General features: G+C 68.5%; 51 protein-coding genes, 1 tRNA gene, 2 pseudogenes and 1 riboswitch (2 of these 55 cut by a window edge). Of the genes and pseudogenes, 26 read left to right on the top strand and 28 right to left on the bottom strand.

Annotated elements, in window-relative coordinates; all coding sequences use genetic code 11:
• The 3 genes from HNR11_RS06840 to glpK all read left to right on the top strand — a co-directional run.
• A protein-coding gene (locus tag HNR11_RS06840; protein ID WP_179441675.1) for a glycerol-3-phosphate dehydrogenase/oxidase crosses the window boundary here: on the top strand, positions 1-773 show its end. It extends 976 nt beyond the left edge of the window; the window shows 773 of its 1749 coding nt (coding positions 977-1749); its start codon lies beyond the left edge, outside the window; its stop codon occupies positions 771-773.
• Between the two features lie 125 nt (positions 774-898).
• Positions 899-1642, top strand: a complete 744-nt coding sequence (locus HNR11_RS06845; RefSeq protein WP_058888301.1) for an MIP/aquaporin family protein — start codon at positions 899-901, stop codon at positions 1640-1642.
• An 81-nt stretch (positions 1643-1723) separates the two neighbouring features.
• Positions 1724-3238 (top strand): glycerol kinase GlpK, encoded by a 1515-nt coding sequence (gene glpK / locus HNR11_RS06850; protein ID WP_179441676.1) that lies wholly within the window; start codon positions 1724-1726, stop codon positions 3236-3238.
• Between the two features lie 128 nt (positions 3239-3366).
• Here the strand turns inward: glpK and HNR11_RS06855 are convergent, their stop codons facing one another.
• From HNR11_RS06855 to pdhA, 4 genes are all read right to left on the bottom strand, one after another.
• Positions 3367-4377 (bottom strand): urea carboxylase-associated family protein, encoded by a 1011-nt coding sequence (locus HNR11_RS06855; RefSeq protein ID WP_246310344.1) that lies wholly within the window; start codon positions 4375-4377, stop codon positions 3367-3369.
• 128 nt (positions 4378-4505) lie between these two features.
• Positions 4506-6146: a dihydrolipoamide acetyltransferase family protein gene (locus tag HNR11_RS06860; protein ID WP_179441677.1), complete on the bottom strand. Its 1641-nt coding sequence runs from the start codon at positions 6144-6146 to the stop codon at positions 4506-4508.
• A 1-nt stretch (position 6147) separates the two neighbouring features.
• On the bottom strand, positions 6148-7239 hold the full coding sequence (locus HNR11_RS06865; protein ID WP_179441678.1) for an alpha-ketoacid dehydrogenase subunit beta: 1092 nt from the start codon (positions 7237-7239) through the stop codon (positions 6148-6150).
• Positions 7240-7242: 3 nt separating this feature from the next.
• Entirely contained in the window at positions 7243-8427 is a 1185-nt protein-coding gene (gene pdhA, locus HNR11_RS06870; RefSeq protein WP_179441679.1) for a pyruvate dehydrogenase (acetyl-transferring) E1 component subunit alpha, read from the bottom strand.
• Positions 8428-8611: 184 nt separating this feature from the next.
• Here pdhA and HNR11_RS06875 point away from each other — a divergent pair, with 184 nt between their 5' ends.
• From HNR11_RS06875 to HNR11_RS06895, 5 genes are all read left to right on the top strand, one after another.
• Positions 8612-9109: an Lrp/AsnC family transcriptional regulator gene (locus HNR11_RS06875; RefSeq protein ID WP_179441680.1), complete on the top strand. Its 498-nt coding sequence runs from the start codon at positions 8612-8614 to the stop codon at positions 9107-9109.
• Positions 9106-10122 carry an MDR family oxidoreductase gene (locus HNR11_RS06880; protein WP_179441681.1) on the top strand — a complete coding sequence of 339 codons (1017 nt, stop codon included), beginning with the start codon at positions 9106-9108 and terminating at the stop codon, positions 10120-10122. Before HNR11_RS06875 ends, HNR11_RS06880 begins: the two co-directional genes overlap by 4 nt.
• Before the next feature lie 128 nt (positions 10123-10250).
• Positions 10251-12359, top strand: coding sequence for a phenylacetic acid degradation bifunctional protein PaaZ (gene paaZ, locus HNR11_RS06885; RefSeq protein ID WP_179441682.1), 2109 nt, complete (start codon positions 10251-10253; stop codon positions 12357-12359).
• A 251-nt stretch (positions 12360-12610) separates the two neighbouring features.
• Positions 12611-14179, top strand: coding sequence for an LTA synthase family protein (locus HNR11_RS06890; protein WP_343050606.1), 1569 nt, complete (start codon positions 12611-12613; stop codon positions 14177-14179).
• Positions 14180-14279: 100 nt separating this feature from the next.
• Positions 14280-15596 carry a carboxylesterase family protein gene (locus HNR11_RS06895; protein WP_343050607.1) on the top strand — a complete coding sequence of 439 codons (1317 nt, stop codon included), beginning with the start codon at positions 14280-14282 and terminating at the stop codon, positions 15594-15596.
• Positions 15597-15629: 33 nt separating this feature from the next.
• On the opposite strand, the gene HNR11_RS06900 is transcribed toward HNR11_RS06895, so the two are convergent.
• Positions 15630-17030 (bottom strand): aldehyde dehydrogenase family protein, encoded by a 1401-nt coding sequence (locus HNR11_RS06900; protein ID WP_179441683.1) that lies wholly within the window; start codon positions 17028-17030, stop codon positions 15630-15632.
• A gap of 62 nt (positions 17031-17092) precedes the next feature.
• The gene (locus tag HNR11_RS06905) at positions 17093-18613 is read right to left on the bottom strand and encodes a GMC family oxidoreductase (protein WP_343050608.1); all 1521 of its coding nucleotides are present in this window, start codon (positions 18611-18613) and stop codon (positions 17093-17095) included.
• Between the two features lie 185 nt (positions 18614-18798).
• Here HNR11_RS06905 and HNR11_RS06910 point away from each other — a divergent pair, with 185 nt between their 5' ends.
• Positions 18799-19764, top strand: coding sequence for an AraC-like ligand-binding domain-containing protein (locus HNR11_RS06910; RefSeq protein WP_179441684.1), 966 nt, complete (start codon positions 18799-18801; stop codon positions 19762-19764).
• A gap of 2 nt (positions 19765-19766) precedes the next feature.
• Here HNR11_RS06910 and HNR11_RS06915 read toward each other — a convergent pair whose 3' ends face one another.
• The 14 genes from HNR11_RS06915 to HNR11_RS06980 form a co-directional block, all read right to left on the bottom strand.
• Positions 19767-20537, bottom strand: coding sequence for an enoyl-CoA hydratase/isomerase family protein (locus HNR11_RS06915; RefSeq protein WP_058888311.1), 771 nt, complete (start codon positions 20535-20537; stop codon positions 19767-19769).
• An 81-nt stretch (positions 20538-20618) separates the two neighbouring features.
• Positions 20619-21770, bottom strand: a complete 1152-nt coding sequence (gene paaE / locus HNR11_RS06920; protein ID WP_179441685.1) for a 1,2-phenylacetyl-CoA epoxidase subunit PaaE — start codon at positions 21768-21770, stop codon at positions 20619-20621.
• Positions 21770-22282 carry a 1,2-phenylacetyl-CoA epoxidase subunit PaaD gene (gene paaD, locus HNR11_RS06925; RefSeq protein ID WP_179441686.1) on the bottom strand — a complete coding sequence of 171 codons (513 nt, stop codon included), beginning with the start codon at positions 22280-22282 and terminating at the stop codon, positions 21770-21772. Before paaD ends, paaE begins: the two co-directional genes overlap by 1 nt.
• An 11-nt stretch (positions 22283-22293) precedes the next feature.
• On the bottom strand, positions 22294-23121 hold the full coding sequence (paaC, locus tag HNR11_RS06930) for a 1,2-phenylacetyl-CoA epoxidase subunit PaaC (protein WP_179441687.1): 828 nt from the start codon (positions 23119-23121) through the stop codon (positions 22294-22296).
• The gene (paaB, locus tag HNR11_RS06935) at positions 23118-23417 is read right to left on the bottom strand and encodes a 1,2-phenylacetyl-CoA epoxidase subunit PaaB (RefSeq protein ID WP_058888315.1); all 300 of its coding nucleotides are present in this window, start codon (positions 23415-23417) and stop codon (positions 23118-23120) included. The genes paaC and paaB overlap by 4 nt, the downstream gene beginning before the upstream one ends.
• Before the next feature lie 50 nt (positions 23418-23467).
• On the bottom strand, positions 23468-24493 hold the full coding sequence (gene paaA / locus HNR11_RS06940) for a 1,2-phenylacetyl-CoA epoxidase subunit PaaA (RefSeq protein WP_083504741.1): 1026 nt from the start codon (positions 24491-24493) through the stop codon (positions 23468-23470).
• Between the two features lie 87 nt (positions 24494-24580).
• Positions 24581-25807 carry an MFS transporter gene (locus HNR11_RS06945; protein ID WP_179441688.1) on the bottom strand — a complete coding sequence of 409 codons (1227 nt, stop codon included), beginning with the start codon at positions 25805-25807 and terminating at the stop codon, positions 24581-24583.
• Positions 25808-25855: 48 nt separating this feature from the next.
• Complete coding sequence (locus HNR11_RS06950) at positions 25856-26590, bottom strand: MerR family transcriptional regulator (RefSeq protein ID WP_179441689.1); 735 nt, start codon at positions 26588-26590, stop codon at positions 25856-25858.
• Positions 26591-26607: 17 nt separating this feature from the next.
• Positions 26608-26901 carry a DUF3253 domain-containing protein gene (locus tag HNR11_RS06955; RefSeq protein WP_179441690.1) on the bottom strand — a complete coding sequence of 98 codons (294 nt, stop codon included), beginning with the start codon at positions 26899-26901 and terminating at the stop codon, positions 26608-26610.
• A 133-nt stretch (positions 26902-27034) separates the two neighbouring features.
• Positions 27035-28432 carry an SPFH domain-containing protein gene (locus HNR11_RS06960; protein ID WP_179441691.1) on the bottom strand — a complete coding sequence of 466 codons (1398 nt, stop codon included), beginning with the start codon at positions 28430-28432 and terminating at the stop codon, positions 27035-27037.
• Between the two features lie 360 nt (positions 28433-28792).
• A complete protein-coding gene (locus HNR11_RS06965) occupies positions 28793-29413 on the bottom strand; it encodes a TetR/AcrR family transcriptional regulator (protein WP_058888329.1) in 621 nt (206 codons plus the stop codon).
• A 21-nt stretch (positions 29414-29434) separates the two neighbouring features.
• Entirely contained in the window at positions 29435-30766 is a 1332-nt protein-coding gene (locus tag HNR11_RS06970) for an AMP-binding protein (RefSeq protein ID WP_179441692.1), read from the bottom strand.
• A gap of 2 nt (positions 30767-30768) precedes the next feature.
• Entirely contained in the window at positions 30769-31245 is a 477-nt protein-coding gene (gene paaI / locus HNR11_RS06975) for a hydroxyphenylacetyl-CoA thioesterase PaaI (RefSeq protein ID WP_179441693.1), read from the bottom strand.
• A gap of 141 nt (positions 31246-31386) precedes the next feature.
• On the bottom strand, positions 31387-32427 hold the full coding sequence (locus HNR11_RS06980) for an NAD-dependent epimerase/dehydratase family protein (protein ID WP_179441694.1): 1041 nt from the start codon (positions 32425-32427) through the stop codon (positions 31387-31389).
• A 101-nt stretch (positions 32428-32528) separates the two neighbouring features.
• On the opposite strand from HNR11_RS06980, the gene HNR11_RS06985 reads away from it, so the two are divergent.
• Entirely contained in the window at positions 32529-33320 is a 792-nt protein-coding gene (locus tag HNR11_RS06985) for an AMIN-like domain-containing (lipo)protein (protein ID WP_179441695.1), read from the top strand.
• A 116-nt stretch (positions 33321-33436) separates the two neighbouring features.
• On the opposite strand, the gene HNR11_RS06990 is transcribed toward HNR11_RS06985, so the two are convergent.
• Positions 33437-33525: transfer RNA gene (locus HNR11_RS06990), tRNA-Ser, on the bottom strand.
• A 139-nt stretch (positions 33526-33664) separates the two neighbouring features.
• On the opposite strand from HNR11_RS06990, the gene HNR11_RS06995 reads away from it, so the two are divergent.
• Complete coding sequence (locus HNR11_RS06995) at positions 33665-35779, top strand: FAD/NAD(P)-binding protein (RefSeq protein ID WP_179441696.1); 2115 nt, start codon at positions 33665-33667, stop codon at positions 35777-35779.
• Here the strand turns inward: HNR11_RS06995 and HNR11_RS07000 are convergent.
• Together HNR11_RS07000 and HNR11_RS07005 are read right to left on the bottom strand one after the other, a co-directional pair.
• Positions 35754-37241 (bottom strand): FAD-binding oxidoreductase, encoded by a 1488-nt coding sequence (locus HNR11_RS07000; protein WP_179441697.1) that lies wholly within the window; start codon positions 37239-37241, stop codon positions 35754-35756. The two genes, HNR11_RS06995 and HNR11_RS07000, sit on opposite strands and share 26 nt — an antisense overlap.
• 160 nt (positions 37242-37401) lie before the next feature.
• On the bottom strand, positions 37402-38358 hold the full coding sequence (locus tag HNR11_RS07005) for a hypothetical protein (RefSeq protein ID WP_179441698.1): 957 nt from the start codon (positions 38356-38358) through the stop codon (positions 37402-37404).
• A gap of 403 nt (positions 38359-38761) precedes the next feature.
• Here HNR11_RS07005 and HNR11_RS07010 point away from each other — a divergent pair, with 403 nt between their 5' ends.
• Positions 38762-39181, top strand: a complete 420-nt coding sequence (locus tag HNR11_RS07010) for a hypothetical protein (protein ID WP_179441699.1) — start codon at positions 38762-38764, stop codon at positions 39179-39181.
• A gap of 80 nt (positions 39182-39261) precedes the next feature.
• On the opposite strand, the gene HNR11_RS07015 is transcribed toward HNR11_RS07010, so the two are convergent.
• The 5 genes and pseudogenes from HNR11_RS07015 to HNR11_RS07030 form a co-directional block, all read right to left on the bottom strand.
• Positions 39262-39705: a CBS domain-containing protein gene (locus HNR11_RS07015; protein ID WP_179441700.1), complete on the bottom strand. Its 444-nt coding sequence runs from the start codon at positions 39703-39705 to the stop codon at positions 39262-39264.
• Between the two features lie 230 nt (positions 39706-39935).
• Positions 39936-40154 carry a hypothetical protein gene (locus HNR11_RS14020; RefSeq protein WP_246310345.1) on the bottom strand — a complete coding sequence of 73 codons (219 nt, stop codon included), beginning with the start codon at positions 40152-40154 and terminating at the stop codon, positions 39936-39938.
• Between the two features lie 60 nt (positions 40155-40214).
• Positions 40215-40367, bottom strand: a pseudogene (locus HNR11_RS14355) (CBS domain-containing protein); the annotation flags it as partial.
• A gap of 292 nt (positions 40368-40659) precedes the next feature.
• The gene (locus HNR11_RS07025) at positions 40660-40926 is read right to left on the bottom strand and encodes a hypothetical protein (RefSeq protein ID WP_179441702.1); all 267 of its coding nucleotides are present in this window, start codon (positions 40924-40926) and stop codon (positions 40660-40662) included.
• A 61-nt stretch (positions 40927-40987) separates the two neighbouring features.
• Entirely contained in the window at positions 40988-41419 is a 432-nt protein-coding gene (locus HNR11_RS07030) for a hypothetical protein (protein WP_179441703.1), read from the bottom strand.
• 172 nt (positions 41420-41591) lie between these two features.
• Positions 41592-41725, top strand: a riboswitch (SAM riboswitch).
• Positions 41726-41856: 131 nt separating this feature from the next.
• Here HNR11_RS07030 and HNR11_RS07035 point away from each other — a divergent pair.
• The 14 genes and pseudogenes from HNR11_RS07035 to HNR11_RS07100 all read left to right on the top strand — a co-directional run.
• Positions 41857-43293 (top strand): O-acetylhomoserine aminocarboxypropyltransferase/cysteine synthase family protein, encoded by a 1437-nt coding sequence (locus HNR11_RS07035; protein ID WP_179441704.1) that lies wholly within the window; start codon positions 41857-41859, stop codon positions 43291-43293.
• Between the two features lie 15 nt (positions 43294-43308).
• A complete protein-coding gene (metX, locus tag HNR11_RS07040) occupies positions 43309-44439 on the top strand; it encodes a homoserine O-acetyltransferase MetX (protein ID WP_179441705.1) in 1131 nt (376 codons plus the stop codon).
• A 175-nt stretch (positions 44440-44614) separates the two neighbouring features.
• Positions 44615-45754: an acetamidase/formamidase family protein gene (locus HNR11_RS07045; protein WP_179441706.1), complete on the top strand. Its 1140-nt coding sequence runs from the start codon at positions 44615-44617 to the stop codon at positions 45752-45754.
• 89 nt (positions 45755-45843) lie between these two features.
• Positions 45844-47157, top strand: a complete 1314-nt coding sequence (locus tag HNR11_RS07050) for an amidase family protein (RefSeq protein WP_343050609.1) — start codon at positions 45844-45846, stop codon at positions 47155-47157.
• 11 nt (positions 47158-47168) lie between these two features.
• Positions 47169-47660 carry a 2-oxo-4-hydroxy-4-carboxy-5-ureidoimidazoline decarboxylase gene (uraD, locus tag HNR11_RS07055; protein ID WP_179441707.1) on the top strand — a complete coding sequence of 164 codons (492 nt, stop codon included), beginning with the start codon at positions 47169-47171 and terminating at the stop codon, positions 47658-47660.
• A 52-nt stretch (positions 47661-47712) separates the two neighbouring features.
• Positions 47713-48951, top strand: a complete 1239-nt coding sequence (locus HNR11_RS07060) for a pyridoxal-phosphate-dependent aminotransferase family protein (RefSeq protein WP_179441708.1) — start codon at positions 47713-47715, stop codon at positions 48949-48951.
• Positions 48948-50183: an allantoate amidohydrolase gene (locus HNR11_RS07065; protein WP_179441709.1), complete on the top strand. Its 1236-nt coding sequence runs from the start codon at positions 48948-48950 to the stop codon at positions 50181-50183. Before HNR11_RS07060 ends, HNR11_RS07065 begins: the two co-directional genes overlap by 4 nt.
• 13 nt (positions 50184-50196) lie before the next feature.
• A complete protein-coding gene (locus tag HNR11_RS07070) occupies positions 50197-51138 on the top strand; it encodes a MurR/RpiR family transcriptional regulator (RefSeq protein ID WP_246310346.1) in 942 nt (313 codons plus the stop codon).
• A 109-nt stretch (positions 51139-51247) separates the two neighbouring features.
• Complete coding sequence (gene uraH / locus HNR11_RS07075) at positions 51248-51574, top strand: hydroxyisourate hydrolase (protein ID WP_179441710.1); 327 nt, start codon at positions 51248-51250, stop codon at positions 51572-51574.
• A 98-nt stretch (positions 51575-51672) separates the two neighbouring features.
• The gene (gene pucL / locus HNR11_RS07080; RefSeq protein WP_179441711.1) at positions 51673-52659 is read left to right on the top strand and encodes a factor-independent urate hydroxylase; all 987 of its coding nucleotides are present in this window, start codon (positions 51673-51675) and stop codon (positions 52657-52659) included.
• Positions 52660-52923: 264 nt separating this feature from the next.
• On the top strand, positions 52924-54324 hold the full coding sequence (locus HNR11_RS07085) for a uracil-xanthine permease family protein (RefSeq protein ID WP_179441712.1): 1401 nt from the start codon (positions 52924-52926) through the stop codon (positions 54322-54324).
• The gene (gene allB / locus HNR11_RS07090; RefSeq protein WP_179442906.1) at positions 54324-55754 is read left to right on the top strand and encodes an allantoinase AllB; all 1431 of its coding nucleotides are present in this window, start codon (positions 54324-54326) and stop codon (positions 55752-55754) included. The genes HNR11_RS07085 and allB overlap by 1 nt, the downstream gene beginning before the upstream one ends.
• A gap of 159 nt (positions 55755-55913) precedes the next feature.
• A pseudogene (locus HNR11_RS14360) lies at positions 55914-56126 on the top strand (helix-turn-helix domain-containing protein); the annotation flags it as partial.
• 32 nt (positions 56127-56158) lie between these two features.
• Positions 56159-56648: the 5' portion of a nucleotidyltransferase family protein gene (locus HNR11_RS07100; RefSeq protein WP_179441713.1), read on the top strand. Its footprint extends 119 nt past the window's final position; 490 of the gene's 609 nt are visible here — the first part of the coding sequence; it begins with the start codon at positions 56159-56161; the stop codon falls past the right edge of the window.

Consider the following 56648-nt stretch of genomic DNA (forward strand, 5'->3'; position numbering starts at 1 on the left):
TCGATGTCAACGAACCGGCAGTCTGCACCCCCGAGGAGGTCGACTACTTCATCGACCTGATCGGCCAGGTGTTCCCCAAGATCGAGGTGGAGCCGGGACATGTGGTCTACAGCTTCTCCGGGGTGCGCCCGCTGCCCCGACACGACGCCACCCAGCCCGGATTCGTCTCCCGGGACTACCGGATCGAACACCGCGCTGTGCACACCGCAGACCAGCCGGTGACCATGCTCAGCCTGGTCGGCGGAAAGTGGACCACCTTCCGGGCGCTCTCCGAGCACATGACCAACGATGTGCTCGAGATCCTGGGCAAGCGCCGCACGGTGAGCACCGCAGGACTTGCCATCGGCGGCGGCGCGGACTTCCCGAAGACGGTCTCCGGCCAGAAGGCCTGGGTCATGGCGCACACCGGCGATGGCCTCTCCGCGGAGCGGGTGGAAGGTCTGCTGACCCGCTACGGGACCCGCGCAGAGGAGGTCATCGCTCACCTGCGCGCAGGCTCGGACCAGGACCTCGACTCCACCTCGGAGCTGAGCCACCGCGAGCTTGCCTACATGGTCGAGCACGAGCAGATCGGTCACCTGATCGACGTCCTGATCCGACGCACCTCCCTGGCCTTCCGCGGCCTGGTCACTGCGGAGCTGCTGCGCGAACTCGGTGAGATCCTGGCCCCGCTGCTGGACTGGGACGGTGCGCAGACGCAGAACGAGATCGAGCATGCCGAGCGGGTGCTGCGCGACTGGCACAACGTCGAGCTCAAGGCCCGGGTGGCCTAGGCTCTCGCGCCGCATGGGGCTCCTGCCCCTGCGGCCCAGAACTCCCCACCGTCACCGCTGGGGTCGGAGGAGTCACAGCATCCGGCTGGGGCCCCCACAGAAATGAATACAGAAAGGAGCCAAAGATGTCTCTAGAAGCATTCGTCGCCGAGACCTTCGGCACCATGTTGCTCTTGCTGCTCGGCGGTGGCGTTGTCGCCAACGTCGCGCTGCGAGGCACGAAGGGCAACAATGGCGGATTCCTCATGGTCAACTTCGGCTGGGGGCTCGGCGTCTTCGCCGGCGTCTATGTCGCTGCCCTCTCCGGGGCGCACCTTAACCCCGCGGTCACCATCGGCCTGCTGGTCAATTCCGAGACCGCGACGCTGGGCCCGGACATCGAGAAGTCGCTGCTCAACGTGCTGCTCTACTTCGCGGCGCAGATGCTCGGCGCGATGATCGGTGCCGTGCTGTGCTACCTGGCCTATAAGCAGCACTTCGACGCCGAACCCGACGCCGCCACCAAGCTCGGGGTCTTCTCCACCGGACCTTCCATCCGCTCCAACGGATGGAACCTGGTGACCGAGATCGTGGGCACCTTCGTCCTGGTGTTCGTGATCATCGCGCAGGGCAGCACACCATCGGGCCTCGGTCCGCTGGCCGTGGCGCTGCTGGTCGTCGGCATCGGCGCCTCCCTGGGTGGACCCACCGGCTACGCCATCAACCCGGCACGTGACCTGGGCCCCCGACTGGTGCATGCACTGCTGCCGATCAAGGGCAAGGGCAGCAGCGACTGGTCCTACGCATGGGTGCCGGTGGTCGGTCCCCTGATCGGTGGCGCTCTGGGAGGTCTGCTGGCCATGGTGGTCAGCTTCCCCGCCGTCGCCTGATCACCGCAGCACGTCCCGGCGGCTTCGCAGCCGCCCACGGCAGCAGCATCAAGGCAGAGAACACTCAACGAGGAGAAGAACATGTCGAAATACGTCATTGCGATCGACCAGGGCACCACGTCAAGTCGCGCGATCATCTTTGACCACAGCGGGAACCTCGTGTCCTCGGGTCAGAAGGAGCACGAGCAGATCTTCCCGAAGGCGGGATGGGTCGAGCACGACCCGATGGAGATCTGGAACAACACCCGTGAGGTCATCGGCAACGCGCTCTCCAAGGTGAACCTCACCCGGCACGACATCGCCGCAGTGGGCATCACCAACCAGCGCGAGACCACTGTGGTCTGGGACAAGAACACCGGAGAGCCCGTCTACAACGCGATCGTCTGGCAGGACACTCGCACCCAGCCGATCGTCGACGAGCTCGCCGCCGACGGCGGGGTGGAACGCTTCAAGTCCAAGGTCGGGCTGCCGCTGGCCACCTATTTCTCCGGCACCAAGGTGAAATGGATCCTGGACAACGTCGAGGGCGCCCGCGCCAAGGCGGAGGCCGGTGATCTGCTCTTCGGCAACACCGATTCCTGGATCACCTGGCACCTCACCGGAGGCACCGAGGGCGGCGTGCACATCACCGATGTCACCAACGCCTCTCGGACCATGTTCATGGACCTCGAGACTCTCAGCTGGGACGACGAGATCCTGAAGGCCTTCGGGGTGCCCCGCTCGATGCTTCCCGAGATCAAGTCCTCCTCCGAGGTCTACGGCAAGGTCCACGGAGCACAGCTGCTGCGTGAGACGCCGGTGGCCGGAATCCTGGGCGACCAGCAGGCCGCGACCTTCGGCCAGGCCGCGTTCGAGAAGGGCGGGGCCAAGAACACCTACGGCACCGGCAACTTCCTGATCGTGAACACCGGTGAGGAGATCGTGCGCTCCGAGAACGGGCTGCTCACCACGGTCTGCTACAAGCTCGGAGACGCCAAGCCGGTCTACGCCCTGGAAGGCTCCATCGCTGTGACCGGATCGCTGATCCAGTGGCTGCGCGACAACCTGGGCTTCATCAAGACCGCTCCCGAGGTGGAGCAGCTGGCCAAGTCCGTGGAGGACAACGGCGGGGTCTACGTGGTGCCGGCGTTCTCCGGGCTCTTCGCCCCCTACTGGCGGGGCGAGGCGCGTGGAGCCATCGTCGGTCTGACCCGCTTCGTGAACAAGGGTCACATCGCTCGCGCCGCCCTGGAGGCCACGGCCTTCCAGACCCGCGAGGTGCTCGACGCGGCCAACGCAGACGCGGGAGTCGACATGGAGGACCTGCGGGTCGACGGCGGCATGGTCGCCAACGACGCCTTGATGCAGTTCCAGGCCGACATCCTCGGGATTCCCGTGGTGCGTCCCAAGGTCACCGAGACCACGGCGCTCGGCGCGGCCTACGCGGCCGGGCTCGCCGTCGGCTTCTGGAGCGACACCGATGAGCTGGCGGCGAACTGGTCCGAGGACAAGCGCTGGCTGCCGTCGATGGATGCGGCGGAGCGTGATCGTCAGATGCGCCTCTGGAAGAAGGCCGTGACTCGGACCTTCGACTGGGTGGACGAGGACGTCAAGTAGAGCACTCCTGAGCGGGAATGTCGCGCAGCGGCAGCCCTTCCTCAGACAAGCGGGCCCGCATCGGTGAACGATCACCGGTGCGGGCCCGCTGTGTGTCTAGGTTGCGGTGCGGCTCGGGGCTGCGTGTCTCAGGGGCGACGGGGCCCGCGGCTGGGGTGCGGAGCCGCCATCAGGCCATGACGGCCACGCCTGCCGCGATACTTCGCGATCTGCGGCGGCTGCCAGTCCTGCAGCGTCTGCTCCGGCAGGGAGAACACCTCGACGCCGAGTGGGTGGCAGTGTTCGAGCTGTTCCTCGGTGCTCGCCGCATGGGGTCCCCACATGTGCACCGAGAGGTCCCCGCCGGGGCAGGTGGAGAGTGCGCAGAGCAGATCGGTCTCCGCGAAGAACTCGAAATAGTCCCCGGGCTGGGTGGGGCAGGCGTCCATGAAGTACTCCCGGTTCTCATTCAGCCCGGCGAACTGGAACACGTTGAGCACATCGTGGATGTCGGACTCGGTGAGCCCGTGCTCCTGGACCGCTCGGGTGAGGTTGGAATGGCAGTGGTAGTCGAAGTCTTCTTCGCTGAGCATCCGATTCACGTACGGGTCGCAGCGTGTGCCCAGCAGGTCGTGGATGACGTCGGCATCGGGGTGGTCTGCGAGGGAGTCCCCGATCACGGTGGCCATGGGTCGCAGGTAGGGGAGCGCGGACCAGAACCTGTCGTAGGTGGTCATCGAGGCCCGCTGCAGCTGCCGGGTGCGCGCGGCCCAGAACCGTTCCCGCGGGTTGTGCAGGTTCCACAGGTTCAGGTCACCGACCTGGGGTCCCTCCACGGCATTGATCCGCACGATCGACCCGGCCCGGACCTCCCAGGCGTGGCCTGAGCGGACCGGGATCTCGAACTCCCGGATCAGGGTCCGCTCTGCCGCCGCCACAGCGTCGTAGAAGCTGCGATCCACCTCCAGCGGACCCCCGGGCATCGACTGATAGGCCGCGGGCTGATCGTAGCTGCGTCGGACCGCGGGCGGGGTGCGCTCGGCTCTCGGAGCGGCCGGGCCTGTGCCAAGGGGGTCTGCGCCCGCCGGGTCTGTGTCGGCCCGGTCTGTGTCGGCCGGGTCTGTGTCGGTGGGATCTCCACCGGTGTGATCTGAGGTCATGGAAGTCTCCTTCGCACGGGAAAGTGCCCAGTCTAGGCAAGTGGCCGGGGCCGACAGATCACTGTCGGCCCCGGCCGGTTCTGCTCATCCCTCAATGGTGCAGCCTGTTGATGCTCTGAGCCCCGCCCTCAGAGGTCCGCCAGCGCAGAGGACGGATCCTCCAAGCAGGTGGCCACGAAGTTCAGGAACCCGCCGGCGGTCCCGCCGTCGCATACCCGGTGATCGAAGGCGATGGTGAGCGTGGCGACCTTGCGCACCGCCAGCTCCCCGTTCACCGCCCACGCCCGGTCCAGGATCCGTCCGATGCCCAGGATGCCGACCTCCGGGTGGTTGATGATCGGGGTGGCGCCGTCGGAGCCGAAGACCCCGTAGTTGTTCACCGTGAAGGTGCCCCCGGTGAGCTCCTTGCCGGAGATCTTCCCCTCGCGGGCCTCACCGACCAGCCGGGAGATCTCCCCGTGCAGTCCTCGGGCGGAGAGCCGCTCAGCGTGCCGGATCACCGGGACCACCAGGCCCGCCGGGGTCTGGGCGGCGAAGCCGAGGTTCACGCCGTCATAGTGCACGATCTCCTGAGTCCCGGCTGCGGTGTCCTCGAGCCTGGTGGCCAGGTCCGGATAGTGGTAGAGCCCGGCCAGCACGAACCGGCTGAGCAGCGCCAGCAGCGACGGAGCGGTGATCCCGTCCTTCTGGGCCTGTTCCTTGAGTCGGGAGCGCAGCGCCAGGACCTCGGTCATGTCCACGTCCTGCCAGACGGTGGCCTCCGGGATCTCCCGGCGCGAGCGGGTCAGCGTGGTGGCCACCGCCTTGCGCATCCCGGACATGGGGACGCGCTCGCGGACCTCGAGACCACCCGGCGCGGGGGCGCCTGCCATGGACGCGGAGGAGGAGGTCGGCGCGGCGGCCGACCCGGTCGCGGGTGCCGGCGCAGGGCCAGACGCTGAACCAGACGCAGGGCCAGACGCAGGGCCAGACGCTGAGTCAGACGCAGCACCAGCTCGCGGAGCTGGGGATGAAGCCGTCTGCGCAGCGGAGTCGATTGCGGCGAGCACATCGGCGCGCAGGATCATCCCATCCGGACCGGTGCCGGTGAGCTCGGCCAGGGGAAGACCATGCTCCCGGGCGAGTCGGCGCACCAGCGGTGAGGACACCCGAGGGGCCTTCTGCACCGAGCTGATCGCCGAGGCGGCTGCGTCGCTGGTGGAGAACGCTGCCCCGCGGCGCGAGGACTCCGCGGACTGCGTCGAGGGGGCCGCAGCCGGGGCCGCTGCACCGCCGGTGGTGCCCGGGCGGGAGGTGCCGTTGCGGCGTCGGCGTCGTCGGCCGTTCTTCGAGGCCGAGGTGCCGTAGCCGATCAGGACGTTGCCGGAGCCTCCCTCCTGCCCATCCTCGGCACCGGCGGCCTCGGGATCGGTGACCGCACCGGTGGCGGGCACCGTGCCGGCGCGCTCCTCCTCGCGGTAGCTCAGCGCCCCGGGTTCGGAGCCGGAGGAGCTGGAGCCGGCCGAGCGGGAGCCGGGGGAGCTGCCGGCCTCGTCCTCGGCGCCCACGGTGATCAGCGGCTCGTCCACGATCATGGTCTCGCCCACGGCGCCGTGCAACGTGGTGACCACACCGGCGTAGGGGCTGGGCACCTCGATGGCGGACTTGGCGGTCTCGACCTCGGCGATGGGCTGATCCACCACGATGGTCTCGCCCTCGGCCACCAGCCAGCTCAGCAGTGTGGCCTCGGTCAGTCCCTCGCCCAGGTCGGGCAGGTTGAAGGTGGTCATCTCAGTCCTCCCACTGCAGCTCGTCGAGCGCGTCCAGGATCCGGTCCACGCTGGGCAGGTGGTGCTCCTCGAGCTTCGGCGATGGATACGGAATGTCGAACCCGGTGACCCGCTTGACCGGAGAGGACAGCGAATGGAAGCTGCGCTCCTGGATCCGCGCCACGATCTCCGCGGCCACCGAGACGAAGCCCTGCGCCTCGGCGATCACCACGGCGCGCCCGGTCTTGGTCACCGTGGCCTGAAGAGCGGCGTCGTCGAAGGGCACGATGCTGCGCAGGTCCAGGACCTCCGCAGAGATCCCATCCTCGGCGGCGGCCTCAGCGGCTTTCAGCGCGGTGGACACGCTGGGCCCGTAGCTGATCAGCGAGACGTCGGTGCCCTCCCGGACGACGACGGCGCGGCCTTCGGCCCCGACCCCGGCCGCCGGCGCGGATTCATCACTCGCGGCGGTCTCATACCGGGTGCGCAGCGCGCTGAGGTCCACGGCCTCCTTGGTCCAGTAGAGCTTCTTGGGCTCGAAGAAGATCACCGGGTCCGGGGAGTCGATGGCCTCGCGCAGCATCAGGTAGGCGTCGCTGACCGTGGCCGGGGTGTAGATCTTCAGGCCCGGGGTGTGCGCGTAGTAGGCCTCGGAGGAGTCACAGTGATGCTCGACGCCGCCGACTCCGCCGCCGTAGGGGATCCGGATGACCATGGGCAGCCGGACCCGTCCGCGGGAGCGGTTGGCGGTCTTGGCGATGTGACTGAAGATCTGCTCCAGCGCCGGGTAGGCGAAGGCGTCGAACTGCATCTCGATCACCGGGCGCATCCCGTTGATCGCCATGCCCATCGCCATGCCGGCGATGCCGGACTCGGCCAGAGGGGTGTCGAAGCAGCGGTTGGCGCCGAAGCGCTGGGTCAGCCCGTCGGTGATCCGGAAGACCCCGCCGAGCGTGCCGACGTCCTCGCCGAAGACACAGACCGAGCGGTCGTTCTCCATGGCGTCCGACATGGCGGTGTTCAGCGCCGCGGCGAAGGTGGTCGGCTTGGCAGCGGCAGTGGGCGTGCCAGTGCCAGCGGCAGCGGCGGGTGCGGGTGTGGTGGCAGTGGCCATGGGTCAGCCCTCCTGGCTTCGCTCGAGCTCATCGGCCAGCGTGGCGCGCTGTTCGCGCAGCTGGGCGGTCGGGGCGGCATAGACGTGGTCGAAGATCTCCAGCGGGTCCATCTCCGGTTCGGTGGTCATCGCCAGGCGCAGCGCGGCCGCGACCTCCTCGGCCTTGCCGCTGATCCGGGTCTCAGCATCGGAGTCCAGGACCCCGCGCTCGGTGAGGAAGGTGCGCATGCGCAGCAGCGGATCGCGCTGCTTCCACTGCTCGACCTCCTCGGACTCGCGGTAGCGGGAGTCGTCGTCGGCGTTGGTGTGTGCCTGCATCCGGTAGGTGATCGCCTCCAGCAGCAGCGGCATGGAGTTCTTCCGGGCCAGGTCCACCGCGCGGCGCAGGGTGGCAAGCACGGCCACCATGTCATTGCCGTCCACCTGTTCCCCGGCCATGCCGTAGCCGATGGCCTTATGCGCCAAGGAGGGCGCGGCGGTCTGCGCCGAGAGCGGCACCGAGATGGCGTAGCCGTTGTTCTGCACGAAGAAGACCACCGGGACCTCGAAGACCGCGGCGAAGTTCAGCGCCTCGTGGAAGTCCCCCTCACTGGTCGCCCCATCACCGCACATCGCCAGCACCACGGTGTCCTCCCCGCGCAGCTTCGCGGCATGGGCCACGCCCACGGCGTGCAGCAGCTGGGTGGTCAGCGGAGTCGACATCGCCGAGATCTTGTAATGCAGCGGGTCATAGCCGCAGTGCCAGTCCCCGCGGAAGGAGACCATCACCTCCAGGGGATCCACCCCGCGGGTGATCGTGGCGACGGTGTCGCGGTAGGTCGGGAACATCCAGTCTCCGGTGCCCAGTGCAAGGGCGGCACCGACCTGGCAGGCCTCCTGGCCGTGCGAGGAGGGGTACACCGCGAGCCGGCCCTGGCGGACCAGTGCGTAGTTCTGATCATTGACCCGGCGCCCGACCACCAGTGCCTCGTAGGCGGCCAGCAGCGCGTCATCCTCAGGGATCGGGTACTCATGGCCGGGGCTGGTGCCCTGAGCCTCCTCGGGGATCAGCTGGCCGTCGGGCCCGAGCATCCGAATCTGCTGGGCGGCCGGGAGCATGTACTGCTCCGGGGTGATCCCGAAGCTGCTGCTGGTCTCCCTGATGTGGGAGCCCTGCATCGGGGTCCCGTCCCGTGTCTCGCTGGTCATCGCCCAGGCCTCCTTGAAAGTCTCTCTGCAGGTGGTGTGCATCACACCGCTGCTATGAGTGTGACCCAGCTCATCCGCCCCGGACCAGCGGGCCGGAAGATCCAAGACGGCGTCCACCCGGCGTCGCCCGGTGCTGGACGAACTGCTCGTGTGAGGCGCGCCACGGCTGGTATCGTCCAGAGCTATGGGTGATGCGCGAGACGAGGCGGTGCGAGGGGAGATCTCCCTGGACTCTGTGGACCATCGGATCCTGCATGCGCTGAGCCAGGACGCCCGCCAGTCGGTGAGCGCCCTGGCCGCAGCCCTGCACCTCTCCCGGGCGAACGCCTATGACCGGATCTCGCGGCTGCGCGCGGCCGGTGTGCTCCAGGGCTACACGGCGGTGGTGGACCCGCGCGCCGCTGGGATGTCCACTGCGGCCTATGTCTTCCTGACCCTGAAGCAGGACGACTGGGAGGTGCTGCGCGGGGCGCTCGCCGATGAGCCCGCGGTGCGCCACCTGGCGCTGGTGGGCGGGCAGTATGACGCCGTGCTGTTGGTGCGCACCCGCACCGTGGAGGAGCTGCGCCGCGTGGTCTTCGAGCGGATCCAGTCGCTGGCCTGCGTGCAGTCCTCCCAGACCGCCCTGATCTTCGATGACCACACCCAATACGAACACCCGATGCCGAGGAGGCTTCCATGACGTTTCGAGCAGCCCTGATCGAACAGAGACTCGACGGTGGACGTATTCAGGACCACCAGGCCGATCTGCAGGACCTTCCCGAGGAGTTCCTCGACGGCGCCGGGGGAGATGCCCCGGTGGACATCGACGTCCACTATTCCGGGATCAACTACAAGGACGGCCTGGCGCTCGCCGGCAAGCCTGGGGTGGCGCGCACCTCACCGCTGATCCCCGGCATCGACCTGGTCGGGGAGGTCACCGCCTCCGCCGATCCGCAGTTCCGGCCCGGCGACGCGGTGGTGCTCACCGGTGGAGGCATCGGGGAGGCCGCCCACGGCGGGCTCGCTCAGCGTGCCCGAGTCTCCGCGAAGTACCTGGTCAAGCTGCCCGACGGGCTGAGTGAGCGCCGGGCGGCGGCAATCGGCACGGCGGGGTTCACCGCGATGCTCGCCGTGCTCGCCCTGGAGCATGGCGGCGTCCGGCCCGAAGCGGGCGAGGTCGTCGTCAGCGGGGCGGCCGGCGGGGTCGGTTCGGTGGCCATCGCCGTGCTGAACACGCTCGGCTACTCGGTCACCGCGGTGACCGGTCGGGCCCAGGAGCAGGGGGAGTACCTGCGCAGCCTTGGTGCCGCGAATCTGCTGGAGCGCAGCGAGCTGGCCGAGACGGGCCCCGCGCTGCAGAAGCGGCGCTGGGCCGGAGGGATCGACTCCGCGGGGTCGGCCACCTTGGCGAACATCCTCTCCCAGACCGACGACGGCGGCACCGTGGCCAGCTGCGGGCTCGCGCAGGGCCATGACCTGCCCACCACCGTGATGCCCTTCATCCTGCGCGGGGTCACCCTGGCCGGGATCAATTCGGTGACCGCCTCGCCCGAGCTGCGGGCCTGGGCCTGGTCCCGGCTGGCCCGAGATCTGCCGATGGAGCTGCTCGATGAGATGACTCAGGAGATCACCTTGGACCAGGTCTTCGACCAGGCCGAGCAGATCCTCGCAGGTCAGGTCCGTGGACGCACCGTGGTGAATCTGGCGGGCTGAGCTCCCTGGTCCAGCGTGGGGCGACGGCGCGGCGCCCTTGTGTGGGGTGTCACATTGCCGTCTCTCGGCTTAGGATGGGTTTAATTACCGACCGTTCGGTCAGTTCTACCTGTCGTCGAGAGGACCCCATGGCTGCCACTGAGACATCTGCGGCTGCGCGTCTGCTGCCCAGCTACATCCAGGACACCTGGTGGACTCCGGAGGATCCGGAGAAGGTCAGCGAGATCCTCGACGCCTCCACCTCCGAGCCGGTCTGCCTGGTCTCCACCGAGGGGTTGGACACCTCAGCGGCCGTGGCACACGCCCGCTCGGTCGGCCAGCAGAGCCTGGGGCAGCTGACCATCCACCAGCGGGCGCTGCGCCTGAAGCAGCTGGCGGCCTACCTGCATGAGCACCGCGAGGAGCTCTATGAGCTCTCCGACCGCACCGGCTCCACGCGCCGGGACCACCTGATCGACGTCGACGGCGGCATCGGCACCATCCGCACCTTCTCCTCCAAGGGTCGCAAGGAGCTTCCCAACGCGAATGTCATTCTCGACGGCGCGGTGGAGCAGCTCTCGCGCGACGGCTCCTTCATCGGTGAGCACATCTATACCCGGCTCACCGGGGTGGCCGTGCAGATCAACGCGTTCAACTTCCCGGTCTGGGGGATGCTGGAGAAGTTCGCACCCAGCTTCATCGCCGGGGTGCCCACCATCGTGAAGCCGGCCTCACAGACCGCCTATGTCGCGCAGGCCTGCGTGCGGCTGATGATCGACTCCGGGCTGATCCCCGCCGGCGCGCTGCAGCTGATCTCCGGATCCGCCCGGGACCTGCTGGACCATCTGGACCACCGCGACCACGTGGCGTTCACCGGTTCTGCGAACACTGCACAGCTGCTGCGCTCCCACGACAATGTCGCGAACCACGGCGTGCGCTTCACCGCGGAGACCGATTCGCTCAACGCCGCCATCCTGGGTCCCGACGCCGGCCCGGACACCGTGGAGTTCGACGCCTTCATCAAGTCGGTCACCCTGGAGATGACCGCGAAGACCGGACAGAAATGCACCGCGATCCGCCGGGTCATCGTGCCCTCGGCCCAGGTGGATCCGGTGGTGGAGGCGCTGCGCTCCCGGCTGGACTCCCGGGTGGTCCTCGGTGATCCGCGCGACGCCGAGACCACCATGGGCCCGCTGGCCTCGCAGGATCAGCGCGACGAGGTCGCTCGCGCCGTGGACACGCTGATCAGCGCCGGCGGCAGCGTCCGCGTGGGCGGACCGGAGTCGGGCACCGGGGCGGCCGACGCTGACCGCGGCGCGTACTACCCGGCCACCGTGCTCTCCTTCGCCGAGGCCCGCACCCCTGAGGTGCACGCGGTGGAGGCCTTCGGACCGGTCACCTCGGTGCTGGGCTACACCGACGTCGACGACGCCGTGGACCTCGCCGCGCTCGGCGGGGGATCCCTGGTCGCCACGGTCTGCACCCATGACCCGGAGATCGCCGCCGAGTTCGCCCGCGGGATCGCCTCGCACCATGGGCGTGTGCTCTTCCTGGACCGCGACGACGCCAAGACCTCCACCGGTCACGGCTCACCGCTGCCTCACCTCGTCCACGGCGGCCCCGGCCGAGCCGGCGGCGGTGAGGAGCTCGGCGGGATCCGCGCCGTGAAGCACTACATGCAGCGCACCGCCGTCCAGGGCTCACCTGACCTGCTCACCGGGGTGACCGGTGTCTGGCACCGCGGCGCCAAGGCCGTGACCGCCACCCCGGAGACCGTGGCCGATGGCACCGCCGTGCACCCCTTCCGGAAGTCCCTGGCGGAGCTGCGGATCGGGGACCAGTTCGCCTCCGGGCTGCGCACCGTGGCGCTGGAGGACATCACCTCCTTCGCCGAGTCCACCGGTGACACCTTCTACGCCCACACCAATGAGGAGGCGGCGACGGCGAACCCGTTCTTCCCGCGCCGGGTGGCCCACGGCTACCTGTTGGTGGCCTGGGCGGCCGGGCTCTTCGTGGAGCCGGCCCCGGGACCGGTGCTGGCGAACACCGGTCTGGAGAACCTCTCCTTCCAGACCCCGGTCACCTACGACGACTCGATCCGGGTCACGCTGACCGCCAAGCAGATCATCCCGCGTGAGACCGACGACTATGGCGAGGTCCGCTGGGACACCGTGCTGCACAACCAGCACGATGAGATCGTCGCGACCTATGACGTGCTGACCCGGGTGGCGAAGCAGAACAAGCCCGAGTGGACGTGAGCGCCGTCGTCGTCGAGAGGGGCTGCCCGGGGGTCGATCCAGATCTGACCCCGGGCTGAAGCCAGCCTCACCGCAGGCTGGTGCTCGGGCGGACTGTGCCGCCGGATGACGCACCGAAAGGCGCGAGGGCGGGGCTGGGGGATGATCCCCGGCCCCGCCCTGCTTCATGCCCGTGAGAGCACCAGGTACTGTGAGGTGCCATATCGCAACGGCCCGCAGACGGGCCCCGGCTGAGGGAGGGGGTGTACCCGGTGTCCTCTGGAACCCAAGAACGCGCTGCCTCCGGGCGGGGCATGCGCCTCGCCAAACGCTCTGGCCACCTGCTGAGCCGGGTCGCGGTCTTCCTGCTGATCTGGTTCGGGACCGCCCTGTTGATCGCGGCGACCCTGATCCGCGTCTTCTGGGGTGAGATCACCGTGGCGCAGATGATGCTGAACCTGGTCTCTGTGGAGACCGACGGCGGCGGCGGCGCCCTGGTCTGGATCTGCATCCTGGGCATCGGCGTGCTCCCGCTGCTGATCACCATCGCGGTCACATCAGCGCTGCAGGTGCGTCGCCGACGGCGTCTGAGGCGCGACCCCCGCCAGCGGTTCCGCGAGCACTGGCTGATGCGCACCGTCCGGGTGACAGCCGGAGCCAGCGTGGTCGTCCTGGGTGCCGCGTCCTTCACATCCTCGGTGAGCCTCGCCGACTACCTCCAGGCGGCGAACTCTCAGTACAGCCTGGACCAGTTCCACGTAGAGCCGAGCGTGACCGGCGGGTCGGATAAGCGCAACCTGGTCCTGATCTACCTGGAGAACGGCGAGGCGACCCTGGAAGACACCGAGCTCTTCGAGAAGGACGCCTTCGACCCGCTGCAGGAGGTCACCGACCCCGCTGACGGCTGGCAGAGCGTGGAGTCCCTGCGGGAGTACGCCGGCGGAGGGTGGACCATGTCGGGCCTCGTCGCCACCCAGTGCGGGATCCCGCTGGGCGGTATCATCTCTGCCGCCAGCAGTGGCGCCCTGGACGGGCGGACTGAGGAGTCCAAGACCTACCTCACCGGCACCACCTGCCTAGGTGACGTGCTCGAGCAGCACGGCTACACCAGCGTCTTCCTCGGCGGGGCCAACTCATCCTTCGCCGAGAAGGACACCTTCCTGAAGACGCACGGCTACTCCGAGGTGAAGGGCCTGGCGGACTGGCGCGCCGCCGGAGAGCCGGAGAGCAGCTTCCGCAGCGACTGGGGCCTCAGTGACCGGAGGCTGATGGCCCACGCGACCGAGCAGCTCGACGAGCTGCACGCCGAGTCCGAGGCGAGCGGGCAGCCGTTCAACCTCTCGGTGCTCACCCTGGACACCCACGGGCCCACGCATGTCTTCGACTACTGCGATGTTGACACCCGCGACCCGACCACATCGGTGTTCGCCTGCTCCATGGCCGAGGTGGCGGGCTTCGTGGAACACATGGAGGACCAGGGCTACCTCGAGGACACCGCCGTGGTGATCATGGGCGACCACCTGAAGCAGATCAACGCCGGCGACGCCTTCCAGGACCAGCTGCAGGACCACCCGGATCGCACCATCTTCAACCGGATCTGGATCCCTGGCGCGGACGGGTCCACACCGTTGCGCTCCGAGGTGGATCAGCTGAGCATGTACCCCACGCTGCTCGATGTCGCAGGTCTCAGCGTGGCGGATCGGGAGGCGGGACTAGGGGTCTCCGCGTTCTCCCCCGAGGTGCCCGATGACTCGGCGCAGTCCTTGAATCCAGAGGCTTACCTCGAGCTGATCACCTCGCGCTCCGCAGAGTTCTACTCCCAGGCCTGGGGCGCCCCCTAGCGCAGGGCAGCCTGTGACGCGGGTCGCGCCGCAGCTGGGATGGCGGCGCGCAGCGAGGGTGTGCTGAGAAGCTGTCCTGCGTGGACGTATTCTCATGCAGATGGGCATGAACTCTGAGCGGCGCTTCGATCCACCCTGCGGTCCGGTCATCGGCCGTGTCCTCGGGCCGGTGGTCAAGGCGTCGGGGATCCCCTACGCGCGGGCCCAGCGGTTCCAGGCGCCGCACCCGGTGGCTGACTGGTCCGAACCCCGCCTCGCGACGGATCCGGCACCGGCGTGTCCGCAGTGGCGGATCAGGGAGCTCGAGTCTGTCTCCGGGAGTCAGACCGGAGGGCTGCCGCAGCGGGAGGACTGCCAGAATCTCACGGTCACCCTGCCTGAGGACCTGCAGGACGGAGAGCTGCTGCCGGTGATGGTGTGGATCCACGGCGGCTCCTACATCACCGGGGCCGGCGACGCCCCGATCTACGATCCCGCGGCCCTGGTGAGCGAACAGCGGGTCGTCGTGGTCGCCGTGACCTACCGGCTGGGCGCCTTCGGGTACCTCGGGGGCCCCGGCCGCACCATGAACCTCGGCCTGAGGGATCAGCTCAGCGCCCTGGAATGGGTCCAGCGCAACATCAGCTCCTTCGGCGGTGACCCCGACGCGGTCACCGTCTTCGGTCAGTCCGCCGGAGGCGACGCCGTCGCGCACCTGATGGCCACCCCACGAGCCGCGCAGCTCTTCCGCCGGGGCATCATGCAGAGTCCACCGTTGGGGATCTCGCGGGGCCGGGAGAAGATGACCGCGGCCATGTCCGCCGCAGGCCCACAGCTCTCCGATCGGGCGTCCATCAAGGAGGTGCTGCAGCTCCAGGAGAAGGCGCGCGCCGCGGGGGCCAGGTTCGGGCTGCGCGGGCTCATGCCCTTCGGCCCGGCATTGGGAGCCTCCCCGCTGCCCCCGGAGACCCAGGTGGATGACGCGTGGCGGGCCGTGGCGCCGGATATCGACATCATGATCACACACACCGCCGAGGAGACCCGGCTGTTCATCCCGGTCGCGCATCCGGTCCGCTGGGTCCGCGAGCTCCCGGTGCTCGGCGCCGGCGCCACCAGGCTGCTGAGCACGCTGGCGACCCGTCTGATCTACGTCACCGAGATCCGCCGTTTCCTCCGGCGCCACTCTCGCGCCGGCGGCCGGGCGCACTACTTCGTGGTCCGCTGGGCCGCGCCTGGAAACTTCTACGGAGCGGCCCACGGGATCGATCTGGCGCTGCTCTTCGGCACCCGGGAGAACACAGCGGGACTGGAGCTGCTGCAGGGAGCCTCCTGGGAGGAGCTTCAGGAAGCGGGACGGGCCGTGCGAGCGCTCTGGGCGGGGTTCGCTCGAGGATCGCGGCTGCCCGAGCGCGGCAGCATCCCCGGGGTCTCGGCCTGAGCGGCGCGCCCGGAGGAGATGCTGCCGGTTCGCTCAGCGGCTGATCACATGCGGCTGCGCCACCTCCTTGAGGCCCTGCAGGCCGAACTCCAGACCGAAGCCTGACTGCTTGGCGCCGCCGAAGGGCACCCGCGGGTCGATCGCGCCATGCTTGTTGATCCAGGTGGTGCCGGCCTCGATCCGTGCGGCCACCTCGGTGGCGCGCTCCGGGTTCGAGGACCAGACGGAGGAGCCCAGCCCGACCTCGAGTCCATTGGCCCATTCGATGGCCTGCTCCAGATCGGTGTAGCGGATGATCGGCAGTGCCGGCCCGAACTGCTCCTCCAGGACCAGCGGGTTCTGCGGATCGATATCGGCCACCAGGGTGGTGGGATAGAAGAAGCCTGGGGCGTCGTCGTCGGGGTCAGCTCCGATCAGCACGCGGGCACCGGAGTCCTTCGCGGCCTCCACCAGCCGGGCGACGATCTCACGCTGCTTCGCGTTCTGCAGCGGCCCCAACACGTTGCCCTCTTCCAGGCCGATGCCCATGGGCATCTTGGCCGCCACCTCGGTCAGCGCCTGGCAGACCTCGTCATAGATCGAGTCCGGGACGTAGAGCCGCTTCAGCGCCGCACAGGTCTGACCGGTGTTGATGAAGGCGCCCCAGAACAGATCCTCCGCGATCGCCTGCGGGTCGGCGTCGTCCAAGACGATCCCGGCATCATTGCCGCCGAGCTCCATGGTCATCCGCTTCATGGTGTCTGCGGCCGTCTTGATGATGGCCTTGCCGGTGGTCACCGACCCGGTGAACATGATCTTCGCGATGTCCTGATGCTCGGTGAGCTGCCTGCCCAGGGACCCGTCGCCGGGGACCGCGATCAGCACATCGGCTGGCAGCGCCGAGTTGAGCACCTTCACCAGGGCCAGCACGCTCAGCGGGGTGTACTCGGAGGGCTTGATCACCACGGTGTTGCCCATCCGCAGGCTGGGCGCGATCTGCCAGATCGAGATCATCATCGGCCAGTTCCAGGGCCCGATGGCGCCGACGACGCCGAGCGGGCGGTAATGCAGCTCGGCGTGGCCGGACTCATCATCGAGCAGCACCTCCGGCTCCACCGGGATCGAGGCCGCGGTGCGCAGCCAGGCCACGCAGGCGCCGACCTCGAAGCGCGCGTTGGGCCCGTTCAGCGGCTTGCCCTGCTCGCGGGAGAGCAGCTGGGCGAGCTCCTCCGCGTGGGCCTCCACCGCATCGGCGGCGGAGTGCAGCGCGGCCTGCCGCGTGCTGTGACCGGCGGCGGCCCAGGCGGGCTGGGCGCGCGCGGCGCGGGCCACGGCGTCGTCGAGGTCCGCGGCCGAGGTGAGCGGTGCGTGGCCGATGAGCTCGCCGGTGGCGGGGTCGTGGATCTCCTGGCCCTGGGAGGTCGTGATCTCCTCAAGCAGCGTGGTGGTGGTCATGGTGTTCTCCTTGGTGGCGTCAGCGGATCTGTTCAGGTCTGGTGCAGGTCGGTGGTTCGGGCTCAGCGGCCCAGCAGCAGGTCGGCGGCCTTCTCGCCGATCATGATCGAGGGGGCGTTGGTGTTGCCGCTGGGCAGCGCCGGCATGATCGAGGCGTCTGCCACGCGCAGCCCGGAGACCCCGCGCAGGCGCAGCTGCGGGTCCACCACGGAGAGGTCGTCGACCCCCATCCGGCAGGTGCCCGCCTGGTGGTGATAGGTCCCCGCCATCGCCCGGGCGTGGGCGCGGACCTGATCGCGGGTCTGCAGCGGCGCTGCGGGGCTGAACTCCGCCTTGCGGTAGGGGGTGAGCGGATCCTGGGCGCCGATCTCCCGGCAGAGCTCGATGGCGTCGCAGAGCGCCTCGAGATCGTAGTCCTCGGCGAGCAGGTTCGGGTCCAGCAGCGGCGCGAGCCGAGGGTCCGGGCTTGTCACCCGCAGCGTGCCGCGGGAGAGCGGCCGCACGATCCCTGCATTGATAGTGAACCCGGCCTCGGGTACCGCGCCGCCGTCGGTGGGATAGGGGAAATGCATGAAGAGCGGCTGGATGTCCGGTGCCTCCTCCCGGGTCTGCTGGCTGTGCGCGAAGAGCTGGGCCTCGAGCAGGTTGTGCCGTCCTTCCGCCAGCGGTTCCGGGGACTCGTAGATGACACTGGCCAGGACGTGATCGTGCAGGTTCTTGCCCACCCCGGGCAGCTCAAGGACCGTGCTGATCCCCGCCTCGCGCAGGTCGGCGGGATCACCGATCCCGGAGTGCTGCAAGATGCTCGGGGAGCCGATGGCGCCGCCGCAGAGCACGATCTCCGCGGTGGCGTGCGCGACCTGCGTACCCTCCGAGGTGCTGTACTCCACCCCGGTGGCGCGTCCGGAGTCCACGGTGATCCGGTGCACCAGGGCGTCAGTGGTCAGGGTCAGCCGCTCGTGGCCCAGGATCGGGTGCATGAAGGCCCGCCAGGGGCTGTGCCGCTTCCCATCCTTGGTGGTGGTGTGGTTGAACCCGGCGCCGGAGAGCTGCGCGCCGTTGAAGTCCTGGGTCTCGGAGATGCCGAGGATGCCGGCGGCTTCGACGAAGGCCTCGGAGCTTGCGTGGCGGTTCACGATCTTCTCCACGTGCAGCTCACCACCGGCACCATGGAACTCCGATGCTCCGTCTTCATGGTCCTCGGAGCGCTTGAACAGCGGCAGCACGTCCTCCCAGCCCCACCCCTCACACCCGGCGGCGGCCCACTTGTCATAGTCCGAACGGTGGCCCCGGATGTAGATCATCCCGTTGAGCGATCCGGACCCGCCGAGCACCTTCCCGCGCGGCCAGGCGATGCTGCGGTGTCCCGCGTGGATCTGCGGCACAGTGCTCAGCGCCCAGTCGGAGACGCCCTGCATCAGCATCGGCCAGCCCTGTGGACTGTGGATGTTGGGATCCTCATCGCGGCCCCCGGCCTCGATCAGGTGGACGCTGTGGCCGGCGTCGAGCAGGCGGCGGGTGATCACGGATCCGGCGGATCCAGCGCCGATCACGACGTACTCGGAGGTCATGGTCTGATTCACGATTCTCAGCTCTCCTTGGCTCAACGGGGCTCGGGGGTCCGGTGCAGTGCCCCCCAGCATCGCGGCGCGGCCCTTCTCCGCCTTGATCCCAGGCGCACGGAGCTGTGCATGAGGTGCACGGTTGTGGCGGGGATCACAGGCCGGTGGGAGGATGGGAAAATGCTGATTGCCGAAGGGGCCGCCCGATGAGCACGACGACGGGGCAGCTCTGCTTCGATCCCGGCCCGCTGGCGCCTCAGGATCGCTTCGAGGCCTGGCGGCACGCGGTGAGCACCGCCTTCGTCCCGCTGGACGCCAGCACCGAGGATCCGCGACAGTTCCACGGCACCCTGACCGGGCTGGCGCTGGGCTCGCTGAGCGTCGCCGGGGTGGGCGGCGACGCGGTCACCGTGCGGCGCAGCCGCCAGGCGATCGCGGCAGGAGACCCCGGCGTGTTCAAGTTTGCGCTGCAGGTCCAGGGCAGCTCTCTGGCTCGGCAGGACGGCCGGGAGGCCCTGCTCTCGCCCGGAGACCTGGTCATCTATGACACGCGCCGCCCCTATGACCTGGTCTTCGGCGAGCCCTACCGGATGTTCGTGGTGCAGATCGCCGTGGAGCATCTCGGGCTCTCCGCCGAACAGGCCCGGGCGGTGGTGGCGCAGCGGATCCCGGGTTCCGCCGGTCTCGGCGCGCTGACCTCCTCGCTGCTGAGCAGCCTGGACGAGCAGCTGCAGAAGGGTGAGATGGCCCCGGACCCGCGGGCCGCCTCCGCGGTGCTGCAGCTGGTCCAGGCCACGCTGCTCTCCAGGTTCCGACCCGCCTCCGAGGTGCCGACCCGGGATGTGGTCTATCTCGAGGCCGTTCGGCACATCGATGATCACCTGGGGGATCCTGATCTGGGGGTCAGCTCGGTGGCACGCGCGCTGCATGTCTCGGTGCGTTACCTGCAAGGCGTCTTCGCGCAGGAGGGCACGACCATCAGCGAGTGGATCCGCCGGCGCCGGCTCCAGCGCTGCCGGATGGAGCTCGGTGACCCCTCCCAGGCGCACCGCTCCGTGAGCGCGGTGGCTGCCCGGTGGGGGTATCCGGAGGCGTCAAGCTTCAGCCGGGCCTTCAAACATGAATACGGGATCTCCCCGGGAGCATTCCGACGCGAAGTGGCGGGTGGCTGAGCTCAGCGTCCGTGGAACACCGGCTTCCGCTTCTGCTGGAAGGCGGCGAAGCCCTCTGAGTAGTCCGCAGAGTCACAGAGCCGGCCCTGGGCGTGGTTCTCCGCCTCCAGGGAGGCCCACAGTCCGATCCGCTGGTCCCTGACCGCGGCCACCAGCGCCTTGGACTCCCGAAACGCCAGAGTCGCCCCGGCTGCGGCCACGGCGGCCTTCCCCCGGGTGAAGTCCAGCAGCTCATCGGCGGGCACTGCGCGGGAGAAGAGCCCTGCGGTCACCGCTTCGGCCCCGGACATCAGATCTGCGGTGTAGATCAGGTCCAGGGTTCGGTGGGCGCCCAGGCGTTCGACGAAGAGCGCGTGGCCGCCGGAGTCCAGGGTGGCGCCCAGTGCGGCGAATGGGGAGCCGATCTTCGCGTTCTCGGCCACGTAGACCACGTCGGTGGCGATCGCCAGGCCCAGTCCCACACCCAGGCAGGCGCCCTGCACCGCGGCGAAGGTCGGAGCCGGGAAGGCCGCCATCCGGCGCATCAGGGGAGTGACCTTGTCCTGGAGGTAGCCCAGCGCGTCGTCGGTGGCGGGCACCACGTGGGAGATGTCCCGGCCGGCGCAGAAGCCCTTGCCCTCCCCGCGCAGCAGCAGCGCCCGGACGCCGGCGGCCTCAGCCTCCTGATAGGCGGCGTCGAGGGCGTCGAGCGCGCCCTCATCCAGAGAGTTCAGCTTCTTCGGAGCGTCGAGGACGATCTCGGCGACGCCCTCGCTGATGGTCAGGTTGATCATGGGTCTCCAGGTGTGGGTGGCAGGCGTCGGGGTGTGCGTAGGCGTCGTCCTCGCGGGGCTCAGGCGTCGTGGTCGCGGTGCTCAGGCGTCGTAGTCGACGACGAGCTGCTTGGAGGTGGGCCGGGTCTGGCAGGTCAGGACGTAGCCGGCGTCGACCTCGTCGGATTCCAGCGCGAAGTTCTCCTCCATCTCGAAGTCCCCGGAGACCACCTTGGCGCGGCAGGTGCCGCAGACGCCGCCGGCGCAGGCGAAGGGGACATCGGGACGTGCGCGCAGCGCGGCGTTGAGCACGGTCTCGCCCGAGGCCACCGGCGACGCGATCTGGCCGGTGAGCCCGTCCAGGGTGAACTCGATCTGCACGTTCTCACCCTCCGGGTCGGCTTCGACCTTGCGCCCCTGCTGGCCCTCGGGGCGGTCCGGGCGTCCGGTGGTGAAGAGCTCGAACCGGATGTTGTCCTCCTCGACGCCGCGCGAGGCCAGGGAGTCCCGGGCCATCTGCACCAGCTCGAAGGGGCCGCAGAGGAACCACTCGTCGGTGTCCTTCACCCGCAGCACCTTGTCGAGGAGGTCGCTGAGCTTCTCCTCGTCGATCCGTCCGGTGAGCAGCGGGTTGATCCGCTGCTCACGGCTGAGCACGTGGTGCACTGCGAGCCGGGAGGGGTAGAGGTCCTTGAGGTCGCCGAGCTCCTCGGCGAACATCACGTCAGACGCGGAGCGGTTGGCGTAGACCAGGTCGAAGGTGGAGTCCTTCGAGGCAGCCAGCACCGAGCGGGCGATCGCCATGATCGGGGTGATCCCGGAGCCGGCGGCGAAGGCGACCAGGTGCACGTCCGAGCGCTGCGCCACGGCCTCCTCAGCGAGTTTGGCCGGGTTGTTCATCGAGGTGATCGCGGTCTTGGAGACGAACGCTCCGGAGGGGTTCATCACCTCCATCTGATCTCCAGGCTTGAGCGACTCGTTGGCCCAGTTGGAGAAGAGCCCGCCGATGTCGCGCTTGATCGCCACCCGGATCTCACCGGGAGTGGGTTCGGTGCAGATGGAGTAGGAGCGACGGACCTCCTGGCCCTCAAGCTCGGTGCGCAGCGCCACGTACTGACCCGGCGCGTAGTCGAAGTCCTCCTGCAGCTCCGGCGGCACCGCGAAGGTGACCTCCACGGAGTCCGAGGTCAGCGGTCGGACCTCGGAGACGGTGAGCGTGGTGAAGGTCGCGCGGCGGCGGGTGGTCGTGGACATCAGTGCACCTTGAAGTGGTCGAAGGGCTCCAGGCAGCTCCGGCACTGGTAGAGCGCCTTGCATGCGGTGGAGCCGAAGCGGGTCATCTCGCGAGTATTGGGGGAGTCACACCGGGGGCATTTCACACTCAGCCCCACCCTGACCGGTCCCAGTGCGGCCTTGCCGGTGGGCGGGGCGATGCCGTATTCACGCAGCTTCGCCTTGCCCTGCTCGGTCATCCAGTCGGTGGTCCACGCCGGATGCAGCACCGTCTCGATGCGCACCTTCTCATGCCCGGCATGGCGCAGCGCGGCGGTCACGTCAGCGGTGATCGTGTCCATGGCGGGGCAGCCGGAGTAGGTGGGGGTGATGACGACGACGGCGGTGCCGTCGGGCTCCACCGCGGCCTCGCGCAGGATCCCGAGATCGGCGATGCTGAGCACCGGGATCTCGGGGTCGTTCACACTCGCGGCGACCTCCCAGACCGTGGCGTCGGCGGGCAGGGTCACGGATTCTGGTCCCATCACGGCCATCAGCGCTCCTTTCACCAGGTGGCTCCGGGGTGCTGGCGGGCCAGCACCTGCATCTCGGCTAGGATGAATCCGCGCTGCTCGGAATGCCGTCCGGAGCGGTCCGCCCCGTGGGCGCCGGACATGTCGGGGATGCTCAGCCCGGCCTGTTCGATGACCTGGTGCAGCCGGGTCAGCGTCGGCTCGCGCAGCGTGGAAGGCAGCACGGCGATCTCGCCGAGCGAGGTCATCGGCTCCACATCGGTGAACAGCTCCTCGACGTAGGACCACACCGAGTCCAGGCCGGCCTGCACGCGGCGGGCGGACTCCTCGGTGCCCAGGCCCAGCCGCAGGATCCACTGGGCGGCGTGGTCCTGGTGGTAGTCCACCTCTTTGAGCGCCTTCTCCGCGATGGCCGCGAGGGTGGCGTCGGTGGAGTGCACCAGCCGGCTGTAGAGCTCGTGCTGGTAGAAGCTGAAGATCAGCTGCCGGGCGATGGTCTTGCCGAAGTCGCCGTTCTCCTGCTCCACCAGGCGGCAGGAGCGGAACTCCTCCTCGCCGCGGAAGTAGGCGAGGTCATCCTCGGACTTGCCCCAGGCGGTGCCGGCGTAGGTGAGCAGGAAGCGGGCGTGTCCGAGCAGGTCCAGGGAGATGTTCGCCAGCGCGACGTCCTCCTCCAGCTCGGGTGCCCGGGAGATCCAGGCGCTCAGCCGCTGGGCGAGGATCAGGGAGTCGTCTCCCAGCAGCAGGGCGTAGCGGGCGGTGGCGTCATCGGCCTTGGCGCCGGATTCGGCGATCTCCTCGGCGGTGATCGCCTCACCCTGGGACTGGCGGGTGGCGGAATCATGCGATGCGAAGCTCACAGGTGCTTCACCCCTTCGGACTGGGTGTAGTACGTGGCGTGGCGGTAGCTCTTGCCCTGGGCGGACTCGAAGTAGGCACCCTTGGAGTCCGGATCCGAGGCCATGATGGCCTCGGCCGGCACCACCCACACCGAGGTGCCCTCGTTGCGCCGGGTGTAGAGGTCCCGGGCGTTGCGGATCGCCATGGTGGCATCAGGTGCGTGCAGCGAGCCCGCGTGGACATGAGAGAGCCCGCGTGAGGACCGGATGAAGACCTCCCAGAGGGGCCAGGAGCTGGAATCTGCGCTGGAGGTCATGGCCTCGTCTTTCTCATGGTGAGTGGATGGGGTGTGGCGGGGGAGGGGGGTCAGGCGCCGATCAGGGCGGCCTGATCCTGCTCCTGGGACTGCCGGTTCGCGTAGGCGACCGCGGCTTCACGGACCCAGGCGCCCTCGTCGCGGGCCTTGCGGTAGTGCTCCAGGCGCTGCCGGCTCAGCGGGCCGTTGCCCTTGATCACGGCGAAGAACTCGTCCCAGTCCAGGTCTCCGAAGTCGTAGTGGCCGCGCTCCTCGTTCCACTTCAGCTCAGGGTCCGGAAGTGTGAGTCCCAGGGCCTCGACCTGCGGGACCAGCATGTCCACAAAGCGCTGACGCAGCTCATCGTTGGTGAAGCGCTTGATCTTCCAGGCCATGGACTGCTGGGAGTTCGGGGAGTCTCCGTCTGGCGGGCCGAACATCTGCAGCGCCGGCCCGTAGAAGCGGTTCACGGCGTCCTGGGCCATCTGGTGCTGCGCTTCGGTGCCGTGGGAGAGCGAGTAGAGGATCTCCCAGCCCTGGCGCTGGTGGAAGGACTCTTCCTTGCAGATGCGCACCATGGCGCGTCCGTAGGGCCCATAGGATGCACGGCATAGCGGCACCTGGTTCACGATGGCGGCGCCGTCGACCAGCCAGCCGATCGCCCCGATGTCCGCCCAGGTCCGTGCGGGGTAGTTGAAGATTGAGGAGTACTTGGCCTTGCCGCTGTAGAGCTGGTCGTACATCTCTTCGCGGGGGCGCCCCAAGGTCTCAGCGGCGGAGTAGAGGTAGAGCCCGTGTCCGGCCTCGTCCTGGACCTTGGCCATCAGGATGGACTTGCGCTTGAGGCTCGGGGCGCGGGAGATCCAGTTGCCCTCGGGCTGCATGCCGATGATCTCGGAGTGCGCGTGCTGGGAGACCTGCCGCACCAGTGACTTCCGGTAGGACTCGGGCATCCAGTCCCGCGGTTCGATCCGGGAGTCTTCGGCGATGATCTCGTCGAAGCGGTTCTGCCCGGCCTCCGCCTCGGCGAGTGCCGCTGCGGCGTCAGCCTCATCGGCGAGGTGCAGGGGAGCGTGCTGGTGGTTCTCGGGTGACATGGTCATCCTCTATTCCGTCGCATTATTTACCGACCGTTCGTTCAGTATAGCACTGGAGGTGTGACGGTCAACACTGGGCTCTGGCCCTCATGCGTCGACGAGTTCCCGGGCGGGTTCGCCGAGTCTGCGGACCCGCGGACTCAGCAGCGAGGCCAGGGCGACGATCACCCAGAGGCTGACGAAGACTGTGGTGGCCAGGTGCAGGCTGCCGCCCTCGATCAGGACGGCGCCGCCGCCGATGCCCAGGGCCGGGGTGAGGGTGAGGATGGCGTTCTGGGCGCCGAGGACCCTGCCGCGCTGGTTCTCCGCGACGTTTTCCACGAAGGTCAGCCCGACGACGGCGTTCATGGCGCCGCCCCCGAGGCCCGCGACCGCGGCCGAGGCGAAGATCGACCAGACCGGGCCCAGGAAGGCGAGGCCGCCCAGACCCACCGCCAGGGTGGCGATCCCGGAGATGAACCAGACCCGGCGCGGAATTCTGTTGGCGAGGCCGGCGAAGAGGCCGCCGCCGACGAGCAGGCCTGCGGCCAGAGAGCTAAGCACAAATCCGACGAACTGCGGCTCATCCTGGAAGGCGAAATGGACCGGGATCACCATGCCCTGCATGGCCGCCAGCACGACCCCGAGCGTGACCGCCAGCAGGAGCATCATGCGCAGCAGGGGGGAGCGGAGCAGCAAGGTCAGGCCGTGCAGGAGCCCGCGGACGCCCTGCGTGGTGGGCGCCGCGTCGCGGTGGCGCTGATGCGCCGTCGCCCCGGACGGGATGCCGAGCGTGAGCAGCACTGACAGGGCAGCCATCCCGGAGGTGATCCACAGGACTGTCACCGGTTCCAGAGCTGCGACCAGCACTCCGGCCACTGCGGGACCGATCAGCATGGTCACACCGGTCATTGCCTCGCGCAGTCCGATGAGCCGGGCAGGCTCCGATCCCACCGCCTTCGCGATGGCTGGCAGCATCGCCTCCCGGGCGGTCATGCCGGGGACGTCGCCGAAGGAGCCCAGGATGGCCACCGCGATGAACCAGCCCAGGTTCAGGCCTGCCGTGAGCTCCACGATGGGCAGGATGACCAGGGCGACGGCGGAGATGGCGTCCGAGAGGATCGAGGCGGTGCGGCGATTGATCCGATCGATCAGAGAACCCATCAGGAGTCCGGCGATCGCGGCCGGCAGCGCCGCGGCGATCGCTACGATCCCGGCGTCGAGCGGGCTGCCGGTGGTGAAGAGCACGAGCAGCGGAAGGGCGATGGCGGTGACCGAGTTGCCCAGCAGCGAGGTGACGAATGAGGCGAAATAGAAGAAGGAGGTTCTTTTCATGCCCACAGTGAAGGCCATGACGTCGCGTCAGGGTCAAACTCGCGTGCCTCAGTCCGCCTGGGGATGCTCCAACTCCTGCTGGATCCGGGTCAGGACGCGGCGTTGCACCGGGTCGAGCCTGCGCAGGTTCAGCTCCTCCATCAGGGCTGTGACCTGGTCATCCAGCGGCGGCAGCTCGGCGAAGCGTTCCTGCACGGGACGCAGAACCAAGACCATCTCCTGGATCAGCGAGTCGACCTCAACCTCGGGAGTCTCGGCATCCAGGGCGGAGAAGCGCGCCGTCAGCGGTGCGATTATTCGGGCGTTGAGTGCCGCGAACCCTTCGGCGAACACCTGATGGCCGCCGTCGTCGAGAAGGTGTCCCAGCAGCACCAGCTGCTCGTGCTCATACCGCGAGATCTCTTCAGAGACGGATGCGTCCGGGGCCGAGCGCCAATCGGCGAGCTCCGGGGGAAGATCCAGCGGCGCACCGCTGCGGCGCAGCTCGGCGATGCGCGCCCGGCGGGCCTCGAGTCGGTCGATCTCCGCGGCGGCCTGCAGATCGAGCTCTTCGAGCAGGTCCTCTGCGGCGGACGGACCGTCCAGTACCGTGTGGAGCTCCGCGAGCGGGACGCCCAGGGTGGTGAGTCTCTTGATGCGCAGGAGCTGGACCAGATGGCTGATGTCGTAGCGGCGGTAGCCTGCGCTGCTGCGCGGAGGCTCGGGGAGCAGTCCCATCTGGTGGTAATGGCGCACCGTGCGCACGGTCACCCCGGCCAGGTCGGCGATCTCACTGCTGAGCACTGGTCCACTCCTCTGCTTCAGGCCGGCTGTCCGGTGTTCTGCCCGGCCGCACGACGCCGGATCCGGATCGGGCCGCGGGCCGTGGTCAGGTCAACCACCTCGCCGCGCTGGGTGATCTCTACGACGCCTGCAGCGACGAGGCGCCCAGCGGCGGCGCGCGCCGCGTCCATCTCCTCCCGCCACTGCTCACCGCCCACCGCGCGAGCGGCCTCGGAGGGACAGATTGTCGCGTTCGCAGCCCGCTGGGCGAGCAGCTCGAGGATCGCGCGTTCCATATCGCGATCGGAGATCGCGGAAGGTGGTTCATTCATGACTTCAGTCTGCCGCACCCGTGGCGGCTCGGCGATGCGTCGCAGACATCGAGCCGAAGAGAGCCCCGCCGAAGCTCAGGAGGGCATCGACGGGGCTCTTCGGTTCAGCGAGCGCTGACTATTCGCTGTGACTCTAGCTCTGGCCGTCGCTCTGGCTCGGCGCAGCGCCCGCGTGATTGGACTCGGCCAGCGCCTCGCCCATGGCCGTTCCCTGGACCTTCGCCTGCAAGATCGAACCCAGGTCGATCCCGGTGGCGGCCTCAACACTCTTGAACACCCCGGCCAGGGCCACGGAGGACTCGCCGTCGAAGTGCTTGGAGGCTCCGGAGTCGCCGGAGCCGCCGATCAGGGTCATCGAGCCGATGTTCGCGTAACCGGCGGCGAAGGACTCCATGAGCTGGGGCAGCACCGCCAGCGCCTCGCGGGCGAGCACCGCTTCCTGATTCTCGCGCAGCGCCTCGGCCTCGGCGCGGATGGCGGCGGCCTTGGCCTCACCTTCCTCGCGGATCGCCGTGGCCTCCGCCTCGGAGCGGCGCAGGCGGGCCCGGGCCTCGGATTCGGCGACCAGGGCCTCGGCCTCAGCTGCCTTGGTGCGCTCGTAGGCCTCTGCGTCGGCGCGCTTCTGCTGCTTGTACAGATCAGCGTCGGCAACTCGTTTGACCTCGGCGTCGAGCTCGGCCTGGCGGTTCTCGGCGCGCTGCCCCAGCACCTCCTGGCGGGCTTTCTCCCCGGCCAGAGCTTCGGCCTGTTCCGCCTGCGCGCGAGCCTGACCCACGCGTGAGGTCGCGGCCGCCTGGTTCGAGTCGTACTCGGTCTCCTCAATCAGGTTCTGCTCTTGGTTGGCGATCCGCTCTTTGGCGATCGCGCGTTCGGCGTTGGTCGCAGCGATCTCTGCGGCCTGCCGCTTGGCCTCGATCTCCGGGGCGCCGAGTGAGGAGATGTAGCCGGAGTCGTCGGTGATCTCACGGATCTGGAAGGAGTCCAGCAGCAGACCCTGGGTCTGCAGCTCCGGGGAGATCGATTCCGAGATCTCATCGGAGAACTTCTGCCGGTCCCGCATCAGCTGGATGACCGTCTGCTGCGCCATCAGTCCGCGCAGCGCGCCTTCGAGCTGGTCCTGGGTGTACTCGACCACCGCGTTGTCCTGGGAGGCGAAACGCTCGGAGGCGGCCTTGACGTCTTCTACGTTGCTGCCGATCTTGACCAGCGCGACCGCCTCGGCGTTGATGGTCACGTTGTCGTGGCTCTGCGCGGTCACGGTCATCAAGACCTGCCGGGACCGCAGCGAGATGATCTCGTGGCGCTGCCGGATCGGGTTGACCAGCGCCCGACCGTTGACGATGACCTGCTTGGGGCGCGAGCCTGGAACATCGGAGCGCGAGGACTTGCCGGTGACCACCAGCGCCTCGTCCGCCCGGGCAACCTTGGTCCAGGCGCGCATGATCAGCAGAGCGACCGTGCCGATGAGCACCGCGGCCACGAGCAGACCGACTATCAGAGCCAGCGTCCCACCGGTTGTCAGAACATCCATCCGTCAGTACCTCTATCTGCGTCCGTGTTGGGGGCCAGCGATGTGCGCCGGCAGGAGCCGCCCCGATCCGCGGGTCAGCGACCTGCGGAAAGAGCTAATCTTCAGGACTTTGGATCGGATGGTGCGAAAAGAGAGTTCACCTCGGCTGGTCAGCACCCAGGAGGGGGCACTGACAAGCCAAGATGAACCGAAACGTGTCCTGGAGACAACCTGACGCTAACCTGAACAAAATCCCTGGGTCAACAGGTCCAGGTGACTGTGACCCGCGAAATTTGGGCGCGGTGCAGGGGTGTGTGGACCGTCAGGCCCGTCGCGGCGCGGATGCAGGCAGTTGAAGAAGGCACCTATTGTGTCGAAGTTTCAGCCCTGCTCGGTGGCTCGCAGTCCGCCGAGGATCATCTGTTTCACGGTCTCGGCCAGGGCTGCGTCGGGGGCTCCGCCGACCGGGCGGTACCAGTCCACGATCGAGTTGATCGTGCCCATGGCCAGACGGGAGGCGGTGCGTGCGTCGATGTCCTGGCGCAGGTCACCGTCCTGCTGGGCCTGCCGGATCAGCTCCGCGATGCGCAGCGTGATCTCACGGCGTCGCTGCAGCGCCTTGAGCTCCATCTCGGAGTTCCCGCGCAGCCGCAGCAGCAGCGTCACATAGGGCAATGAGGTGGTCAGCACCTTCACCGATTCACTCAGGATCATCTCCAGCTCCGCCAGAGCGGGGGCGTCCAGCGCCTCGGCTTCGGTGACCACACGCTCCAGCTCGGCCAGCGAGCGGTTCAGCGCGATGTCCAAGATCTCTTCCTTGGAGCTGACATGGTGATAGATCGCAGACTTCGAGATCCCCAGCTCGCGGGAGAGCGCACCCATGGAGGTTGCCTCGTAGCCGTGGCGGTTGAAGGTCTCGACACAGACGGTGATGAGCCCCTCGCGGTCATAGCCGGGGCGGCCCCGGCGGGAGGCGGACGCCGTCGTCGAAGTCGTGGTCATGACTCCACACTAGTCGCGGGACTAGCGTGGCCGCTGATCATAGATCCGGCGCAGCTTGCCCGAGGAGCGCGCCAGCGAGCCTGGCTCCTCCACGCTGATCTTGCAGCTGGACCCGACCTTCACCTTGATCTGCCGCGCGAGCTCCGCTCCGGCTGCCTCAGCGTCTGTGGCGGAGGTCTCTGAGCGGCGTTCGATGTGCACTGTCATCTCATCCATCTTGCCCGGTCGGGCCAGGCGCAGCTGGAAGTGCGGGGAGAGCTCCTTGATCTCCAGAGCGATCTCCTCGATCTGGGAGGGGAACAGGTTGACCCCGCGCAGGATGATCATGTCGTCGCTGCGCCCGGTGATCCGTCCCATCCGGCGGTGCCCGGGACGTTCCGAGCCGGGCAGCAGCCGGGTGAGGTCATGGGTGCGGTAGCGGATGATCGGCAGCGCCTGCTTGGTCAGCGTGGTGAAGACCAGCTCGCCGTGTTCTCCGGTGCGCAGCACCTCTTCGCTGATCGGGTCGATGATCTCGGGACGGAAGTGGTCCTCCCAGATCGTCGAACCGTCCTGGCGCTGCACAGATTCACCGGCCACCCCGGGGCCCATCACCTCGGAGAGGCCGTAGATGTCGCAGGCCTTCAACGCGAAGGTCTGCTCGATCTCATGGCGCATCTTGTCGGTCCACGGCTCGGCGCCGAGCACGGCGACCTCCAGTGAGGTCTCCCGCGGGTCCACGCCGGCGGCACGGAAGGCATCGGCCAGCGCGAGCAGATAGGTGGGGGTGCACAGGATGACCCGAGGCTTGAAGTCCTGGATGAGCTGGACCTGCTTCTCGCTCTGACCACCGGACATCGGGATCACCGTGGCCTTGAGCTTCTCGATCCCGTAGTGGGCGCCCAGGCCCCCGGTGAACAGGCCGTAGCCATAGGCGTTGTGCACCAGATCTCCCGGGCGGACCCCTGAGTAGCGCAGACAGCGAGCAAGCAGGGTCGCCCAGTTCTCGATGTCCGCATCGGTGTAGCCCACCACGGTGGGACGACCGGTGGTGCCTGAGGAGGCGTGGACCCGGCGGACCTGGTCCATCGGCACCGCGAAGGCCTTGAATGGATAGGCCGCGCGCAGGAATTCCTTGTCGGTGAACGGGAACTTCGCCAGGTCCTCCAGGGTCTGCAGGTCCTCGGGGCCGACACCGTGGGCATCGTAGAGCTCCCGGTAGGCCGCGACGTTGTCATAGGCGTGGCGCAGGGTCTGCTGCAGCCGGGTGAGCTGGAGAGCTTCGATCTCCTCGCGGCTCATCAGCTCCTCGGTGTCGGGCGCTGCGGGCTCGGTGGCGGGGATCAAGGCGGCTTCGGTGTTCAACAGGCTCATGGTCACTTCTTTCCGGGGGAGGCGATGGTGCGCGAGCGGCCGCGGAAGACGCCGAGGAGGTCGTCTCCGCGGGTGATCTTCACGTCATAGACGCCGCTGCGGCCGGTGCTCGCCACCTCGGTCGCCTCAGCGGTGACCGTCTCGCCGAGCAGGGCAGGCTTCAGGAAGTTGATGTCCACCCCGGAGGCCACGGTGATGGTGCCCTCATCCAGGTGCGGATGGTTGCACGCCATGGCGAAGCAGGTGTCGGCCAGAGCGAAGAGCATCCCGCCGTGGGCGATGTCGAAGCCGTTGGTCATGTCCTCGCGGATCACCATGCTGATCCGTGCGTGACCGGGGTCAGCCTGCAGGACCACGATGCCCAGGGCCTGCGACGCTCGATCGTTCTCCAACATCCGATGCCGCGGCTGGGTTGCGCTGCCCGAGGCTGCGGTGCTCGAGTTCAGGACCTCGGGGGCGAGCTGGGTGGACTCCGTCATCGATGCTCCTCATCGCATTTCCAGACCGAATGGTCAGTAAGTCAACTCAAGCACCGGAGTCGATGTGATGTCAAGCACAGGCGGGAGCCGTCCAGCTGCTGGCCCAGACGTCGGCGGACAGCGCCCCGATCAATGGCTCGTCTATTCGCGCAGTGCCGCGGAGTACCCCGAACGGAAGTCCGGGTGCAGCAGCTCGCCAAGCAGGCGGTGCAGCAGGGACCCGTCCAGTGCCTTGCCGTGGCCCGCGCCTAGCAGATCCGAGGCGAACAGGTCTGCGCCAGAGTGGCCGGAATCGGTGAGCACCACGCCTGACGGGGAGTCCGCGTGCTGGCGGACCGGTGAGTTCAGCGGCATCGAATCCAGCACCTGGGGATCGAGCCGCGGATCGCTCCACGGCCGGGGAAGGGCCAGCTGATCGGCCATCCAGTTGTGCACCACGCCCAGGGGCACCGGAAGCTTGTCCACCCCGAGCACCAGCTCCGGTGGCGCCGAGGAGGTCAGCAGTTCGACGGCGGCGCGCGCGGCGTCCTCGGAATGGATCCGGTTGGAGATCCTCCAGGCGTCGTGCTCTTCCTGACCTGCGGCCTCACCCACCGACCCGGAGCGCAGCTGCCGGATCAGCCGGTCGCGTCCGGGTCCGTAGATCCCGGAGAGCCGGAGGATTCCGCTGCGGGAGCGGGCCGAGCCAGCAGTCCCTGCGGCCCGCCAGTCCTGCAGCAGCGCCTCGGTGCGGGCGAGGATCTCCCCGGTGGGGCTGGAGGGGGTCAGTGGAGCGGATTCATCCAGCTTGCCGGAGGCATCGCCCAGCACCGAGGTGGAGGAGACCAGGAGCACCTGCACGGACTCGCCGAGTCCAGCCTGGGTGATCCGGTTCAGCACCCGCTCAAGACCGCGCAGGTAGACCTGCTCATAGCGCTCCGGGTCCCGGGTTCCGGCGGCGGGGGAGAACACCACCGCGGCGGTGTCGGCCGGCGGGGCTGGGATGCTGGACTCCTCGGTGAGGTCCATGGCCGCGCCGTCGAAGGCCTCCGGGAGACGCTCCGGGCTGCGCCGCCACCCGGTGACGGTGAAGCCTCGGTCCAGCAGCCGGTTCCCGATCCGGGTGCCGACGTCGCCGCAGCCCACTAACACGGCACGTGGAGCGGGGAAATCGGCGGGCAGCGGGGCGGCAGAGGAAGTCATGACCCGAGCCTAACGATCTCGCGCAGGATACGGTGATCAGTGCAGGTCAGAAGTCGAGATGCCAGTGAGCAACCACCCCGACCCCCTGAGATGAGCGCCGGATGATGAGCCCCAGAGATGCACTGCTTTCCACCGCAGCGATTGCCGCAGCGCTTGCGCTGAGCAGCTGTGGATCCTCCGAGGATGAGCTGCCGCAGGATGAACCGACGCAGCAGAGCCCGGCACCCGCCGAGGATCCGACGGAGTCCACCGAGCCGACCGAGGCCGATGAGTCAGCCGAGGCCAGCGACACCGCGGAGGCCAGCGACCCTGCCGAGGAGACGGCCTCCGCCGAACCGAGCGGGGACGCCGACGCGGAGGAGTCCGGAGCGGAATCCGAGGAGGAAGACCCCGCAACCGACGCCGAGGACTCCGAAACAGTCGACCTCAGCGGCTTCAACACCCAGCCCCAGGCCAGCGAGAACTTCGAGGACTATCAGCTCGACGTCGGCCACAACACGATCCAGGTGCTCAGCGAGGTCCGGCTCGGTTCACACGAAGGCTACGAGCGGATCGTGTTCGAATATGCGCTGGAGACCGACCTGGCGCATCAGGCCCAGTACATCGAGCCCGGCACCCAGGGGGAGAACTTCACCGAGGTCCGCGATGACGCGACCGAGGCGATGCTGCTGATCGATGTCCTCGGCACCACCGGCGGGCCCGAGGCGGAGGCCGCGGCCTGGACCGAGTCCTGGACCCCGCAGACCGATGAGGCCATGGTCCGTGGGATCGAACCCGGCGTGCTGCTCGGCGGGGAGTCCCAGCTGCTGGTCAGCCTGGACCAGGAGCGCGACTACCGGGTCCAGCAGCTTCAGGATCCGGTGCGGATCGTGCTGGACATCGCCCAGGACTAGATCGCCCCGGGCATCAGCCCCCCACCTGGCCTGGATTCACCGGCCGGCGAACCAACGGCAGAGACAGCAGAACCCCCGACAGGATCTCTCCCGACGGGGGTTCTGCTTCACAAGGGCGGAGGCGGGGGGATTTGAACCCCCGGTCCGCTTTGAGGCGGACACTTCATTAGCAGTGAAGCCCATTCGGCCGCTCTGGCACGCCTCCTGTGCCCACGATTTCGGCGAACCGATTCATGCGCCCGTCTAGACTAGCGGTTCGGCGAGGAAACTGACAAAGCGCGTGCTCCCAGTACCCTGGTCGGAGAGTGCCCGCTTCACGAGTTCACCAGGAGAACAGCCCGCCCATGCCCCAGCAGACCCAGGAGCGCACCGTTGCGGTGATCGGCGCCGGACCCCGCGGCACCTCCTTCCTGGAGCGGCTGTTGGCGGCGGTGGAGCACGGTGTAGACGGCGATCGGGCGCCCCGGCTGCGCATCCTGGTGATCGACCCGGCACCGCACGGGCCCGGTCGGGTCTGGAACCCGCAGCAGTCCCCGCTGTATCTGATGAACACCCCCGCCAGCTTCCCCACGGCGGCCCCGGCAGGTGCCACCCGGGAGCAGCTGACGGCGTCGTCGGTCTCGCGCTCCTTCGCGGAGTGGCGGCACGAACACGAGGCTGAGGAGACCGCCACCTCGGTGCGCGCCGACAGCTTCGAACCGCCGGTGGTCCTGGGGATCGACCACGGCGGCACCGACACCGACTACCCCACGCGCGCCGCCTACGGGCAGTACCTGAGCTGGCTGCACACTGCGGTCAGCGCGGCGCTGGCGCGCCAGCCCGGGATCCGCGTGGAGCACCTGCGCGCCGAGGTCACCGAGCTGCGCCGCGCCGAGTCCGGCTATGAGCTCACGCTCGGCAAGGACCAGCACCCAGGCAACCACGACAACCACCACGACGACGACGGCGCGGGTCCGGCCCCGAAGGATCGGCTGCGCGCAGACCAGGTGGTGCTGGCGCTGGGCCACATCCCTGCCGGGCTGAACGAATCCGGCGAGCATTTCACCGAGGTGGCCGGCCAGCTCGGGCTGCGCTACCAGCCGCCGGCAATCCCGACCGAGGTGGACTACTACTCACTGCCCGCGGGGGAGAACGTCCTGGTCCGCGGGATGGGCCTGAACTTCTTCGACCTGATGATCCAGGCCAGCGTGGGCCGTGGGGGAGTGTTCCATGAACACCCTGATCGGCCCGCCGGGCAACGCCTGGAGTACCTCGCCACCGGTGACGAGCCGCACCTGGTGGCCGGCTCCCGGCGAGGCACCCCCTACCGGGCGAAGTCCACTGCGCTCACCGAGGCACCGGGCTTCGCCCCGGCGGGCATCCGCCTGCACCACCTGACCCCTGCCGCGGTGGCCGATGCCGAGCGGCGCCACGATGTGCTGGACTTCTCCGCACACCTGTGGCCGCTGATCCAGCGCGATGTGCTGCGCACCTACTACCGGACCCTGGTGGAGCTGGAACCGGAGCTCTTCCAGGCCGGCTTCAGCGCAGCGCTGGATGAGCTGCTCGCGGACACCCACCTGGGTGAGGCGGTGCTGCAGACCCGCGGTCAGCGGCTGCTGCGCGAACTCGCACCCGACGTGCTCTGGTTCGACATCCGCTCCCTGGGCAGGCCCTTCGGCGGGCTGACCTTCGAATCTGCGCAGCAGTACCAGCAGCATATGAGCACCTACCTCGAAGACGACGCCGCCACCTCCGCGGCCGGGGTGCACAGCCCGGTGAAGATGGCCATCGGCGCCCTGCACCTGGCCCGGATGGAGGTCAAGGCGCTGATCAGCCAGGGCCGGGTCTCCCAGTCCAGCCAGATCAGCGAGATCGAGGGTTGGTTCGAATCCCTGGTGGAGGGCCTGGCCAGCGGCCCGCCGCTGCAACGGATCGAGGAGCTCGCCGCGCTGACCCGGGCCGGGATCGTGGAGTTCCTCGGCCCGGAGCCGATCTTCGATGTGGACCGGGAGGCTGGCTGCTACACCGCTGAGTCCCCGGCCGTCGCCGCCCCGGCGTATCAGGCGCGCTGGCTGCTGGAGGCGATGATGCCGGCCAATCGGGTCCAGCTCTCCCGGTCTCCGCTGGTCGCCGGTCTGCTGCGCAGCGGCCTGGCCCGGCCACGGGAGCTCGTCGACGCCTCCGGCGCGCCGCGCGCCGGCAAGGGCTTCGACGTGACCACCCTGCCGCACCGGCTGATCCCGGTGGACCGGGCCGAGCCGGAGGAGATCTACGTGCTGGGCCTGCAGCTGAGCTCGGTCCAATGGGGGACCGCGATTGCGGCTGAGGCCGGCGGGAACCTGGCGGCCTCAGCGCGCTCCCTGGCGGACGCCGACGCGGCGGCCCGGGCGGTGCTGGCCGGACCGGACGATTCCACCAGCCCAGGCGCGAGAGCCAGCGGCCGGGACCGGATCACAGGATCGCCCGCCCGGGGTTGAGCCGGTATTCCGGGTCGAAGACGTCCTTGATCCGGCGCTGCAGCGCGATGACCTCCGCGGACTGCTCCCAGTCCAGCCAGCGCAGCTTATACGTCCCGATCCCGTGCTCCCCGGTGATGGTCCCGCCCATCTCAAGCGCGAGCCGGACCGAGCCGTCCAGGGCTGCATGCAGCCGGAACATCGCTGAGGCCGGCAGATCGCCCTCGGCGGCGTCGAGGGTCACGGGGGCAGCCTCGGGCAGAGCAGGGGAGCCCGCGTCGTCGTCGGGGGATGTCTCTGGACCGGACTCGGGGCTCAGCTCGGAGCTGGGCACGCTGAAGGTGGGGTGCAGGTTGCCGTCCCCGGCGTGGGCGACCACCTTGAGCTGGACCTGGTGCTCCTCGGCGAGGTCCTCGATGGCGCGGACGTAGTCCACCAGCTTCGAGCGCGGGACCGCCACGTCTTCGCCCACCCGCACCTCGGTGGCGATCCCGTCGCCTCGGGCGTGCCGACGCAGCTCGATCAGCCGTTCGGACTCGGCGGAGCCGGGGTCGCTCACCGTGGCGCCGAGCCCGCGGAGCACCTCGCGGATGATCTCCGCCTCGATGGCCGCGCCGTGCCCGTCGGTCTGGATCAGCAGCAGCGTGTTCCCGCGCCCAGCCAGGTCAGAGCCCTGCGCCTGATCCAGGGCGAGCATGGTGTTGCGGTCCAACAGTTCGGTGATCGTCGGCTGCACCCGGGCCTTGCCGATCTCCAGCACCCCCTGGGCGGCGGTGGTCAGCTCCTCGAAGAACGCAGCGATGGTCTCGGTATGCCGGCTCAGGTGGCGCAGTCGCACGGTGACCCCGACGACGATGCCCAGGGTCCCCTCGGAGCCGACGAACAGGCTGGTCAGGTCATAACCGGCGACTCCCTTGAAGGTGGCCTGTCCGGTGTGGATCAGCGTGCCGTCGGCCAGGACCACGTCCAGGGCGAGCACGGAATCCCGGGTGACCCCGTACTTGGCGCAGCGCAGCCCGCCGGCGTTGGTGGCGACATTGCCGCCGATGGTGGAGATCCGGTAGCTGGCCGGGTCCGGGGCGTACATCAGCCCGTGTTCGGCGGCTGCGGCGTTCAGATCGGCGTTGATCACGCCCGGTTCCACCACGGCGACCTCATCCTCCGGTCGCATCGCGAGGATCTGGTTCATCCGGGTCAGGTTCAGCACCACAGATCCCTCCGTGGTGTTGGCCCCGCCGGAGACCGAGGTCCCGGCCCCGCGGGTGACCAGCGGGAACCGGTGCTCTGCCGAGAGCCGCACCAGAGTCTGCACATCCTCGACGGACTCCGCGAAGACCACGGCGCGCGGCACATGCACCTGCCAGTGCTCCAACGGCCCCTTGTCCACCGCGTGGGCGTCAAGCTCGGCGGGGTCGGTGGTCAGGGTGTGCGGGCTGAAGGTGCTGCGCAGTGCTTCCAGGACGTCATCGTCAGAGGTGCTCATGCCAGATGAGTCTAGGTCAGGGGTGCCCCCTGGTGAGGCTGCGCACCCGAGGCGCGGCCCGCCCGAGACCCGGGTCATCCAGGTCCGAGGCAAGGCCGTGCCCGAGGGTGGAACTCCTTCGCCTGCACCCCGGCAGGATGCATCGACGTCGAGTCGGCTCCTAGAACATGGAACTGGTGATTCCTTGGAACTCTTCCTCGCCGATGATCGTGTCATCTGCTGGGCGGTCAGGTGCGGCGGCTTCGTTCCAGCTGGTGAAGGTCACCGACGTCTCCTGGCCCGCGTTGTCGCCTCGGATCTCCATCAAGACCGGCTCCTCGGAGTCAGCACGCACAACGATCTCGAGTGACTCCTCGCCGCCTTCATCGCTGTAGACCCAGACATCCTCACCGTCACGGGTATCTGCCTCACCCGTGGCGTCCCAGTCGGCGAGGTCCTCCCCGTCGGAGGAAGCCATCATGCCGGCGCGGAGATTCTCGATGAACTCACCGGGAGTCTCGAACTGTGGAGCCAGGCTGGTGATGTCAACCCAGTCGCCTTCTGCCTCCACGGTCTCCCGCAGTTCCTCTGGGGATGCCCCCTGTCCTTCTTCCTGGAGGGATTCGTATTCTGCGACCACGGAATCGGTGCTCTGGAGAGCCATATCGCTGAAGACGAGGAGATCGATCAGACCGTCAGCAATGGTGTAGGTGTAGCCATCGCCCTCCATGTCACCGGAGAGCTCGACCTGGATGACCTCATCCTCGCCTGATTCACCGTCGGTGCCTTCGCCGAGCGTCTCAGCACCTTCCCCAATGGCGCTGAGGAGCACGTCGGCACTCACGGACACTGAATCCTGGTTCAGGGACGACTCCCAGATATCTTCGTGGATCTCTGCAATCGCCGGGGCCTCTTCAGGAGCGTCGTCTTCCTCAACGGCTGCTCCTTCCTCGGTCTCAGCGGGCTCACTCGTCGCGTCATCCTGAGTGTCCCCGGCATCATCGGTCTGCTCCGCGGCGGGCGCCGACTCGCTCGTCGCTTCGTCGTCGCCACACGCCGTGAGTGCCAGCAGGGTGATTCCAAGGAGCCCCGTGGTCTCCAGTGTCATGTCCTTGATGGAATGGTCTGTCGCTCTCATAGTGCTGCAGTCCTCGCTATCTGGCGGTGTGCCCAACGCCTGAGTATGTGAAGCCCGTTGACCCACAGGCGGTGAAGTACAAGCTGAATTTCGGTTCGTATAGTTCACGTGCTGCTCGAAAAATAGATTCACTGAAGCTCACAAAAATATGTAATGAGCGATCTATCCTGTTGGAGTCTACGTGCGGGTGAGATTGAAGAGATCTCTATTCCCGAAGTGTGTCGGGGTCAAAATGCTTCGGCCAGGTCTCTCCAGTCAGCCCTTGATCTGGATGAACGCGATCGGCGACCGGTGTTCCGGCTTCTGCGTCGAACGGTTCGATACGCTGTAGTCGATCATCTGCCGATGCAATTGTGATGGGATTCCGTGTGCCATGCCGCTGAGACTTCAACAGAAATCACCCATGATGCTTGCGGCATTTCTCTTTGTCGGGATATCGATGGGTGTGGGTGCTGCCGGCGCATTCCTTGGCGGGATGTGGTTCGGTGTCACCTTCACTCTTTTCACCGTGGTCGTGATGTGCGCGGTCCTGAGCTTGGCCATCGTGGTGGTCGCGGTGGGTCATGATGGTTTGACGGTCCGGTCTCGCGTCTTCCGCGTCCGTTTGATGAGCGTGCCTAGGAGTGAAATAGCCTCAGTGTCTGTCCAGGACTTTCGGGCGCTGTCGTGGGGCGGTTGGGGTCTCCGTTGGAGGCAAGGTGACAAGGCGCTCGCTCTGGACGGCGATCAGGCTGTGGTGATTCGCAAGAACAATGGGCGCAGTTCGCTGGTCGTCATTCGGGAATCAGATCAGCTCTCAACTGCTCTCCAGCAGATCCTGTGAAGATCAGCCTGAACTCATGCCTGCCGGATAGTGGACGGTGAGCGACCGGCTATCGAACCGGTTCCAGGTGGAGGCGGCGCCTAGGAGGACGGTGCCTGGGTGGGGTCCGTCGGGAGCTTCACGTAGTCGATGAGCTCTTCGATATTGACTCGGGTGTCGGCCTGACCGATCGCCGCGCTGGACAGCATTCCGCAGACGGTGGACCCGTCGAGGACGGGAAGGTGCTGGGTCTGATGGATCGCCATCTGGGCCATGGCCTTCTCCACCGAGTCTTGGATACTGATGCTCGGCGCTTCAGGGTTCATGAGGTGCTGGGCTCGCAAGGAATTCGCGAGTTTTCCGAGGGAGCGGAAAGCTCGAGAGATGTCCTGCTGGGTCACGACCCCGAGCAGTGTGCCGTCTGGGTCGCAGAGCGGCAGCACGTCAAGGGGGGAACGGGCAAAGGCCCGGGTGGCGTCTTCCAGCGTGCAATGCGTGCTGAGACGGGGCACGTCTGGGGTCATCAGGTCTGCGACGTTCGCCATGATGTGGGTTTCTCCTTCAGAAGATGTCTGTCACTGGTGGTCGCGGGGCCAGGTTAGGCAACCCGTCCAAGGTTTGATGGGACTGGACCCGGTAGGGGCGCGGGGCGCGGGGCGCGGGGGGCTGCTCCGGAGGCGGCGGGCCAACGGGGTGGGGCTGCCTCAGGCACTCACGCCAGAGCGTCGGGAGCCAGGACAGAACACCGGGTGGAGTCCGCGTGTGGTGGCCGGAGTCAGAGCCTCTCGGTCGAGGAGCCGGTGCCTGGAATCCCGGCGGGAGGTGGGGGCCTGTCAGATGCCGGGGTCGCGGCGAGGACGTACTCCGGGTAGAGCACGCCGATGAGGTCGTCTCCGTCGAAGACCAACAGGGGTCGCGGTCCGCAGCCGCGGTAGTGGGCCAGTGCTTCCTCGAGTGAGTCCTCTGCGCGCAGCCGGCACGTGAGGGGGTCCATCAAGTGCGCACACCTCATGCGTGTCCACCGGCCGGGGTTCCTCGCGGCTGCGTGGGAAATCGCTGCCTTGGTGATCACGCCCACTGGTTTCTCGCGCAGATCGACGACGACTACCGCTGGGTTCTGGTGATCGAACAGGCTGACGGCGTCGGGCAGAGACTGGGTCACCCAGACGCTCCGCGGAGCAACGGACATGAGCTCTCGAACCTGCATCAAGCGGCGCTCCAGAGGGGCTCGGGTGCAAGCGGCTCGCTGAAGACGGTGAGCCAAGAAGCACCGGAGGTGGACTGTCCAGCGGTGTCGAGAAAAGAGAAGCGCTGCAAGAAGCCACCCCTTGAAAATTGATCCAAGAGCCCGCTGCTTGAGCTATGAGTTCAGCGTACCCGAGTGATCTGGGCGTTCGGAAACTATCGACTGAGTTCCTGGCTGGCCCGGACGAGCCCTCGAGGCGGCACCTGGTTCAGCTCGGTCTCTGCCATTAACACCGCGGAGTGCGCGGCAAGCTTCATGTCCTTCGGGCAGGTTCCGATCTGGCATGGCTCCGCACCAGCACTATGGTCAGGATGGACCCGACGAAGGGTGCGAGCACGATCAGGACCGCGAACGCGATCTTTCGTGCGAGATCAAGGCTCCGGTTCCTCGTGAGCTCCACGATGGCCCAGATGATCAGGCCCGCGTGAACGATCGGTATGACCCACCAGGCGAGGGAGATCCAGGATCCAGACAGCATCGGATTCATGCCGGTGAACGCGGAGGCCATCGCAGAAATCATGAATCATCGGTTCCGTAGCTGTGGGGTGCTTTCCAGCAATTCACCCTACATCTCTGGGCTCTCACGGAGCCGGGGTGGACGGCGAGACGAGCCATTGTGGGACCTCGTCGTCGCATTCCTCGGGGACCGCGTGGATGGTCGGCCCGGCCATGCTTCCTCCCACCGTGATGTCATCACCATCGGAGTAATCCTGTTCCAGGAAGGTGAATCCGTCGCCGTCGTCGTCCGCTTCAACCTCGTGGGCGGGGAACACTGCGAGGGTGAGCGCCGCTTCAGCGTGCCGACTCTCGATATAGAAGCAGCCGCCGATCTCGGCGACCCGGCCCTCCAGCGCCGCGTCGGCTCCGCCCGACTCCTGAACCACCCGGTTCGGCACCCCGGCGGGGGCCTCCGGGTCCTGCACGTCAGTGGTGCACCCGCTGACGGCCGCCGGGAGCGCGCCGAGGAGGACCACCGCGCCGAACGTTCGCGGGAACCGGGTGAGTCGTCCCATGCCCCCACGTTTGCAGAAATCGTGGCGCTGTGGAAGATCGTAGAGCTTCAGCGCCACGAAAGATCAACAGCTCTACGATCTTCCGCCCAACCGGTCGCAGGATGACGAACTGCGACCTGTCGGCGTGGCCAGCACTTGCACGCGGGCATTCCGCGATGCAGACTTATCCATAGGTCAAGAGTGCCAGCGCAAAACCCCGGTTTGCTGGCCGGCAACCCTCCAGTTCGCGGTGGGGTGCCCCGGGTGACGACCTGGCTGCGGCAGTCCTCGACAAGGTTCATCGACTGGCCGTGGCAAGCGCGGGCCACACACCAGTGCGGGCCCTTCACCCCAGTCCTCAGGACAGGGCCGTACAGGATTCGACGCCGGAGACACGCTCACCGGTAGCGAGGTTCAGATTCGGTCCCGTTCCGGGGCCGCATTGAACGGAGAATCCTTTGAGCCACGAGAACACCTGGCAGTTCGAGACCCAGCAGATCCACGCCGGCACAGCCCCGGACCCGGTCACCGGTGCACGGGCGCTGCCGATCCAGCAGACCACCTCCTTCGTCTTCCCCGACACCGCCGCCGCGGCGCGACGCTTCGGGCTCGAAGAGATCGCCCCGATCTACTCTCGGATCGGCAACCCCACCGTCCAGGCGGTGGAGGACAAGATCGCCGCCCTGGAAGGTGGCGTCGGGGCGCTCGCCGTCGGCTCCGGGCAGGCCGCCACCTCACTGGCGCTGCTGAACATCGCCCACGCCGGCAGCCACATCGTCGCCTCGCCCACGCTCTACGGCGGCACGCAGAACCTGTTCAAGCACACCCTGCCCAAGTTCGGCATCGAGGTCTCCTTCGTGGAGGACCCCGATGACCTCGAGTCCTGGCGGGCCGCCACCCGGGAGAACACGGTGGCCTTCTTCGGCGAGGCGGTGGCGAACCCGCGCGGAGACGTGCTCGACATCGAAGGTGTCGCCTCGGTGGCCCACGAGTTCGGGGCACCGCTGATCATCGACTCAACCCTGACCACGCCGTACCTGATCCGCCCCTTCGACTTCGGCGCCGACGTCGTCGTGCACTCGGCCACCAAGTTCCTCGGCGGACACGGCACCGCCATCGCCGGGGTGATCGTGGACTCCGGACGCTTCGACTACTTCGCCCACCCGGATCGCTACCCCGGCTTCTCCACCCCGGATGAGAGCTACCACGGGCTGGTCTTCGGCCGGGACCTCGGGCCCGAGGGGATCTTCGGAGTCAACCTCTCCTTCATCCTCAAGGCACGGGTCCAGCTGTTGCGTGACTTCGGCCCGGCGCTGTCCCCACACAACGCCTTCGAGATCAACCTGGGCCTGGAGACGCTCTCGCTGCGGGTGGAGCGCCACGTGGAGAACGCCCAGAAGGTCGCCGAGTACCTCGAGGCCCGCCAGGACGTGCACCGGGTCTTCTACTCCGGACTGCCGTCCAGCCCTTGCTTCGAACGCGCCAAGAAGTACCTGCCGCGCGGCTCCGGGGCGGTGCTCTCCTTCGAACTCGCCGGTGGGGCCGCCGACGACGACGAGGCGAAGGCTCAAGCCGGGCAGGCGTTCGTGGACGCACTCGAGCTGCACTCGCTGGTGGCCAACGTCGGAGACGTCCGCTCCCTGGTGATCCACCCGGCCTCGACCACGCACAGTCAGCTCAGCGCCGCCGAGCAGCGCGCCGCCGGGGTGACGCCGGGTCTGATCCGGCTCTCGGTGGGTCTGGAGCACATCGACGACATCCTCGCCGACCTGGCCCAGGGCTTCGAGAAGGCCGCCCAGGCTGCCGCAGCAGCGGCCTCGGAGGCTGCCTCCGACGGGGCCTCGGAGACCGCCGCTGAGAATGTGACGAAGCAAGAAACCGCGGCTGCGGTCTGAGGTTAGGGTGATCAGGTGCTGAATGACTTTGGGGACAGGCCTGCCGGTGCGCTGAAGACCGCAGCGGTCGGCGCGTACACCTTCGAGGCCGGCGGGCAGCTGCCTGAAGTCACCCTCGCCTATGAGACCTGGGGCACGTTGAACCAGGACGGCAGCAACGCCATCCTGGTCGCCCATGCCCTCACCGGCGACTCCCACGTCGCCGCCACTGCGGCCGACCCCTCCACCGGATGGTGGGAGGGACTGCTCGGCCCCGGCCGCCCGATCGACACTGAGCGCTGGTTCGTCATCGCGCCAGCCATGGTCGGCGGCTGCTACGGCTCCACCGGACCCGCCTCCCTGGATCCCGAGGGGAAGCCCTATGGCTCCCGATTCCCCTTCGTGACCATTCGCGATTCCGTGCACCTCGAAGCCCGGCTGGCTCAGGCCCTGGGCATCGAGAAGTTCCACACGGTGATCGGCGGATCCATGGGAGGTGCCCGGGCCCTGGAATGGGCCGTGACCTACCCGGACATGGTCGGGAGCGTCGCCGTGTTCGCTTGCGGAGCAGCCTCCACCGCAGAACAGATCGCCTTCGGCCAGGCCCAGGTGCTGGCCGTGGAGAACGACCCGCACTTCGCCGGCGGAGACTACTACGGCGGCCCGGCCCCACAGGCCGGGCTCGGACTGGCCCGCCGGATCGCACACATCACCTACCGCGCCGAGTACGAGCTCGCGGTCCGCTTCGGCCGCTCCGCGCAGGGCACCGAAGACCCCTTCGGCTGGTCCCAGCGACGCCGCGGACGCTACCAGGTGGAGTCCTACTTGGATCATCAGGCTGAGAAGCTGCTCAAGCGCTTCGACCCCAACGCCTACATCGTCCTCGCCGAGGCGCTGATGAGCCACGACGTCGGCCGCGGCCGCGGGGGAGTGGACCAGGCGCTGGCCGGGGTCACCGCCGTGCCGTTCCTGGCGGCCGTGACCACGGATCGGCTCTACTTCCCAGCCCAGTCCCAGGAGATCGCCGACGCGATCCCCGGGGAGCATCAGGTGCACATGATCGTCTCGCCGATCGGTCACGACGGCTTCCTCACCAGCGCCGAGCAGCTCGGCGACGCCATGCGCGAGACCCTGCAGCTGGGAACCCGCACGCCGCTCCGGCTCTGAGGCTGTCCAGTCGTGGGGGTCGTGCGGCCGCTGAGCCCGCGACGTGCGTGAAACCTCTGGGCCCATGGCACAGCGGGTCCGCTGCATCAGCGGCGCCTGAAACGTCGGTTCCAGGTGTGTCATTCTGCTGTAACACCTGGTCGGGCAGACTGGATCGGGACGAGGAGAGTGATCCATGAGCCTGCCATCCGACCTGCCGTCCCGCGCGGCTTCCCGCGGGGAGTCCAGCCCCGAGCCCATCCTGCAGCCCGGTGAACACCTGCCCGAAGGGGCGCGGTACCTCCCTGCCTCCGCGGAGAACATCTTCTGGGGCCGGCTGCCCTGCGCCACCGACGCTCCGGTGCTGCACATCCGGCCCGGGGAGCAGGTCGTCGTCGACACGCTCTCCCATGAAGGCATCCTGGAGGACCAGGGACGGGACCCGGCTCGGTATTTCGCCGGTCACGGCGTCCCTGCCGAGCAGGTGCTCACCGACGCGATCGAGCTGGCCGCCAGCGACCACGCCCGGGACCCCAGCGTGGACGGACCCCATGTGAACACCGGTCCGATCCACGTGGAGGGGGCCATGCCGGGGGACCTGCTGAAAGTCACCATCGAGGCGCTGCAGCGCCGGGTGCCCTACGGGATCATCTCGAACCGGCACGGCAAGGGAGCGCTGAACGGCGAGTACCCGCGCGGGGAGGCCAACGTGTCGATCTTCGCCGCGGTGGAGCCCGACAGCGAGGGTGTGCCCCGCGGATGGATGGCTCCGAAAGCAGGCGCCCCGCGGCAGCTCAGCTTCGACCTGGCACCGTTCTTCGGCACCATCGGGGTGGCAGTGGCCGGCGAGGTGCGGCCGCATTCGGTGCCCCCCGGCGCCCACGGCGGGAACATCGACATCAAGGTGCTCACCGAGGGGACATCGCTCTACCTCCCGGTCCAGGTGCCCGGCGCGCTGGCCTTCGTCGGGGACCCGCACTTCGCACAGGGCGACGGCGAGGTCGCACTCACCGCCATGGAAGCTTCGCTGCGCGGACAACTGCGCTTCGACGTCGTCCCCCGGGACCAGGCGCTGAAGGACTTCGGTGCACAGATCGGACCGATCGCGGAGACCCGCGACCATCTGATCCCCACCGGGATGGATGAGGACCTGGACATCGCGGTGCGCCACTGTGTGCGCAACGCGATCGTGCTGCTTCAGGCCCGCTGGGGGCTCGACGCCGAGCACGCCTACGCCTACCTCTCCGCGGCCACCGACTTCAACATCTCCCAGGTGGTCGACATCGTCAAGGGCGTCCATGCCAAGGTCTCCATCAAGGACTTCGCGGGGCTGTGAGAGCGCCGAAGCCGAGTCAATCGGGCGCTGGGCACGATGCCCCTGCGCCTGTCCACACTGGGTCTCCGACCGGATCGGGGGAGGGTCACGTGGACGCCACTATCTGGCGGGTGGGCGGTGACAGCGGCTCCCCGCTGCTGCCCGCGACCCGGGGTGGAGACCTGGACGGGCACACCCTTGCGGTGAAGGACCTCTATGCGGTCGCCGGGCAGCAGATCGGGGCCGGCAACCCTGCCTGGCTCGCCGGCACACCCGCGCAGACCAGGACCGCTTGGGCGGTGAGCCAGCTGCTCGACGCCGGGGCGTCGCTGACCGGGCTCGCGCAGACCGATGAGTTCGCGCTCTCCCTGGCGGGGACCAATCAGCACTACGGGACGCCGCCGAATCCGGCGGCACCGGAGCGGATCAGCGGCGGATCCAGCTCCGGCTCCGCGGCCGCAGTGGCCCTGGGCCAGGCGAGCATCGGGCTGGGCACCGACACCGGTGGCTCCATCCGGGTGCCCGCCTCCTACCAGGGGCTCTGGGGTCTGCGCAGCACCCACGGCGCCGTCTCCCGCGACGGACTGATGCCACTGGCGCAGAGCTTCGACACGGTGGGCTGGATGACTCGAGACGCGGACACCCTCGCCGCCGTCGCGCAGGTGCTGCTGACCACGGCTGACCCAGCGACGGGCGCCCAGGCTGGCACCGCGACCGGCGCTGCTGGAGCGGCAACAGAAGCGGCCACCGATGCTGCAGGCGCGGCGGGCACATCGCCGGCGGAGGAGCCGGAGCTTGCCTCCGAGCCTGTCCTGAAAGTCATCCCGAGTCTGTTCGACCAGGTGCAGCCGGAGGTCACCGCAGCGGTGCGCGGAGCGCTCCAGGCCCAGGAGGGCGCAGGTGCCCCGTGCGAAGAGCTCGACGGTGTCTCCCCGGAGATGCACGCCGCCTGGTTCGAGGCCTTCCGGATCATCCAGTTCCGCGAGGCCTGGGCGAACCACGGCGCATGGATCACCGACCACTGGGAGGCGATGGCCTCCGACGTCGGAGCCCGGTTCCGCATGGCCAGTGAGCTCACTGCGGATCAGGAGATGCAGGCCCGGGCGCTGGCCGCGGGAGCGCGCCGGGTCGTCCGCGGCTGGGTCGGGGACGGGATACTCGCCGTGCCCTCCGCGGCCGGACCGGCTCCGCTGCGCAAGGACGCGGCCCTGGGCGGGAACCTGATCGAGGAACACCGCCGCGGCACCATGCTGCTGACCTGCCTGGCGGGACTCGCCGGGCTGCCCGCGGTCAACGTCCCGCTGCGCACCCAAGAGGATCTGCCCACCGGGGTCTGCCTGATCGGGCCGGCCGGCAGCGACATCGCCCTGATCAGGCAGGCCGCCGCGTTCCACCGCCGTATTCCGAGTCCGAAAGAACGATGAACAGGATGCCCATGACGCTGGATCAGTTCAACACCGCGCCGCCTGAAGAGCTCACCGAGCTGCTCGAGGCCTGCGCCCCGATTCCCTCCTGGCGCTCAGCGCTGCTGGCCCGGCGCCCCTACGCAGACCTCCAGGAGCTGGCCCAGACCGCTGCGGAGATCGCCCGGGACTGGACCGATCTGGAGGTCGACGCCGCCCTGGCGCACCACCCCAGGATCGGAGAGAAGGTCCAGGGTGCGACTCGGGAGGCCCAGGCCTCCCGGCGGGAACAGGGCAGCCTGAGCGAGGACGAGGCCGCGCAGCAGGAATGGTTCAGCGCGAACCAGGACTATGAGGACCGCTTCGATCGGATCTTCCTGGTCCGCGCTGCCGGACGCACCCCGGAGCAGCTGATGACCCAGCTCCGACTGCGGCTGCAGAACACGCCGGAGGAGGAGGCCGCTATCCGCCGGGAACAGCTCTCCGAGATAGCGGTTCTGCGCCTGGAACACAGCGTTGCCTGAGGATACGTCCTCGTTTCATGGATGAAACAATAGTTTCAGTACGATGGTGTTCATGAGCTCCAGCCAGATCAATCCACCGCCACGCCTGCTGATGGGCCCGGGCCCGATCAACGCCGACCCGCGCGTGCTGCGCGCCATGTCCGCCCAGCTCGTGGGCCAGTACGACCCATCGATGACCGGATACATGAACGAGGTCATGGAGCTCTACCGCGGGGTGTTCAAGACCACCAATGACGCCACCCTGTTGGTGGACGGCACCTCTCGAGCCGGCATCGAGGCCGCCCTGATCTCCCTGATCGAACCCGGCGCCAAGGTGCTGGTCCCGATCTTCGGCCGCTTCGGGCACCTGCTCAAGGAGATCGCAGTGCGCGCCGGAGCCGAGGTCGCCGTCCGCGAGAAGGCCTGGGGCCAGGTCTTCACCCCGGAGGAGATCGAACAGGCCATCCTCGAGGAACAGCCCGCGCTGCTGGCACTGGTCCAGGGCGACACCTCCACCACCATGAACCAGCCGCTGCAAGACATCGGGGCGATCTGCCGCGCCCACGGCGTGCTCTTCTACACCGACGTCACCGCCTCCCTGGCCGGCAACGAGTTCCGCGCCGATGACTGGGGGATCGACGCGGTGACCGCCGGGCTGCAGAAATGCCTCGGCGGCCCCTCTGGCTCGGCGCCGATCAGCCTCTCCGAGCGAGCGGTGCAGGTCATCCGCTCCCGCCGCCACGTGGAGGAGGGCATCGCCGACGGCACGCAGGGCCGGGGCCGCCGGATCGCCTCGAACTACTTCGACCTGGCGATGATCCTGGACTACTGGGGTCCGCAGCGGCTGAACCACCACACCGAGGCCACCTCGATGCTCTACGGCGCCCGAGAATGCGCCCGACTGCTGCTCGAGGAGGGCATCGACGCCGCCATCACCCGGCACCAGCTCCACGGTGCGGCGATGCTCGCCGGGGTCCAGGGCCTGGGGCTCAACGTCTTCGGCGACATCGCGCACAAGATGAACAACGTGGTCGCCGTGCACATCCCGGACGGGATCGACGGCGACGCGGCCCGCCAGGCGATGCTGGAAGACTTCGGCATCGAGATCGGCACCAGCTTCGGACCGCTGCACGGGAAGGTCTGGCGCATCGGCACCATGGGCTACAACGCCCGCAAGGACGCGGTGCTGCTGACCCTGGCCGCGCTGGAGCAGGTGCTGCGCGCCGGCGGAGCGGACCTGACCCCCGGCGGAGGAGTCGGCGCCGCCACCGAGGTCTACCAGGACGCGACCGCCCAGGGGAGCCCCCGATGACCCGCGAGGCCGACGCCGCCCGGATCATGGCACGCTGCGACGAACTCGCCGCGATCACCGCGATGCCCGAGGGCATCCTGCGTGCCTACCTCACCGAGGAGCACCGGCGGCACAATGCCCTGGCCGCCAGCTGGATGGCTGAGGCAGGACTCGAGGTCTGGCAGGACGCCGCGGGCAATCAGTGCGGACGCCTCGAAGGTGCCCGCCCCGGGCTGCCCGCCCTGGTCATCGCCTCCCACCTGGACACCGTGCCCGACGCCGGGCGCTATGACGGGATCCTGGGCGTGCTGCTCGGGATCGAGACCGCCCGCCGGCTGGCACCGCACGCGAAGGAACTGCCCTTCGCGGTGGAGATCGTGGCCTTCGCCGATGAAGAGGGCACCCGGTTCGGCGCCACCCTGCTCGGCTCCCGCGCCATGGCCGGGACCTGGGACCCCGCCTGGTGGGAGGCCACCGACGCCGAGGGCATCACCATGGCCCAGGCGTTCTGGGACTTCGGGCTGGACCCCGAGAAGATCCACGACGCCGCCCGGGCACCGGAAGACCTGGTCGGCTACCTGGAAGCTCATATCGAACAGGGCCCCTATCTGGAAGCCGAAGGGCGACCGCTGGGACTGGTCAGCGCGATCGCCGGAGCCCGGCGTTTCAAGCTCAACATCCTGGGTGAGGCACGGCATGCCGGGGGGACACCCTATGAACGCCGCCGCGACGCGCTGATCGGGGCCGCTCAGGCGGTGCTCGACGTCGAGCGCATCGGCCGCGACCGCGGCGTCATCGCCACCGTCGGGCAGCTCGAGGCCCACCCCGGAGCGGTCAACGTGGTGCCCGGCGAGGTGGAGTTCTCCCTGGACCTGCGCGCCGAGTCCGATACGCTGCGCGACTCCGCCTGGGATGAGATCCATGCCGCGCTGAGCAGCTTCTGCGCGCAGCGGCGGCTGGAGCTGATCGTGGAGGAGATCCACTCGGCACCCACGGTGAGCTGCTCACCGAACCTGAAGCAGGCGCTCGCCGTCGGAGTCGCCGAGACCGGGGACCCGGCTCCGATGACGCTGTACTCCCGGGCCGGTCACGACGCCATGGCGATGGCGGCGGTCACCGAGATCGGGATGCTCTTCACCCGCTGTGAGGATGGGATCAGCCATCATCCGGAGGAGAATGTGCTCGAAGCAGACGTGGCGCTGGCCCTGCAGGCCCTGGAGCGCACCGTCTGGACCGTGGCCGCCGAGCACTGAGAGTGAGCAGCAGATGATCAAGACCCCGGAGCCGGACGCGCAGTCCCGTCCCGCCACCGAAGCCCGTCCCAACACCGAATCCGGTATGGGCACTGACGCTCGGCTCGACACGGAGACCAGGATCGATGCCCGCATCGACGCCCGCTACGGCGGCCTCCCGCCGCAGGAGCGCCGGGTCGCGGACTTCCTGCTCGAGCACCTGGGTGATCTCGCGATCTTCTCCGCCGCCGACATCAGCCGGGAGACCGGGGTCTCCAAGGCCACCGTGTCCCGGCTCTTCCGGAAGCTGGATTTCGAGGACTTCCGCGAGGTCAAGGACCATGCGCGTGCCCTGCGCAGCCGGGGCGTGCCCACTGCGGCGCCGGTGACCTCGGCGGACAATGAGGGCTCCACCGGGGTCCAGCGCCACGAGGCGCGGGACCATGAAAACCTCGCCCGGCTCGGCGCCGGGCTGGCCGAAGGGCGGCTGCAGCAGGCGGTCGGACTGCTCGCCGCCGCGGAACGAGTGATCGTGCTGGGACTGCGCAACAGCTATCCGGTGGCGCTGCACCTGCACCAGCAGCTCATCCAGACCCGGTCCAAGGTGCGCCTGGCCCCGCAGCCCGGGCAGACCCTGGGCGAGGAGCTGGCCGGCATCGGAGCCGGGGACCTGGTGGTGGCGGTGGGGTTCCGACGTCGCCCGGTGGTCTTCGGCAAGGCCGTGCGAGCGGTGGCCAGCTCACCGGCCCAGGTGCTCTGCATCGGTGACAGCACCTCCCGGCACTACGCGATGGAGGCCGACTGCTGGATCGAATGCCCGATCGACTCTGAGGGCGCCTTCGACAGCTACGCCGCGGCGATGTCCCTGGTCAGCCTGCTCGCCAACGGGGTGTTGAACCGACAGCTCGGCGAAGGGCGCAAACGCATCTCCGCGATCGCGCGCGCCTATGACGAACTCGACGAGCTCGAACACTGAGTGATGTCGCGCAGCTAGAACATCGAGCCCGATCGCTGAGCCCGGAACGGCGCAGCGCGCGCCGCGCCCGCAGGTTTCACGGATCACAACGACCACCACAGGAGCCATGATGAGCCTCATCACCACCCACGTCCTGGACACCAGCACCGGGACCCCCGCCGCCGGCATCCAGATCACTCTGCGCGGGCCTGAGCAGGCCGAGATCGCCGTCGGGACCACCGATGACGACGGTCGGGTGGCTGACCTCGGTCCGGACTCGCTGGTACCGGGGATCTACGAGCTGGTCTTCGCCACCGGTGCGCACTTTCAGGCCCGCGGTCTGGATCACTTCTTTCCCCAGGTGACGCTGGCGTTCCAGGTGGAAGCCTCCGCCGAGCACTATCACGTGCCGCTGCTGCTGAGCCCCTTCGGCTATACCACCTACCGCGGCAGCTGAACGCGCAGCCGCACCCGCACTGCGGCACCCCAGGTCCGGACCCCGAACCGCTGCGTCTAAACCCCGTCCACGCCTCGCCCAGAAACAGGAGCACATCCATGAGCAGTCCCGACGTCGTCCTCGGTCCGAATCAGTACGGCAAGGCGGAGGTCCGGGTGGTCCGGGTCAACCGGGAGACGCCGGTGCATCAGCTCATGGACCTCAATGTCAGTTCGATGCTGCGCGGGGACTTCACCGACTGTTACGCCACCGGGGACAACGCCAGGGTGATTGCCACCGATACCCAGAAGAACACCGTCTACGCCTTCGCCAAGGAATACGGGATCGCCACCCCAGAGGAGTTCCTGCTGCTGCTGGGCCGGCACTTCACCGACCAGGAGGAGGTCAGCGGGGGCCGCTGGACCGCGGAGTCCTACCCCTGGGAGCGGATCCAGGTGCCCGGCAGCGACGGCGAGCCCCAGGCCCACGCGCATTCCTTCGTGAAGTCCAAGCAGGAGGTCCGCACCGCCGCGCTCACCATCCAGGACGGAAAGGAGCATCTGCTCGGCGGCTTCAGCGACCTCACCGTGCTCAAGACCACCGGCAGCGAATTCTCCGGTTTCCCCAGGGACCGCTACACCACCCTGCCCGAGACCCAGGACCGGATCATGGCTACCGACATCACCGCGCGCTGGCTCTTCAGCGCGGACGCCGGAACGTCGCAGGGGGCCGGTTCATCTCAGGATGCCGCCACGCTGGACGCCGCTCCGCTGGACCCTGTCACGTTGGACTTCGACGCGATCTACGCCGCGGTCAAGCAACAGGTGCTGGAGCAGTTCGCCCTGGTGCACTCGCTGTCCCTGCAGCAGACCCTCTACGCCGCCGGAGAGGCGGTGCTCGCTGCGGTGCCCGAGATTGAGGACATCCGCTTCGTGATGCCGAACAATCATCATTACGTGGTGGACCTGAGTCCCTTTGGACTGGAGAATCCCAACGAGGTCTTCCAGGCCGGGGATCGCCCCTATGGATTGATGAACGCCTCGGTCACCCGCCGAGCCGCACCTGCCCGCCCGCACGCCTGGGAGTGGCTTGGCGGCTTCTGCTGACCGAGCCAGAGCTGACCGGCCCAGAGCTGACCGGCCCAGTGCTGATCGGCCCAGTGCTGACCGGTCCAGCCCAGCGTCGCGCAGCCGTTGATCCGCTGCGCCTGAACCGCGCCCCGGCCTCACCGAGGAAACAAGTGTTCCGCAATGCATGAAACGCGGAACGCATGTTTCTTATGGCGGTAATCGCTAGGAAACACGGCGCTAACACCGCACTTCTAGCGTGGAACCAGCCAACCGGGTTCCCCGTGACAGGAAGTTGCTCCGATGAGTGCCGAGACCACCGCCGCCCGCCCCCGCTCCGGGGCGCACACCTCCTCCGGGGAGCTCGAAGACCCACGCAGCGCATCGGAGACCCGCAGCCCGGTGGATCAGATGCCGCCGCTGCGCCGCGCGTTCCCACTCGCGGTCCAGGACCTGCTGGCGATGTTCGTCGGCAACGCGGCCCCGCCGCTGATCGTGGCCACGGCCATCGGCATGGCCGCCGGGGAGACCACCCTGATGGTCCAGCTGGCGATGATCGTATCCGGAGTGACCACCCTGCTGCAGACCCTCGGCGCGGGGCCGATCGGGTCCCGGCTGCCGGTGATGCAGGGGACCAGCTTCGCGTTCCTCGCGGTGGCCATCCCGATCGCCCAGGAGTTCGGCATCGCCGCGGTCTTCGGCGGGGCCTTCATCGCCGGGTTCGTGCAGGTGATCTTCGGCGGCGCGCTGCACTGGATCTCCCGGCTGTTCCCACCACTGGTCTGCGGGGTCATCATCCTGATCATCGGGATCAAGCTGATGCCCACCGCCATCGACTACGCCGCAGGCGGGGCACCTGCCGAAGCTGACGGAGACTACGGGGCGCTGTTCCACTTCGGGATCGCCGCCCTGGTGGTGGCGGTGACCGTGCTGTGCAACCAGTTCGGCCGTGGCTTCCTCTCCGTGGCCTCGGTGCTGATCGGTCTGTTGGTGGGCTACGCGGTGGCGGCGGCCTTCGGCATGGTGAGCCTGCAGCCGGTGGCCGAGGCGGACTGGCTCTTCGCCCCGACGCCGCTGCACTTCGGCCTGGACTTCACCAGCGGGGCCATCATCGCGATCACGGTCATCGCGCTGGCCTCGTCGATGGAGTCCATCGGGGACCTCACCGCGGTCTCGCGGACCGCGATCGGCAAGACCCCGACCTCGCGCCAGCTCAGCGGCGGCGTCATGGCGGATGGCATCGGCACCTCGCTGGGCGCGCTCTTCGGCGCCATGCCCAACACCACCTTCAGCCAGAACACCGGAGTGGTCGTGCTCAGCGGAGTGGTCAGCCGCTTCGTGGTCGCCCTGGCCGGCGGGATCCTGCTGCTCGCAGGGTTCGTGCCGAAGTTCGCCGCCTTCTTCAGCACCATCCCCTACGCCGTGCTGGGCGGGGCGGTGCTGGTGATGTTCTCGATGGTCGCCTCGGCAGGCATCCAGGTGATCGGCAGCGAGGTGCTCAACCGCCGCGCCATGCTGATCGTCGCTGTCTCCCTCGGGCTCGGCATCGGCTTCTCCTTCGCCCCTGAGGAGGTCACCGCCGCGTTCCCGCCGGATCTGGGGCTGCTGCTGACCTCCGGGATCGTGCCCGCCATGCTCACCGCGGTGATCATGAACCTGGTGCTGCCCCAGCGGACTCCCGCAGTTGCGGAGCAGACACGATGATGCTGCGTCACCTGATCGCCGAGCAGGTCCTGCTCGACGGCGCGTTCACCCCGGCGCATCTGGAGATCCTCGCCGGTGAGATCGTGCGCATCCACCGGCTCAGCCCCGGGGAGGGACGGCGCCGAGCCGAGATCGTCAAGGCCAGCGACGTCGGCGCCGGTGCCGGCATGACTGTGGTCAGTCCTCGGCACCAGGTGCTCCCGGGCAACGTCGACACCCACGTGCACATCAACGAACCAGGCCGGACCAGCTGGGAGGGCTTCGCCACCGGGACCATGGCCGCGGCGCTGGGCGGGGTCACCGCCGTGGTGGACATGCCGCTGAACTCGATCCCGCCCACCGTGAACGTGGCGTCGCTGCGGATCAAGCAGCAGGCGGCGGCGGGTCAGACCTACGTCGACGTCGGCTTCTGGGGTGGCATCATCCCGGGCAACACCGCCGCGCTGCGCCCGCTCTGGGAGGCGGGGGTCTTCGGCTTCAAGTGCTTCCTGCTGCCCTCCGGGGTCGAGGAGTTCCCGCCGGTCAACGCTGCCCAGCTGCGCGAGGCGATGACCGAGGTCGCCAGCTTCGACGGGCTGGTGATCGTCCACGCAGAAGATGCCGAGACCATCGAGCGGGCCACCGACCTGGGTGGACGACGACGCCGGCTCAGCCACTACGCGGACTGGGCCCAGACCCGACCCCATGACGCTGAGGTGGCGGCGGTCAGTGACCTGATCGAGGCGATGCGCGAGACCGGCTGCCGCACCCACATTCTGCACCTGGCCTCCGCCCGTGCCCTGGACCTGATCGCCGAGGCCCGCGCGGAGGGACTGCCGCTGACCGTGGAGACCTGCCCGCACTACCTCTGCTTCGACGCCGAGGCGATCCCGGACGGTGCCGCCGAGTTCAAGTGCTGCCCGCCGATCCGCGACGCCGGGAACCGTGAGGCGCTCTGGGACGGGCTGCGCGAGGGCCTGATCGACGCGGTGGTCAGCGATCACTCACCCTCCACTGTTGAAGAGAAGCACCGCGGCGCACCGGACCTGCAGCAGGCCTGGGGTGGGATCTCCGGGCTGCAGGTGGGGTTCTCCGCCGTGGCCCACGAGGCGCGGCTGCGCGGGATCGGGATCGAGACCGTCAGCGCCTGGATGGCGAAGCACACCGCGCAGCTGGCCGGGCTGGAGCGTAAGGGAAGCATCGCCCTGGGCAAGGACGCGGACCTGGTGATCTACGACCCGTGGCAGACCCATATGGTCTCCGCAGCCGGGCTGGCGCATAAGAATCCGATCTCGGCCTATGACCACTTCGAGATCACCGGGGCGGTGGTCGGCGCCGTGCTGCGCGGCACCCCGCTCTACACCGCCCAGGACACCACCAGCCCGCTGGCCCCGGTGGGCGGCTTCCTGCAGGGCATCGGCAGCCCCTCGCTGAGCGTGCTGGGGCGCTGAGCCGGGATGACGGAGCAGCAGAACTCAGGCAAGGCCGCGGGACCCGGAGCCACGACCGGAGCAGCAATGCCCAGCGCGACCACACCCGGCCCAGCCACACCCGGCACGACGGCGCCCAGCCCAGCCACGCCGAAGACAGCTCGACGCCGCGCGGCTGGGGTGCAGTCGGTGGACCGGGCGCTGGAGATCCTAGAGGTGATCCACGCCCACGGCGGGCAGCTGAGTCTCAGCGAGCTCGCCACACAGACGGGCCTGCCCGCACCGACGGCGCACCGGCTGCTGCGCACCATGATCGCCAAGGGCTATATCCGGCAGCTGGCGAACCGCAGCTACTGCCTGGGGGAGAAGCTGATCCTCCTGGGTGAGGCCGCCGCGGCGCGCGCCTGACCGGGAGCAGCCCAATGATGCACGATGTCACCGTCATCCTCGCCGCCGGAGCGGGCACTCGACTCGGTGGCCACGGCAAAGCGCTGCTGCGCCTGCACGGAGAGACCCTGACCGCTCGGGCGCTGCGCAGCGCCCGCGAGGCAGGGACCCGCCCGCTGCTGGTGCTGGGTCACCGGGCAGGGCCGGTGCGCGCGGCACTGGCTGAGGCCCCAGGCTGGGCCGAGGAGGACGTGGTGGACTGCCCGGACTGGGAGCGGGGACTCTCCGCCTCCTTCCGCACCGGGGTGCATGCCGCGGCCCAGCGCGGGGCCGAACGGGTCGCCGTCGTCCTGGTGGACCAGCCCGGCATCGGGGCCGCCGCGCTGCAGGCGGTGCTGGCCGGGCACGCCCCCGGGCGCATCGCCCGCGGCCTGGTGGCGGGGTCACTGACGCATCCGGTGGTCTTTGAGCTCGGCGCGGCCCAGGCGACCGCGGGGCTCGCCGTCGGAGACGAAGGCGCGCGCCCAT

This window comes from Nesterenkonia sandarakina (assembly GCF_013410215.1).
GTDB classification, from domain to species: domain Bacteria; phylum Actinomycetota; class Actinomycetes; order Actinomycetales; family Micrococcaceae; genus Nesterenkonia; species Nesterenkonia sandarakina.

Coding starts and splice junctions, on each gene's coding strand:
- HNR11_RS06845 (WP_058888301.1), top strand. CDS start 899: ATGTCTCTAGAAGCATTCGTCGCCGAGACCTTCGGCACCATGTTGCTC.
- glpK (WP_179441676.1), top strand. CDS start 1,724: ATGTCGAAATACGTCATTGCGATCGACCAGGGCACCACGTCAAGTCGC.
- HNR11_RS06855 (WP_246310344.1), bottom strand. CDS start 4,377: ATGACCTCAGATCACACCGGTGGAGATCCCACCGACACAGACCCGGCC.
- HNR11_RS06860 (WP_179441677.1), bottom strand. CDS start 6,146: ATGACCACCTTCAACCTGCCCGACCTGGGCGAGGGACTGACCGAGGCC.
- HNR11_RS06865 (WP_179441678.1), bottom strand. CDS start 7,239: ATGGCCACTGCCACCACACCCGCACCCGCCGCTGCCGCTGGCACTGGC.
- pdhA (WP_179441679.1), bottom strand. CDS start 8,427: ATGACCAGCGAGACACGGGACGGGACCCCGATGCAGGGCTCCCACATC.
- HNR11_RS06875 (WP_179441680.1), top strand. CDS start 8,612: ATGGGTGATGCGCGAGACGAGGCGGTGCGAGGGGAGATCTCCCTGGAC.
- HNR11_RS06880 (WP_179441681.1), top strand. CDS start 9,106: ATGACGTTTCGAGCAGCCCTGATCGAACAGAGACTCGACGGTGGACGT.
- paaZ (WP_179441682.1), top strand. CDS start 10,251: ATGGCTGCCACTGAGACATCTGCGGCTGCGCGTCTGCTGCCCAGCTAC.
- HNR11_RS06895 (WP_343050607.1), top strand. CDS start 14,280: ATGGGCATGAACTCTGAGCGGCGCTTCGATCCACCCTGCGGTCCGGTC.
- HNR11_RS06900 (WP_179441683.1), bottom strand. CDS start 17,030: ATGACCACCACCACGCTGCTTGAGGAGATCACGACCTCCCAGGGCCAG.
- HNR11_RS06910 (WP_179441684.1), top strand. CDS start 18,799: ATGAGCACGACGACGGGGCAGCTCTGCTTCGATCCCGGCCCGCTGGCG.
- HNR11_RS06915 (WP_058888311.1), bottom strand. CDS start 20,537: ATGATCAACCTGACCATCAGCGAGGGCGTCGCCGAGATCGTCCTCGAC.
- paaE (WP_179441685.1), bottom strand. CDS start 21,770: ATGTCCACGACCACCCGCCGCCGCGCGACCTTCACCACGCTCACCGTC.
- paaD (WP_179441686.1), bottom strand. CDS start 22,282: ATGGCCGTGATGGGACCAGAATCCGTGACCCTGCCCGCCGACGCCACG.
- paaB (WP_058888315.1), bottom strand. CDS start 23,417: ATGACCTCCAGCGCAGATTCCAGCTCCTGGCCCCTCTGGGAGGTCTTC.
- paaA (WP_083504741.1), bottom strand. CDS start 24,493: ATGTCACCCGAGAACCACCAGCACGCTCCCCTGCACCTCGCCGATGAG.
- HNR11_RS06945 (WP_179441688.1), bottom strand. CDS start 25,807: ATGAAAAGAACCTCCTTCTTCTATTTCGCCTCATTCGTCACCTCGCTG.
- HNR11_RS06955 (WP_179441690.1), bottom strand. CDS start 26,901: ATGAATGAACCACCTTCCGCGATCTCCGATCGCGATATGGAACGCGCG.
- HNR11_RS06960 (WP_179441691.1), bottom strand. CDS start 28,432: ATGGATGTTCTGACAACCGGTGGGACGCTGGCTCTGATAGTCGGTCTG.
- HNR11_RS06965 (WP_058888329.1), bottom strand. CDS start 29,413: ATGACCACGACTTCGACGACGGCGTCCGCCTCCCGCCGGGGCCGCCCC.
- HNR11_RS06970 (WP_179441692.1), bottom strand. CDS start 30,766: ATGAGCCTGTTGAACACCGAAGCCGCCTTGATCCCCGCCACCGAGCCC.
- paaI (WP_179441693.1), bottom strand. CDS start 31,245: ATGACGGAGTCCACCCAGCTCGCCCCCGAGGTCCTGAACTCGAGCACC.
- HNR11_RS06980 (WP_179441694.1), bottom strand. CDS start 32,427: ATGACTTCCTCTGCCGCCCCGCTGCCCGCCGATTTCCCCGCTCCACGT.
- HNR11_RS06985 (WP_179441695.1), top strand. CDS start 32,529: ATGATGAGCCCCAGAGATGCACTGCTTTCCACCGCAGCGATTGCCGCA.
- HNR11_RS06995 (WP_179441696.1), top strand. CDS start 33,665: ATGCCCCAGCAGACCCAGGAGCGCACCGTTGCGGTGATCGGCGCCGGA.
- HNR11_RS07000 (WP_179441697.1), bottom strand. CDS start 37,241: ATGAGCACCTCTGACGATGACGTCCTGGAAGCACTGCGCAGCACCTTC.
- HNR11_RS07005 (WP_179441698.1), bottom strand. CDS start 38,358: ATGAGAGCGACAGACCATTCCATCAAGGACATGACACTGGAGACCACG.
- HNR11_RS07010 (WP_179441699.1), top strand. CDS start 38,762: ATGATGCTTGCGGCATTTCTCTTTGTCGGGATATCGATGGGTGTGGGT.
- HNR11_RS07015 (WP_179441700.1), bottom strand. CDS start 39,705: ATGGCGAACGTCGCAGACCTGATGACCCCAGACGTGCCCCGTCTCAGC.
- HNR11_RS14020 (WP_246310345.1), bottom strand. CDS start 40,154: ATGGACCCCCTCACGTGCCGGCTGCGCGCAGAGGACTCACTCGAGGAA.
- HNR11_RS07025 (WP_179441702.1), bottom strand. CDS start 40,926: ATGATTTCTGCGATGGCCTCCGCGTTCACCGGCATGAATCCGATGCTG.
- HNR11_RS07030 (WP_179441703.1), bottom strand. CDS start 41,419: ATGGGACGACTCACCCGGTTCCCGCGAACGTTCGGCGCGGTGGTCCTC.
- HNR11_RS07045 (WP_179441706.1), top strand. CDS start 44,615: ATGAGCCTGCCATCCGACCTGCCGTCCCGCGCGGCTTCCCGCGGGGAG.
- uraD (WP_179441707.1), top strand. CDS start 47,169: ATGACGCTGGATCAGTTCAACACCGCGCCGCCTGAAGAGCTCACCGAG.
- HNR11_RS07060 (WP_179441708.1), top strand. CDS start 47,713: ATGAGCTCCAGCCAGATCAATCCACCGCCACGCCTGCTGATGGGCCCG.
- HNR11_RS07065 (WP_179441709.1), top strand. CDS start 48,948: ATGACCCGCGAGGCCGACGCCGCCCGGATCATGGCACGCTGCGACGAA.
- HNR11_RS07070 (WP_246310346.1), top strand. CDS start 50,197: ATGATCAAGACCCCGGAGCCGGACGCGCAGTCCCGTCCCGCCACCGAA.
- uraH (WP_179441710.1), top strand. CDS start 51,248: ATGAGCCTCATCACCACCCACGTCCTGGACACCAGCACCGGGACCCCC.
- pucL (WP_179441711.1), top strand. CDS start 51,673: ATGAGCAGTCCCGACGTCGTCCTCGGTCCGAATCAGTACGGCAAGGCG.
- HNR11_RS07085 (WP_179441712.1), top strand. CDS start 52,924: ATGAGTGCCGAGACCACCGCCGCCCGCCCCCGCTCCGGGGCGCACACC.
- allB (WP_179442906.1), top strand. CDS start 54,324: ATGCTGCGTCACCTGATCGCCGAGCAGGTCCTGCTCGACGGCGCGTTC.